This window comes from Micromonospora musae, from assembly GCF_003626635.1.
Taxonomy (GTDB): Bacteria; Actinomycetota; Actinomycetes; order Mycobacteriales; family Micromonosporaceae; genus Micromonospora; species Micromonospora musae.
The window spans coordinates 1-56,044 of record NZ_RAZT01000017.1 but is presented as its reverse complement, the minus strand read 5'-3'; the positions used below and the strand labels follow the sequence as shown (position 1 = coordinate 56,044).

At 72.1% G+C, this 56,044-nt stretch carries 54 protein-coding genes, 1 tRNA gene, 1 other RNA gene and 2 pseudogenes (1 of these 58 cut by a window edge); 42 read left to right on the top strand and 16 right to left on the bottom strand.

Features of this window, described 5'->3' with window-relative positions; genetic code table 11:
• Positions 1-2,915 carry the 3' portion of a preprotein translocase subunit SecA gene (gene secA, locus D7044_RS27550; RefSeq protein WP_120690625.1) on the top strand. 7 nt of this gene lie to the left of the window's left edge, so 2,915 of the gene's 2,922 nt are visible here — the last part of the coding sequence; its start codon lies beyond the left edge, outside the window; the stop codon is at positions 2,913-2,915.
• A gap of 1,122 nt (positions 2,916-4,037) precedes the next feature.
• On the opposite strand, the gene D7044_RS27545 is transcribed toward secA, so the two are convergent.
• Positions 4,038-4,640: an Rv3235 family protein gene (locus tag D7044_RS27545; RefSeq protein WP_120690624.1), complete on the bottom strand. Its 603-nt coding sequence runs from the start codon at positions 4,638-4,640 to the stop codon at positions 4,038-4,040.
• A 102-nt stretch (positions 4,641-4,742) separates the two neighbouring features.
• Positions 4,743-4,970, bottom strand: coding sequence for a helix-turn-helix domain-containing protein (locus D7044_RS27540; RefSeq protein ID WP_120673233.1), 228 nt, complete (start codon positions 4,968-4,970; stop codon positions 4,743-4,745).
• Positions 4,971-5,176: 206 nt separating this feature from the next.
• On the opposite strand from D7044_RS27540, the gene D7044_RS27535 reads away from it, so the two are divergent.
• Positions 5,177-5,686, top strand: a complete 510-nt coding sequence (locus D7044_RS27535; RefSeq protein ID WP_120673232.1) for a DUF6912 family protein — start codon at positions 5,177-5,179, stop codon at positions 5,684-5,686.
• Between the two features lie 80 nt (positions 5,687-5,766).
• On the opposite strand, the gene D7044_RS27530 is transcribed toward D7044_RS27535, so the two are convergent.
• Positions 5,767-6,903 carry a hypothetical protein gene (locus tag D7044_RS27530; RefSeq protein WP_120690662.1) on the bottom strand — a complete coding sequence of 379 codons (1,137 nt, stop codon included), beginning with the start codon at positions 6,901-6,903 and terminating at the stop codon, positions 5,767-5,769.
• Between the two features lie 487 nt (positions 6,904-7,390).
• Between D7044_RS27530 and pruA the strand changes: the two genes are divergently transcribed.
• From pruA to D7044_RS27490, 8 genes are all read left to right on the top strand, one after another.
• On the top strand, positions 7,391-9,019 hold the full coding sequence (gene pruA / locus D7044_RS27525; RefSeq protein WP_120690623.1) for an L-glutamate gamma-semialdehyde dehydrogenase: 1,629 nt from the start codon (positions 7,391-7,393) through the stop codon (positions 9,017-9,019).
• A 149-nt stretch (positions 9,020-9,168) separates the two neighbouring features.
• On the top strand, positions 9,169-9,684 hold the full coding sequence (locus D7044_RS27520) for a PadR family transcriptional regulator (RefSeq protein ID WP_120673901.1): 516 nt from the start codon (positions 9,169-9,171) through the stop codon (positions 9,682-9,684).
• A gap of 116 nt (positions 9,685-9,800) precedes the next feature.
• Positions 9,801-10,922: a peptide chain release factor 2 gene (gene prfB, locus D7044_RS27515; protein ID WP_120673230.1), complete on the top strand. Its 1,122-nt coding sequence runs from the start codon at positions 9,801-9,803 to the stop codon at positions 10,920-10,922.
• Between the two features lie 119 nt (positions 10,923-11,041).
• The gene (gene ftsE, locus D7044_RS27510) at positions 11,042-11,722 is read left to right on the top strand and encodes a cell division ATP-binding protein FtsE (RefSeq protein ID WP_073832794.1); all 681 of its coding nucleotides are present in this window, start codon (positions 11,042-11,044) and stop codon (positions 11,720-11,722) included.
• A gap of 70 nt (positions 11,723-11,792) precedes the next feature.
• Positions 11,793-12,668 (top strand): permease-like cell division protein FtsX, encoded by an 876-nt coding sequence (gene ftsX, locus D7044_RS27505; protein WP_120673229.1) that lies wholly within the window; start codon positions 11,793-11,795, stop codon positions 12,666-12,668.
• A 150-nt stretch (positions 12,669-12,818) separates the two neighbouring features.
• Complete coding sequence (smpB, locus tag D7044_RS27500) at positions 12,819-13,298, top strand: SsrA-binding protein SmpB (RefSeq protein WP_120673900.1); 480 nt, start codon at positions 12,819-12,821, stop codon at positions 13,296-13,298.
• Positions 13,299-13,403: 105 nt separating this feature from the next.
• Positions 13,404-13,779: a transfer-messenger RNA gene (ssrA, locus tag D7044_RS27495) on the top strand.
• Between the two features lie 145 nt (positions 13,780-13,924).
• Positions 13,925-14,896: a hypothetical protein gene (locus tag D7044_RS27490; protein WP_120690622.1), complete on the top strand. Its 972-nt coding sequence runs from the start codon at positions 13,925-13,927 to the stop codon at positions 14,894-14,896.
• A 101-nt stretch (positions 14,897-14,997) separates the two neighbouring features.
• Here the strand turns inward: D7044_RS27490 and mdlC are convergent, their stop codons facing one another.
• Together mdlC and D7044_RS27480 are read right to left on the bottom strand one after the other, a co-directional pair.
• The gene (mdlC, locus tag D7044_RS27485) at positions 14,998-16,593 is read right to left on the bottom strand and encodes a benzoylformate decarboxylase (protein WP_199716784.1); all 1,596 of its coding nucleotides are present in this window, start codon (positions 16,591-16,593) and stop codon (positions 14,998-15,000) included.
• Between the two features lie 107 nt (positions 16,594-16,700).
• Positions 16,701-17,519 carry an S-methyl-5'-thioadenosine phosphorylase gene (locus D7044_RS27480; RefSeq protein ID WP_120673226.1) on the bottom strand — a complete coding sequence of 273 codons (819 nt, stop codon included), beginning with the start codon at positions 17,517-17,519 and terminating at the stop codon, positions 16,701-16,703.
• A gap of 160 nt (positions 17,520-17,679) precedes the next feature.
• On the opposite strand from D7044_RS27480, the gene D7044_RS27475 reads away from it, so the two are divergent.
• The 3 genes from D7044_RS27475 (at position 17,680) to D7044_RS27465 (ending at position 19,849) form a co-directional block, all read left to right on the top strand.
• Positions 17,680-18,270, top strand: coding sequence for a YqgE/AlgH family protein (locus D7044_RS27475; RefSeq protein WP_120673899.1), 591 nt, complete (start codon positions 17,680-17,682; stop codon positions 18,268-18,270).
• A 142-nt stretch (positions 18,271-18,412) separates the two neighbouring features.
• Positions 18,413-18,485 (top strand) — tRNA-Ala (locus tag D7044_RS27470).
• Positions 18,486-18,631: 146 nt separating this feature from the next.
• Positions 18,632-19,849: a low temperature requirement protein A gene (locus D7044_RS27465; protein ID WP_158610038.1), complete on the top strand. Its 1,218-nt coding sequence runs from the start codon at positions 18,632-18,634 to the stop codon at positions 19,847-19,849.
• Between the two features lie 25 nt (positions 19,850-19,874).
• On the opposite strand, the gene D7044_RS27460 is transcribed toward D7044_RS27465, so the two are convergent.
• Both D7044_RS27460 and D7044_RS27455 read right to left on the bottom strand, forming a co-directional pair.
• Entirely contained in the window at positions 19,875-20,630 is a 756-nt protein-coding gene (locus D7044_RS27460; protein WP_120690620.1) for a DinB family protein, read from the bottom strand.
• A gap of 67 nt (positions 20,631-20,697) precedes the next feature.
• On the bottom strand, positions 20,698-21,165 hold the full coding sequence (locus tag D7044_RS27455; protein WP_147434731.1) for a MarR family winged helix-turn-helix transcriptional regulator: 468 nt from the start codon (positions 21,163-21,165) through the stop codon (positions 20,698-20,700).
• Positions 21,166-21,308: 143 nt separating this feature from the next.
• Here D7044_RS27455 and D7044_RS27450 point away from each other — a divergent pair, with 143 nt between their 5' ends.
• Complete coding sequence (locus D7044_RS27450) at positions 21,309-21,809, top strand: nuclear transport factor 2 family protein (RefSeq protein ID WP_120690618.1); 501 nt, start codon at positions 21,309-21,311, stop codon at positions 21,807-21,809.
• A 105-nt stretch (positions 21,810-21,914) separates the two neighbouring features.
• Positions 21,915-22,829, top strand: coding sequence for an NADP-dependent oxidoreductase (locus tag D7044_RS27445; protein WP_120690617.1), 915 nt, complete (start codon positions 21,915-21,917; stop codon positions 22,827-22,829).
• A gap of 244 nt (positions 22,830-23,073) precedes the next feature.
• Here the strand turns inward: D7044_RS27445 and D7044_RS33135 are convergent.
• Both D7044_RS33135 and D7044_RS27440 read right to left on the bottom strand, forming a co-directional pair.
• Positions 23,074-23,190: pseudogene (locus tag D7044_RS33135) on the bottom strand (PIN domain nuclease); the annotation flags it as partial.
• Between the two features lie 44 nt (positions 23,191-23,234).
• Positions 23,235-23,702: a MarR family winged helix-turn-helix transcriptional regulator gene (locus D7044_RS27440; protein WP_120690616.1), complete on the bottom strand. Its 468-nt coding sequence runs from the start codon at positions 23,700-23,702 to the stop codon at positions 23,235-23,237.
• 120 nt (positions 23,703-23,822) lie between these two features.
• On the opposite strand from D7044_RS27440, the gene D7044_RS27435 reads away from it, so the two are divergent.
• The 4 genes from D7044_RS27435 to D7044_RS27420 are packed head-to-tail and all read left to right on the top strand — an operon-like array spanning position 23,823 to position 27,548.
• Positions 23,823-24,842, top strand: a complete 1,020-nt coding sequence (locus D7044_RS27435) for an ABC transporter substrate-binding protein (protein ID WP_120690615.1) — start codon at positions 23,823-23,825, stop codon at positions 24,840-24,842.
• Positions 24,839-25,627, top strand: a complete 789-nt coding sequence (locus D7044_RS27430) for a class I SAM-dependent methyltransferase (RefSeq protein ID WP_120690614.1) — start codon at positions 24,839-24,841, stop codon at positions 25,625-25,627. Before D7044_RS27435 ends, D7044_RS27430 begins: the two co-directional genes overlap by 4 nt.
• Positions 25,624-26,721 carry a FecCD family ABC transporter permease gene (locus D7044_RS27425; RefSeq protein ID WP_120690613.1) on the top strand — a complete coding sequence of 366 codons (1,098 nt, stop codon included), beginning with the start codon at positions 25,624-25,626 and terminating at the stop codon, positions 26,719-26,721. Before D7044_RS27430 ends, D7044_RS27425 begins: the two co-directional genes overlap by 4 nt.
• A 44-nt stretch (positions 26,722-26,765) precedes the next feature.
• The gene (locus D7044_RS27420) at positions 26,766-27,548 is read left to right on the top strand and encodes an ABC transporter ATP-binding protein (RefSeq protein WP_120690661.1); all 783 of its coding nucleotides are present in this window, start codon (positions 26,766-26,768) and stop codon (positions 27,546-27,548) included.
• Between the two features lie 84 nt (positions 27,549-27,632).
• Here the strand turns inward: D7044_RS27420 and D7044_RS27415 are convergent, their stop codons facing one another.
• Together D7044_RS27415 and mgrA are read right to left on the bottom strand one after the other, a co-directional pair.
• Positions 27,633-27,755: a 50S ribosomal protein L36 gene (locus D7044_RS27415; RefSeq protein ID WP_120673215.1), complete on the bottom strand. Its 123-nt coding sequence runs from the start codon at positions 27,753-27,755 to the stop codon at positions 27,633-27,635.
• Positions 27,756-27,842: 87 nt separating this feature from the next.
• On the bottom strand, positions 27,843-28,838 hold the full coding sequence (gene mgrA / locus D7044_RS27410; protein WP_120673214.1) for an L-glyceraldehyde 3-phosphate reductase: 996 nt from the start codon (positions 28,836-28,838) through the stop codon (positions 27,843-27,845).
• 130 nt (positions 28,839-28,968) lie between these two features.
• Between mgrA and D7044_RS27405 the strand changes: the two genes are divergently transcribed.
• The 7 genes from D7044_RS27405 (at position 28,969) to D7044_RS27375 (ending at position 36,735) form a co-directional block, all read left to right on the top strand.
• Positions 28,969-29,466: a hemerythrin domain-containing protein gene (locus D7044_RS27405; RefSeq protein WP_120690612.1), complete on the top strand. Its 498-nt coding sequence runs from the start codon at positions 28,969-28,971 to the stop codon at positions 29,464-29,466.
• A 100-nt stretch (positions 29,467-29,566) separates the two neighbouring features.
• Positions 29,567-30,805 carry a sensor histidine kinase gene (locus D7044_RS27400; RefSeq protein WP_120690611.1) on the top strand — a complete coding sequence of 413 codons (1,239 nt, stop codon included), beginning with the start codon at positions 29,567-29,569 and terminating at the stop codon, positions 30,803-30,805.
• A complete protein-coding gene (locus D7044_RS27395) occupies positions 30,802-31,452 on the top strand; it encodes a response regulator (RefSeq protein ID WP_120690610.1) in 651 nt (216 codons plus the stop codon). Before D7044_RS27400 ends, D7044_RS27395 begins: the two co-directional genes overlap by 4 nt.
• Before the next feature lie 126 nt (positions 31,453-31,578).
• A complete protein-coding gene (locus tag D7044_RS27390; protein ID WP_120690609.1) occupies positions 31,579-32,655 on the top strand; it encodes a hypothetical protein in 1,077 nt (358 codons plus the stop codon).
• 57 nt (positions 32,656-32,712) lie between these two features.
• Positions 32,713-34,206, top strand: a complete 1,494-nt coding sequence (locus D7044_RS27385; RefSeq protein WP_120690608.1) for a sigma 54-interacting transcriptional regulator — start codon at positions 32,713-32,715, stop codon at positions 34,204-34,206.
• A gap of 2 nt (positions 34,207-34,208) precedes the next feature.
• Positions 34,209-36,161 (top strand): vWA domain-containing protein, encoded by a 1,953-nt coding sequence (locus D7044_RS27380; RefSeq protein ID WP_120690607.1) that lies wholly within the window; start codon positions 34,209-34,211, stop codon positions 36,159-36,161.
• A gap of 109 nt (positions 36,162-36,270) precedes the next feature.
• Positions 36,271-36,735: a hypothetical protein gene (locus D7044_RS27375; RefSeq protein ID WP_120690660.1), complete on the top strand. Its 465-nt coding sequence runs from the start codon at positions 36,271-36,273 to the stop codon at positions 36,733-36,735.
• A gap of 126 nt (positions 36,736-36,861) precedes the next feature.
• On the opposite strand, the gene D7044_RS27370 is transcribed toward D7044_RS27375, so the two are convergent.
• A complete protein-coding gene (locus tag D7044_RS27370) occupies positions 36,862-37,875 on the bottom strand; it encodes a GlxA family transcriptional regulator (RefSeq protein WP_120673207.1) in 1,014 nt (337 codons plus the stop codon).
• 52 nt (positions 37,876-37,927) lie between these two features.
• On the opposite strand from D7044_RS27370, the gene D7044_RS27365 reads away from it, so the two are divergent.
• On the top strand, positions 37,928-39,235 hold the full coding sequence (locus D7044_RS27365; protein WP_120690659.1) for an MFS transporter: 1,308 nt from the start codon (positions 37,928-37,930) through the stop codon (positions 39,233-39,235).
• Between the two features lie 108 nt (positions 39,236-39,343).
• On the opposite strand, the gene D7044_RS27360 is transcribed toward D7044_RS27365, so the two are convergent.
• Both D7044_RS27360 and D7044_RS27355 read right to left on the bottom strand, forming a co-directional pair.
• Positions 39,344-39,628 (bottom strand): DUF427 domain-containing protein, encoded by a 285-nt coding sequence (locus D7044_RS27360; RefSeq protein WP_120690606.1) that lies wholly within the window; start codon positions 39,626-39,628, stop codon positions 39,344-39,346.
• 67 nt (positions 39,629-39,695) lie between these two features.
• Positions 39,696-40,166 (bottom strand): aminoacyl-tRNA deacylase, encoded by a 471-nt coding sequence (locus D7044_RS27355; RefSeq protein ID WP_120690605.1) that lies wholly within the window; start codon positions 40,164-40,166, stop codon positions 39,696-39,698.
• Positions 40,167-40,262: 96 nt separating this feature from the next.
• On the opposite strand from D7044_RS27355, the gene D7044_RS27350 reads away from it, so the two are divergent.
• From D7044_RS27350 to D7044_RS27325, 6 genes are all read left to right on the top strand, one after another.
• Positions 40,263-41,663, top strand: a complete 1,401-nt coding sequence (locus D7044_RS27350) for an FAD-binding oxidoreductase (RefSeq protein WP_120690604.1) — start codon at positions 40,263-40,265, stop codon at positions 41,661-41,663.
• On the top strand, positions 41,660-43,003 hold the full coding sequence (locus D7044_RS27345; protein WP_120690603.1) for a class I SAM-dependent methyltransferase: 1,344 nt from the start codon (positions 41,660-41,662) through the stop codon (positions 43,001-43,003). The genes D7044_RS27350 and D7044_RS27345 overlap by 4 nt, the downstream gene beginning before the upstream one ends.
• Positions 43,004-43,147: 144 nt before the next feature.
• Positions 43,148-43,669: a SigE family RNA polymerase sigma factor gene (locus tag D7044_RS27340; protein WP_233565144.1), complete on the top strand. Its 522-nt coding sequence runs from the start codon at positions 43,148-43,150 to the stop codon at positions 43,667-43,669.
• On the top strand, positions 43,666-44,616 hold the full coding sequence (locus D7044_RS27335) for a hypothetical protein (RefSeq protein ID WP_120690602.1): 951 nt from the start codon (positions 43,666-43,668) through the stop codon (positions 44,614-44,616). The genes D7044_RS27340 and D7044_RS27335 overlap by 4 nt, the downstream gene beginning before the upstream one ends.
• A 90-nt stretch (positions 44,617-44,706) precedes the next feature.
• A complete protein-coding gene (locus D7044_RS27330) occupies positions 44,707-45,264 on the top strand; it encodes a winged helix-turn-helix domain-containing protein (RefSeq protein WP_120673200.1) in 558 nt (185 codons plus the stop codon).
• Positions 45,257-46,129 carry an SRPBCC family protein gene (locus D7044_RS27325; protein ID WP_120690601.1) on the top strand — a complete coding sequence of 291 codons (873 nt, stop codon included), beginning with the start codon at positions 45,257-45,259 and terminating at the stop codon, positions 46,127-46,129. Before D7044_RS27330 ends, D7044_RS27325 begins: the two co-directional genes overlap by 8 nt.
• A gap of 82 nt (positions 46,130-46,211) precedes the next feature.
• Here the strand turns inward: D7044_RS27325 and D7044_RS27320 are convergent.
• Positions 46,212-46,343: pseudogene (locus D7044_RS27320) on the bottom strand (helix-turn-helix domain-containing protein); the annotation flags it as partial.
• A gap of 109 nt (positions 46,344-46,452) precedes the next feature.
• Between D7044_RS27320 and D7044_RS27315 the strand changes: the two are divergent.
• The 8 genes from D7044_RS27315 (at position 46,453) to D7044_RS27280 (ending at position 54,086) form a co-directional block, all read left to right on the top strand.
• Positions 46,453-46,686 (top strand): zinc-ribbon domain-containing protein, encoded by a 234-nt coding sequence (locus tag D7044_RS27315; protein ID WP_120673198.1) that lies wholly within the window; start codon positions 46,453-46,455, stop codon positions 46,684-46,686.
• A gap of 85 nt (positions 46,687-46,771) precedes the next feature.
• Complete coding sequence (locus D7044_RS27310; protein ID WP_120690600.1) at positions 46,772-47,872, top strand: hypothetical protein; 1,101 nt, start codon at positions 46,772-46,774, stop codon at positions 47,870-47,872.
• Entirely contained in the window at positions 47,869-49,389 is a 1,521-nt protein-coding gene (locus tag D7044_RS27305; RefSeq protein ID WP_120690599.1) for a hypothetical protein, read from the top strand. Before D7044_RS27310 ends, D7044_RS27305 begins: the two co-directional genes overlap by 4 nt.
• A gap of 178 nt (positions 49,390-49,567) precedes the next feature.
• Positions 49,568-51,856: a putative bifunctional diguanylate cyclase/phosphodiesterase gene (locus D7044_RS27300; protein WP_233565143.1), complete on the top strand. Its 2,289-nt coding sequence runs from the start codon at positions 49,568-49,570 to the stop codon at positions 51,854-51,856.
• A gap of 59 nt (positions 51,857-51,915) precedes the next feature.
• On the top strand, positions 51,916-52,353 hold the full coding sequence (locus D7044_RS27295; RefSeq protein ID WP_158610037.1) for a hypothetical protein: 438 nt from the start codon (positions 51,916-51,918) through the stop codon (positions 52,351-52,353).
• A 49-nt stretch (positions 52,354-52,402) separates the two neighbouring features.
• Positions 52,403-53,161 carry a MerR family transcriptional regulator gene (locus D7044_RS27290; RefSeq protein WP_120690597.1) on the top strand — a complete coding sequence of 253 codons (759 nt, stop codon included), beginning with the start codon at positions 52,403-52,405 and terminating at the stop codon, positions 53,159-53,161.
• 107 nt (positions 53,162-53,268) lie between these two features.
• On the top strand, positions 53,269-53,736 hold the full coding sequence (locus D7044_RS27285) for a hypothetical protein (RefSeq protein ID WP_233565142.1): 468 nt from the start codon (positions 53,269-53,271) through the stop codon (positions 53,734-53,736).
• Entirely contained in the window at positions 53,733-54,086 is a 354-nt protein-coding gene (locus D7044_RS27280; protein ID WP_120673193.1) for a hypothetical protein, read from the top strand. Before D7044_RS27285 ends, D7044_RS27280 begins: the two co-directional genes overlap by 4 nt.
• Before the next feature lie 86 nt (positions 54,087-54,172).
• On the opposite strand, the gene D7044_RS27275 is transcribed toward D7044_RS27280, so the two are convergent.
• A complete protein-coding gene (locus D7044_RS27275) occupies positions 54,173-55,462 on the bottom strand; it encodes a serine hydrolase (RefSeq protein WP_147434729.1) in 1,290 nt (429 codons plus the stop codon).
• Between the two features lie 175 nt (positions 55,463-55,637).
• Here D7044_RS27275 and D7044_RS27270 point away from each other — a divergent pair, with 175 nt between their 5' ends.
• Positions 55,638-55,922 (top strand): putative quinol monooxygenase, encoded by a 285-nt coding sequence (locus D7044_RS27270; RefSeq protein ID WP_120690596.1) that lies wholly within the window; start codon positions 55,638-55,640, stop codon positions 55,920-55,922.
• The last annotated feature ends 122 nt before the right edge of the window (positions 55,923-56,044 follow it).

Below are 56,044 nucleotides of genomic sequence, written 5' to 3'. Positions count from 1 at the left end.
TTCTGGAAAAGGTCCTTAACGCGGGCGAAGGCCGCATGGTGCGCCGCCTCAAGGCCATCGCCGCCGCCGTCAACTCGATCGAGGACGACTACGTCAACCTCACCGACGACGAACTGAGCGGCATGACCGAACAGTTCCGTGAGCGGCTCGCCGACGGCGAGACCCTCGACGACCTGCTGCCGGAGGCGTTCGCCGTGGCGCGGGAGGCGGCGGCCCGAGTGCTCGGGCAGCGGCCCTACGACGTGCAGGTGATGGGTGGCGCGGCGCTGCACTTCGGCAACATCGCCGAGATGAAGACCGGTGAGGGCAAGACGCTGACCTCGGTCATGGCGGTCTACCTCAACGCGCTCTCCGGCAAGGGCGTGCACGTGGTCACGGTCAACGACTACCTTGCCCAGCGCGACGCCGCCTGGATGGGCCGGGTCCACGAGTTCCTCGGCCTCACCGTCGGCGTGGTGCTGCCCAACCGGCCGGCCACCGAGCACCGCACCGCCTACGAGTGCGACATCACCTACGGCACCAACAACGAGTTCGGCTTCGACTACCTGCGCGACAACATGGCCTGGTCGAAGGACGAACTGGTCCAGCGCGGGCACAACTTCGCGGTGGTCGACGAGGTCGACTCGATCCTCATCGACGAGGCCCGGACGCCGCTGATCATCTCCGGCCCGGCCGAGCACTCCGCCCGCTGGTACGGCGAGTTCGCCGGGGTCGTCGCCCGCCTCCAGCCCGGCACCGACGGCGAGGGCGACTACGAGGTCGACTACGCCAAGCGGACCGTCGCGGTCACCGAGCGGGGCGTGGCCAAGATCGAGGATCGGCTGGGCATCGACAACCTCTACGAGTCGGTGAACACCCCGCTGGTCGGCTACCTGAACAACGCGATCAAGGCCAAGGAGCTCTACAAGCGCGACAAGGACTACATCGTCAACGAGGGCGAGGTCCTGATCGTCGACGAGTTCACCGGTCGCATCCTGCACGGCCGCCGCTACAACGAGGGCATGCACCAGGCGATCGAGGCCAAGGAGGGGGTGGAGATCAAGCAGGAGAACCAGACCCTGGCCACCATCACCCTCCAGAACTACTTCCGCCTCTACGAGAAGCTGTCCGGCATGACCGGTACCGCCCAGACCGAGGCGAGCGAGTTCAACAAGGTCTACAAGGTCGGCGTGGTGACCATCCCGACCCACCGCCCGATGGTCCGGCAGGACCGGCCGGACGTGATCTACAAGACCGAGAAGGCCAAGTTCAACGCCGTGGTGGAGGACATCGCCGAGCGGCACGAGCTGGGCCAGCCGGTGCTCGTCGGCACCGTCTCGGTGGAGAATTCCGAGATCCTCTCCCAGTTGCTGCGCCGCCGGGGCATTCCGCACGAGGTGTTGAACGCCAAGTTCCACGCCCGGGAGGCGGAGATCGTCGCCCAGGCCGGGCGTAAGGGCGCGGTCACCGTCGCCACCAACATGGCCGGCCGGGGCACCGACATCCTGCTCGGCGGTAACGCCGAGTTCCTCGCCGCCAGCGAGCTGCGCCAGCGCGGCCTGGACCCGGTGGAGCAGGAGGAGGAGTACGCCAAGGCGATGGAGGAGGTCCTGCCCAACTGGAAGCAGGCCTGCGACGTCGAGGCGGAGGAGGTCGCCGCAGCCGGTGGTCTCTACGTCCTGGGCACCGAGCGGCACGAGTCCCGCCGGATCGACAACCAGCTGCGCGGTCGTGCCGGCCGCCAGGGTGACCCGGGCGAGTCCCGCTTCTACCTCTCCCTCCAGGACGAGCTGATGCGGCGCTTCCGGGCCGGCGCGGTCGAGGCGGTGATGGACCGCTTCAACATCCCGGAGGACGTGCCCATCGAGTCGAAGATGGTCACCCGCCAGATCAAGACCGCGCAGGCCCAGATCGAGGGCCAGAACGCGGAGATCCGCAAGAACGTCCTGAAGTACGACGAGGTGCTCAACAAGCAGCGTCAGGTGATCTACGCCGAGCGCCTGCGGGTGCTCAACGGCGAGGACCTCTCCGAGCAGGTCCGCAACATGATCGACGACGTGGTCGGGGCGTACGTGCAGGGCGCCACCTCCGACGGCTATGCCGAGGAGTGGGACCTCGAGCAGCTCTGGACCAGCCTCAAGCAGCTCTACCCGGTGGGTGTGAGCATCGAGGACCTCGAGGAGGAGGCCGGCGGTTCCCGCGCCGGCATGGACGAGGACTTCCTCGTCGCCCGCCTCAAGGACGACGCGAACGCCGCGTACGACCGGCGTGAGGAGCAGCTCGGAGAGGAAGCCGTACGGCAGCTCGAGCGGATGGTCCTGCTCCAGGTGATCGACCGCAAGTGGCGCGAGCACCTCTACGAGATGGACTACCTCCAGGAGGGCATCAGCCTCCGTGCGTACGCCCAGCGCGACCCGGTCGTGGAGTACCAGCGCGAGGGCTTCGACATGTTCGCCAACATGATGGACGGCATCAAGGAGGAGACCGTCGGCTTCCTCTACAACCTGGAGGTCCAGGTCTCCGAGCCGGAGCCGGAGGCCGAAGAGGTCCAGCTGCTGGACAAGCCGGTCGAGCTGCGGGCCAAGGGCCTCAACCGGACCCCGCAGCAGCAGGGCCTGCAGTACTCCTCGCCCACCATCGACGGTGAGGCGGGCGCCGGTGGGATCGCCGTCGAGCAGGCCGAGCAGCAGGCTCCGGCCCTCGGCGTCGGACGCCCGGCGAAGGCCGCCCCGGCCGCCCCGGGAACGACCGCCCCGACCGCGCCGCAGCGCCCCGCCAGCGGGATGAACGGGCCGGCCGTCGCGGGCAGCGCCGCCCGCCGACCCGCACCCGGGCAGGTCGATGCCGGCAACGGTCCGTCCCGCAACGCGCCCTGCCCGTGCGGCTCGGGTCGCAAGTACAAGCGGTGCCACGGTGCCCCCGGCGGCGGGGCCTGACAGGTACGACGCTTCATCCGGAACGCCTCGGGGCAGTAACGCCCCGGGGCGTTCCGCCTTTCCGGCCGGGCCTTTCTCGGTCCGGACCTTTCCGGCCCGGGCCTTGCCGGTCCGGGCCTTGCCGGTCCGGGCCTTTCCCGGTCCGGGCCTTGCCGGTCCGGGCCTTTCCCGGTCCGGGCCTTGCCGGTCCGGGCCTTTCCCGGTCCGGGCCTTTCCCGGTCCGGGCCTTGCCGGTCCGGGCCTTTCCCGGTCCGGGCCTTTCCCGGTCCGGGCCTTGCCGGTCCGGGCCTTTCCCGGTCCGGGCCTTGCCGGTCCGGGCCTTTCCCAGTCCGGGCCTTTCCGGTCCGGGCCTTTCCCAGTCCGGGCCTTGCCGGTCCGGGCCTTTCCCAGTCTGGGCCTTTCCGGTCCGCTCCGTCCGTCCGCTCTGTCCGTCCGTCCGGTCCGCTCCGTCCGTCCGTCCGCTCCGTCCGTCCGTCCGGTCTGCTCCGTCCGTCCGGTCTGCTCCGTCCGTCGGTCCGGTCCGCTCCGGTCCTGTCCGGCTCGGCCCGGTTCAGGCCAGCCGACCCCGGTCGGTCGGCCTGGTCGACGTGGCTCGGCTTGGTCTCGGCTCGGTGCGGCTCGGCCTCTTTCGGTGTGGCTTATCTGGGTGCGGTCCGGCCCGATCTCGGTGCGGTGCGGTGCGGTGCGGTGCGGTGCGGCCGCGCTGAGCTCGGTGTGGCTACTATCCAGTCCGATCAGGTGATTTGCCCGGTCTGAGCCTTTTCGGGCATCCTTCGCTTGTCGGCTTCCGGTGATCAACTCGCCTTCAAGGAAGTCGTGCCTTCCGGGGTCCGGGATACCCCGACTTCAAGGAACCCGAGTGGATCACGGCTGGATCGGGTGGGGTCGCGGTTCGGTCAGGGTGGATGAGCCCTGGGACGGAGTGGATCACGTCGGGGACGTTCGGGACGGGACGGGGGCCCCGTCGCGGGCGGAGTGGATCCCCGTCCGAGATGGGGTCGCCGGCCGTCCGGCGGGGGCGAACCGACCGGGAGGTAGCAGGGATCGCCCGCCGGCCGGCGGGGGTGAACCGACCGGGAGGTAGCGGGGATCGCCCGCCGGCCGGCGGCCGGACAGACGGGGTTACAGGACGTGCAGGGCCGTGCAGAGCCAACGGCCCCGGCGGTGCTCCAGGCGCAGGGCCAGGGCCCAACTGCGCCCGGTGGCGCCGGTGAGTACGGCGGCCACCTCGACCGCCCCGGCCCGGGGCTCGCCGGCCCGGACCCGCCGCACCCGGACGGTGGGTCGGGCGGACCGGGTCGAGCGGCGGCGGGGCGGCCCGATGCGGCTGGTCGCCCGCGACAGCTCGGGCAGCAGGTCGTGCGCCCGGGTGGGGTCGAAGAGTGGCCGTAGCTGCGCCGGTGGGCGGTAGCCGTTGAGCACCTCCACGCAGGTGCCGACGAACCGGTGCGCCGCCCGGGTCGCCTCCGCGGTGGCGGTGACCAGGGCGTCGGGCGGGAGTGCCGCGGCAGGGCCCCGCCCGGGGCCGGTGGGTACCGGCCGGAGGCCCGCCCGGCGGGCCGGGGAGGGGCCGGGGGTGGGCCGAAGCGCCGCGAACAGGTCGAGGGCGAGTTGGCCGTGGGTGGGTGGCGACCAGCCGGTGCCGTCGTCGGCGTACGGCGGGTCGAGGGGTGGTGCGGGGCGGAGGCGGATCGGGGGCCGGGACGGCCCGGGACGGCGGTTCATCGGCTGCTCCCAAACCCTACGTTTGCTTTCGTTTGCCTTCGACTGGTTCACATTGTCGGGCAACGTAGAGTCATCGGTCAATGGCAGCCGGCTCCGGGTCGGTTACTCGGCGTCGCGCTCGGTGAGGGGGTTGCTGCGTACCCAGTCGGCGGTCTCCTCGTACTTCCGCTGGATGTACTCCTCAAGCCGGGTGCGCTCGACGCGCCACTGACCACGGCCGCCGATCTTGATCGCGGGCAGTTCGCCGCTGCGCACCATGTGGTAGACCTGCGAATCCGACACGTTCAGCTCGGCGGCCACGTCGGAGAGGAGCAGGAACCTCGGCTCCACGGAAACTCCCTCGGTTGACTTCGGTTGCCTCAGTTTGCCATCGTTCGGCTCCGCACCCCAGCCTCAGCGCCGCCTCGGATCACCTGACACACCGGTGGCGAAACTTCCACCGGCCGGGCGCGAGGTGTATGACGGTCACGGCGTACGGCATGATCTGCGCCCGGGCCGGCCGACGCCGGCGGAGGACCTGAGCGGGGAGACGACCGGTGACCGACCAGCTTGTCCGGGTGTACGTCCCGGCGACCGTACCGATGCTGGGCCGCCTGCGCGAACACGGGCTGGCCGCGGCCGAGGCCCACGCGGTCACCCCCGCCCTGCGGGAGTGGTACGCCGAGGGCGACGAGGAGGAGTTGGAGTACGTCGCCTTCACGCGTGCCGCCCAGGACGCCCTGCAACTGCTCCGGGCCGACTCCAAGGCGCCGCGCCGCCGGGTGGTGGTCTCCGCCGACCTGCCGGCCGCCGCGGTGGGGCGCGCCGACGGGGACCTCGGCTCCAGCACGATCGCGCTGACCGGTCCGGTGCCGGTGAGCGCCGTCGCGGCCATCCACGTGGACGGCGCGGAGGCGGTGGAAGACGTCGCCGCCGCGGCCGAGGTGGTGGCCGAGGCGCTCGCCGGGGACCCGGACGCACAGTTCACCGTCGACGGCGCCGAGGACCACGAGTTGGAGTGGTACGACGCCAGCGAGCTCGACGTGCTCCTGCGTACGGCTTCCTGACCGCCCGGCGGGCACCCTCCACCCGAGGGACCTGCGGCCCGGAGACCCGGGCGGCCTGGCGGCCCGGTGGTCCGCTTCGGTCAGCGCGTGGCGCCGGCTGCCACGGAGTCGTCGGCCGGGTCGTCCTCGGTCTCGGGCGAGCCGAGGGTGCGTCCGAAGGCGATGAGCGCGATCAGCGCCCCCAGGAAGAGCACCCAGATGCCGTTGTCCACGCGCGAGCTGCCGAGCATGGTCTGGGCGACGGAGTCCGCCTCGCTGAGCGCGCCGGCCAGGTCGAGGAGCGAGCGCCCGCCGACTCGGATGATCACCTCGGCCAGCAGCAGGAACAGCCCGGGACCGGCACCGGCCAGGAGGTACGCGGGCCAGCGGGGCAGTGTCGCGGTCGGGTCCTGCCGGATCGTCCGGCGCTTCGACCAGGTCAGGTACGCGAAGGCGAGCAACCCGGCCACCACCCCGGCGAGCACCGACTCGGTGCGCGACACCCACTTGGCGGCGTTCACCAGCGACTCCTGGGTGTCGCCGGCGCCGTAGAGGTCGAAGAGCGGGTCGCGCACCCGGCTGAACGCCACCACGAAGATCAGTACGCCGAGCGCCGAGGCGGAGATCGCCCCGACGACCGGGGCGCTGCGGGCGCCGGCCACCGCCCCGCCGATGATCGCCGCAGCGGCGGTCGTGCCGGCGATGACGTTGGTGGTGGCGTTGTCGGCGTAGGTCAGGTTGATCGCCAGCGCGGCGAGGAGCCCGACCAGCATGCCGGCGCCGATCGCGCCCGCGAAGCGCAGGGTGACGCCGTCGCCGTACCGGCGGGCCAGCAGGTTGCCGGCGGCGAGGGCGACGGCGGCACCGGTGACCAGCGCCGCCGAGATCACTCCGGGCAGCGCGAAGGCCGAGAGGCTGATCACGGTGACCCCGGCCTCCGCCGAGTGGATGGCCTCCCGGGTGGACCAGAGCATCGCGGCCAGCCAGGCGAGGGAGAGCAGCGCGATCACCGTGGCGGCGGGCGCGGGTACCGGACGGGTGCTCGGCTCGAACTCCTCCGCGGCGTCGGTCGGCTCGTCCTCCACTGCCGCGTCGGCGCTCCGGGCCGGCTGCCCGTCGTCGGTCGCCGACTCGATGACCGGCGCGGATGCGGCCTCGCCGGCCCTGGTCTCCGCCGTGTCGGCGACCGGGGGCTGGTCCGGCTCCGCGGCGTTGGGGCCGCCGGGCTGCTTGGTCATCGTCTTCCCTTCGCGGGTCGGCAGGTCACCGGCCATCCAGGGTAGCCGCCTCCGGTGCCCGCGCCGTGCACGCGTCACCCGCGCGGGTGGCCGGTGCCGCGGGGCCCGGTCCTCCACCCGCTGACCCGGCCACGGGGTGCCCGCCCGGTCCGCGCGGGTGACTGGCCACGCGGTGCCCGTCCGGCGCGCGCGGGTGACTGGCCACACGGTGCCCGTCCCGGTAAAGCGCGGGTGGCCGGTCACGCGGTGTCCGCCCGGCCGTGATCGGCGAGGCCGAGCGCTCCCGCCCGGTGCCCGGGTGGCCGGTCGCGTGGCGCTCGCCGCAGCTGGGCGACGGGGAGGCAGGGCGGTCACCTGCCCGTGACAGAATCGCCGCAGGTCCCGTCGTCGTGGCCGGTCAACCCGGTGCGGCGTGCAGCGTCCGACCGTCCGGTCGGTGCCCGCGGGTCCGGTTCCGCCACCGCTGTCGAGATCGCCAGGAGCCTTCATGGACGCCGTGTTCTCCGTACCCGAGCCGCACAACGAGCCGGTACGCACCTACGAGCCGGGTAGTGCCGACCGGGAGCGGCTCCAGCGGCGGCTGACCGATCTGGCCGCCGAGCGCATCGACCTGCCGATGACCATCGCGGGCGAGCAGCGGATGGCCGGCGGCGAGTCGATCAACGTGGTCCAGCCGCACAAGCACGCGCATGTGCTGGGCGTCACCGCGCACGCCACCCACGACGACGCCCGCGCGGCGGTCAGGGCCGCCAAGGACGCCGCCCCGATGTGGCGGGCGCTGCCGTTCGAGGAGCGGGCTGCGATCTTCCTGCGCGCGGCGGAGCTGCTCGCCGGCCCGTGGCGGGACACGTTGAACGCGGCCACCATGCTCGGGCAGTCGAAGACCGCCGTGCAGGCCGAGATCGACGCGGCCTGCGAGTTCATCGACTTCCTCCGGTTCAACGTCCACTTCGCCCGGCGGCTCCTCGCCGAGCAGCCGCTCTCCTCGGCGGGCGTGTGGAACCGCTTCGACCACCGCCCGCTGGAGGGCTTCGTCTACGCGGTGACCCCGTTCAACTTCACCGCCATCGCCGGCAACCTGCCGTCCGCGCCGGCGCTGCTGGGCAACACGGTGGTGTGGAAGCCGGGCCCGACCCAGCAGTTCGCCGCGCACTTCACCATGCGTCTCTTCGAGGCGGCGGGCCTCCCGGCCGGTGTGATCAACATGGTCACCGGCCGCGGCGAGGAGGTCTCGGACGTGGTGCTCGCCGACCCGGATCTGGCGGGTATCCACTTCACGGGCTCCACGAAGGTCTTCCAGCAGCTGTGGCGGACCGTCGGCGACAACATCTCCCGCTACCGGGGCTACCCGCGGCTGGTCGGCGAGACCGGTGGCAAGGACTTCGTCGTCGCGCACACCAGCGCCGACGTCGACGCGCTGCACACCGCGCTGATCCGTGGCGCCTACGAGTACCAGGGCCAGAAGTGCTCGGCGGCGTCCCGGGCGTACATCCCCCGCTCGATCTGGGAGGGTGGCCTGCGGGACCGGCTGGCCGCGACCGCCGACGGGCTGACGTACGGCGATGTCACGGACTTCGGCAACTTCGGTGGCGCGGTGATCGACGACAAGGCGTTCGCCCGGCACACCGCCGCGTTGGAGCTGATCGCCGGCGACGACAGCTGCCGGGTCCTGGCCGGCGGCACCGCTGACGACTCGGTCGGGTACTTCGTCCGGCCGACCCTCTTCGAGTGCGGTGACGCCGCCCACGAGACCTTCACCACCGAGTACTTCGGTCCGATCCTCGGCGTGCACGTCTTCGACGACGCCCGCTTCGACGACGTGGTGGCCCAGGCCGAGTCGATCGCGCCGTACGCGCTCACCGGGTCGATCTTCGCGACGGACCGCGAGGTGGTCGACCGGGTGGCGGAGAAGATGCGGTACGCGGCCGGCAACTTCTACATCAACGACAAGCCGACCGGTGCGGTGGTCGGGCAGCAGCCGTTCGGTGGCGCGCGGGCGAGCGGCACCAACGACAAGGCGGGCTCCTGGCTGAACCTGGTCCGCTGGGTGTCGCCGCGGACGATCAAGGAGACGTTCGTGCCGCCGACCGACCACACCTACCCGCACATGGGCTGAGTCGAAGCCGGAAGGCCCCCTGCTCGGGCAGGGGGCCTTCCGCGCCTCAACGGACTGTCGTCGGCCGACAGTGCACATTGGAAGTCCTTCTCGGGTGGCAAACCGCCAAATCCTGGACGTCGCGTCGGCAAAGTGGCAGCGTAATGGCCATGGCGGATTCCGGAGTCAACCCCACGGCGGCGGCCCTTCTCGGCCTGCTGCACGAGGGGCCGATGACAGGCGGTCAGCTGATGGCCGCCGCTGAGCGCCGTCTGGCGCCGTACTGGTCGATGACCCGCAGCCAGGTCTACCGGGAGTTGCCCGTGCTGGCCGAGCGGGGTCTGGTGCGGCTGGGCAAGCCCGGGCCGCGGCTGAGCCAGCCGTATGCGATCACGGCGGCCGGCAAGAGGACATTCTCCCGGTGGCTGGCGGAGAATCCCGGCCGGGACACCATCCGTAACCCGATCGCGCTGCGGATGGCCTTCGGTGACCTGCACTCGGCGAGCCAGCTCAAGAACCTCTACGCCCAGGCCAACGATTACCACACGGAGGCCCTGGCGCAGGTCCGGGAGCAGGTGAAGAGCGCCCGCAAGGAGGGCGAGGACTACGACGCCAGCGCCCTGGAGTTCGCGGTCGCCTATCACCGGGCGGCGCTGTCCTGGCTGAAGAGCGCCCCGGTCGGGTGATTCGTGGGCGTTTCTCGCCCCCGGCGCAGGCCGCACCGCCCGGTGGCGGCAGGTTTCTGCCGGTCTCCGCGGGGCTCGCAGGCTGACTCCTGATCCTGGCAGTACGCTTGTCTGTCGTGACCGCTGCCGACTTCGCCGAACAGCTCAAGGACCTCGACGCCACCCTGCGCAACATCGAGGCCGTCCTCGATCTTGACAAGCTGCGCGGGGAAAAGGCTCGACTGGAGCAGGAGGCCTCCGCGCCGGACCTGTGGGACGACCAGGCCAAGGCGCAGGTGGTGACCTCGCAGCTGTCGTACGTCAACGGCGAGATCAACAAGCTGGGCAGCCTCCGTTCGCGGCTCGACGACGCCCACGTCCTGTTGGAGCTGGCGGAGGCGGAGTCCGACCCGAGCGTGCTCGGCGAGGTGGAGAGCGAGATCGTCGGGCTGACCAAGGCCATCCAGGAGATGGAGGTCCGCACCCTGCTCTCCGGCGAGTACGACTCCCGGGAGGCGCTGGTCGCCATCCGGGCGGGCGCCGGCGGGGTGGACGCCGCGGACTTCGCCGAGATGCTGCTGCGGATGTACCTGCGCTGGGCGGAGCGGCACGGCTACCCGACGGAGGTCTACGAGACCTCGTACGCCGAGGAGGCGGGGCTCAAGTCCGCGACCTTCACGGTCAAGGTCCCGTACGCCTTCGGCACGCTCAGTGTCGAGTCGGGCACCCACCGTCTGGTCCGGATCAGTCCCTTCGACAACCAGGGGCGGCGGCAGACCAGCTTCGCCGGGGTCGAGGTGCTGCCGGTGGTGGAGCAGACCGACCACATCGACATCCCCGAGAACGAGATGCGGATCGACGTCTACCGGTCGTCCGGCCCGGGTGGGCAGAGCGTCAACACCACCGACTCGGCGGTGCGCATCACGCACATCCCGACCGGCATCGTGGTGACCTGCCAGAACGAGAAGTCCCAGCTGCAGAACAAGGCGTCCGCGCTGCGGGTGCTCCAGGCTCGGCTGCTGGAGCGCAAGCGGCAGGAGGAGCAGGCCAAGCTTCAGGGCCTGAAGACCGACGCGGCGGGCTCGTGGGGCGACCAGATGCGCTCGTACGTCCTGCACCCTTATCAGATGGTGAAGGATCTCCGAACCGAGCAGGAGACCGGCAATCCGAGCGCGGTCTTCGACGGCGACCTGGACGAGTTCATCGAGGCCGGGATCCGGTGGCGTAAGCAGCGGGAGCTTGCCGGCGACAGTGCGTGACGACCCGTGGGCGCAGTGCGTCGTCGATCTCCGGCACAACAGTCTAAATCGATGACGCGCCCCGCATCGGCGGGGCGTGGGGCTTGGCTCCCCGGTTACACCGCGTAGACTCACCACCCGTGATTCAGCTTGAGCAAGTGACGAAGACGTACCCGAAGGCGTCCCGGCCTTCGCTCGACAACGTGTCCGTCTCCATTGAGAAGGGCGAGTTCGTCTTCTTCATCGGCCCATCCGGCTCCGGCAAGTCAACGATCATCAAGATGCTGCTGCACGAGGTCACGCCCAACAAGGGCCGCGTCGTCGTGAACGGCAAGGACGTCACGTCGATGCGTTCGTGGAAGCGGCCGCACTTCCGGCGTTCGATCGGCTGTGTCTTCCAGGACTTCCGGCTGCTGCCGAACCGCACCGCGTACGAGAACGTGGCGTTCGCCCTCGAGGTCATCGGCAAGACCAAGGCGGTCGCCCGCCGGGTCGTGCCGGAGGTGCTCGAGCTGGTCGGGCTCGGTGGCAAGGAGCACCGCTACCCGCACGAGCTCTCCGGTGGTGAGCAGCAGCGGGTCGCGGTCGCCCGGGCGTTCGTGAACCGGCCGCTGATCCTGCTGGCCGACGAGCCGACCGGAAACCTGGACCCGGACACCTCGATCGAGATCATGCGCCTGCTGGACCGGATCAACCGCACCGGCACGACCGTCGTGATGGTCACTCACGACTCCAACATCGTGAACCAGATGCGGCGGCGGGTCATCGAGATCGAGAGCGGCCGCATCGTGCGTGACCAGGCCCGCGGCGTCTACGGGTGAGCCCCCGCTCCCATCTCGCCGTACGACCTGACGACGAACACCTCATGCCGGAGACCCGGAGGAATTCCCGATGCGGATGAAGTACGTCCTGTCCGAGGTACTTGTCGGACTGTGGCGCAACGTGACCATGACCATCGCGATGATCATCACGTTGGCGGTGTCGCTGTTCATGCTCGGCGGCAGCGGCCTTCTGTACCAGAAGGTCGGCGACATGAAGGACCTCTACTACGAGAACGTCGAGGTCTCGATCTTCCTGACCCAGGAAGTGACCGAGCAGCAGCGTACTGACCTGGACGGCAAGCTGAAGAACGACCCGATGGTCAAGGAGGTGTTGTACGTCGACAAGCAGCAGGCGTACGAGCGCTTCCAGCAGATGTACGCCGACGCTCCGGACCTGGTGAACGCCGTCAAGCCGGATCAGCTGCCCGAGTCGTTCCGCCTCAAGCTCAACAACCCGGAGCAGTACAAGAACATCTACGACCAGTACAAGGAGAGCGAGGGGGTCGACGAGATCGTCGACCAGAGCAAACTCCTCGACAAGGTCTTCGGCGTGCTGAGCGGATTCCAGAACGGCGCGCTCGCCATCGCGATCGTGATGGCGATCGCCGCCCTGTTGCTGGTCGCCAACACGATCCAGGTGGCCGCCTACAGCAAGCGGCGTGAGGTCGCGGTCATGAAGCTGGTCGGCGCCTCGAACTGGTTCATCCAGGCGCCGTTCGTGCTGGAGGCCGTGGTCGCCGGTCTGCTCGGCTCCATCCTCGGCCTGGTGGCCCTGTCCGTCCTGAAGGTCACGGCGGCGAGCAGTTCGATGGCGGCTCTGGAGGGCCTGATCTCGCCCGTGTCCTGGGGTGAGATCTTCCTGGTCTACCCGCTGATGGCCGGTGTCGGCGCCGTCGTCAGCGCCGCCACCGCGTGGGTCACGCTCCGCTTCTACCTGCGGGTCTAGCTACCGTACGGGTCGTCCCGGCATCGTCGCGGGGGCCCTTCCGCACCGGAATAACCGGTGCGGAAGGGCCCTTGTGATTCAGTAGCATGATCTCCGCCGTCCGGCCGGAACTCCCTGGGCGGCGGCACGAACGGAAGGGAGGTGGCGCCGATGCCACGGGAAAAGGGACGTAAGGTGGTCGCCTCCAACCGCAAGGCGCGGCACGACTACGCCATCCTCGACACGTACGAGGCGGGTATGGCGTTGACCGGCACCGAGGTCAAGTCGCTGCGGGCGGGGCGGGCCTCGCTGGTGGACGCGTTCGCGCAGGAGCGTGACGGCGAGCTCTACCTGCACGGGATGCACATCCCCGAGTACACCCAGGGCACCTGGACGAACCACGAGCCCCGGCGTACCCGGAAGCTGTTGCTGAAGCGGCTGGAGATCGATCGGCTGATCGGGAAGACCCGGGAGGCCGGCTTGACGCTGGTGCCGTTGCAGGTCTACTTCTCCGACGGCTGGGCCAAGGTGGAGATCGGCCTGGCCAAGGGTAAGAAGTCGTACGACAAGCGGCAGGACCTCGCCAAGCGGGACGCGGACCGGGAGATCGCCCGGGTCAGCGGCCGGCGCGGTAAGGGGATGGACGAGTGATTTGCCCGATATGTCCGGGTCGACTCGCCCGGGTTGAGGCTCGGGATGAAACCCGTTGCGGCAGGCGTTAGGCTTGTCGGTGCCGCCACATCGGCGGCCCTTCGAGGGGGTGACTGGTTTCGACTTCGTACGCAGCGACAGGGGAAGCGAGCCGAGGAAGCCGACGTCGTCTCGAGAATCGGTCGTCGGAAATTTATAAGCGCCAAGAACAATCGCGCTGACTTCGCTCTCGCCGCCTGAGGCGAGTAGTGAGTCTGTCGGCCTGGGAACGCCTTCGTCCCAGTTAGCCGGCATCAGCTAGGAGGCTGGCCAATCGGACCCGGTCGCGGGGTCCGTGCGGCGAGATCAATCAGCGACTGGGCCCGTCACACCAACTTGCTCGCGTGAGCGGTGGGGTCGAGTAGAGGCATAGCGAGCTGCGCTCGGAGAAGCCCTGACAAACCGGCGAAGGACCCGGGTTCGATTCCCGGCACCTCCACCACCCGACCTGTGCGCCCCGTCCACCCGGACCGGGGCGCACAGTTCTGTCCCGGCCCGGAACCGAAAGCCGCGGCGCAGAGGCTCGGAACCGGAAGACCCGCCGTACAGGCTCGGAACCGGACGCCGCGGCGCACCGTCGAACCGGCATGCGCCGTTCAGTCCTCCTGCTGGGTCTGCCACTGCTGATGCTCGCCGGCTGCGCGCCGGCCGACGCCCCGGGTCCGGCCGCCCCGACCGGCTCCCCGCCCGGAACCAGTCCCGACCATCGCCGCGAGGGTTTCGAACAGCGGGCGGCCGAGGCCGCCGAGGCCTGGCATCCCGACCCCGCCTGGACGAAGGGGTACGTGCCACTGCAGGGGCCGACCCTGTTGACCGGCGACCCGGGGTTCACCAGCGACACCGAGGCAGCCTTCCGCAGCGGCTGGTACCGGGAACAGATCAACCTGCCCGCCGCCCGGCCGGCCGACACCGCCATCCGCTTTCCCGACGGCACCCTGACCGTCCCACTGGTCAGTGCGGCCGAGGCGTACCGGGAGCTGGACCAGGGCGATCCGCCGTCCTGCCCGGGACGGCCCAAGGCACCGCCGCGGACCAAGGGCGGGCCGACCATCGAACCCGGACCGGACGGCTGGGTCACCAGCGCACCGGAGGCCGCCTGCACCCCGTTGACCGTCACTGCCGTGCGGCTCGGCACCGCACCCGTACGGACCAGTCGGGGCGAGGCGCAGGTGCCCGCCTGGCTCTTCGACGTCGAGGAGCTGAACAGCCCGGTGGCCCGGCTGGCGGTCGCCGCGCACGCCGTCACCGCCCTGCCGGAACCGGTGATGCCGCCCCGCGCCGCCCCCGACGGGGTGGTCGGCGCGCAGAACCTGCAGACGGTGGTGGACGCCCGGATCTCCTACCAGTTGGGGGTCGGCGCCTGCGACACGGAGATCACCCCGCTGGTGCTGGAGCGCGACGATGTGGTGGTCGTGGGCGGCGGCGTCACCAACACCGCCACCGCCTGCACCGACCAGCTCGTGCTGCATCCGGTCGAGGTCACGCTGAAATCCCCGCTGGGCACGCGGCCCGTGCTGGACGTGCTCACCGGCGCCCCGCTCCACTTCGGCGTGCGCTGAACTCGTCGAGCCAGCGGGCCGCTCCGCTTCGGCGGCCGCTGGCGTACTGAGCCGGTGCCGGCGGTCGGTGCGGCGGCTCGGCCCACCCAGGGAAGCGGGCGTCAGATGATCCGAGGCAGGTCGGTGGTGATCGGCACCGGGAGCACTGTCGGGCCGTCCCGTCGCAGCGCGACGGCGAGCGCGTCGGCGAGCTGCTCCGGTGTCTCCACCACCGCCGTGGCGCAGCCGTACCCTCCGGCGACCGCCGTGATGTCCAGGCCCGGCAGGTCCAGGCCGGGAACCCCCGGCGTCTCCTTCAGCTCCGCGAACGCCTTCAGGATCGCGTACTGCTGGTTGACCGGCACCACGACGACGAGCGGCAGCCGCAGCCGCGCGGCGGTCCAGAGCGCCTGCACGGAGTAGTGGAAGGAGCCGTCGCCGATCACCGCGATCACCGGTCGCTCGCGTCCGGTGTCCCGCTCCGCAAGCGCCACCCCCACGGCGGCCGGCAGCCCGTACCCCAGCCCACCGCTGGCCATGGTGAAGTACGACGCCGGTCGGGTGATCCGCAAATGGCGACGCAGGGCGGGCAGGTTCGACGGTGTCTCCTGGACCAGCACCCCGTCCTGCGGCCAGTTCCGGGCCAGCGCCGCGAAGAGCGCGTCCGCGCTGAGCGGGCGGGTGACCTCCGGCGGCGTCGGCGTCGGTCGGGGCTGCGGCGGCGGACGGTCGGCCGCCGGCAACAGGTCGACCAGCGCGGCCAGGGCCAGTGCCGAGTCGGCCAGCAGGCTGTCCCCGACCGGTGCCCGGGCGGCCTCGTCCGGGTCGTCCGTGACGTGCAGCAGCCGCGCCCCGTCGGGCAGGTAGGACCCCGGGACGTACGGGTAGTAGCGGAAGACCGGGGCGCCGACCACCAGCACGGTGTCGTGACCCTTGATCGCCTCCGCGAGCGGGCCGATGGCGAACGGCAGCACGCCCCGGTAGTGCGAGTGGTCCTCCGGGAAACCGGCCCGCTCGGGTGCCGGTGCCGACCAGGCCGGGGCGGCGAGCCGTTCGGCCAGCGCGGTCGCCAGGGCCCAGCCGTCGGCCCGGTCCACGGCCGCGCCGAAGACCAGCGCGGGGGAGCGACTCGCGGCGAGCACGGCGGCGAAGTGCCCCAGCTGCTCCGGGTCGGGTGCGTACCGGGTGGCCACCGAGCGCAGCGGTGGGGGCGGGTCGGCGGGCTGCGCCCAGTCGTCGAGCGGCAGCGAGAGGAAGACCGGCCCGGCGGGTGGCTGCACTGCGGTCGCGTACGCCCGCAGCAGCGCGGCCGGGATGTCCTGGGCGCGGACCGGCTCGTAGGCCCACTTCACGTACGGCTGGGTGAGCTCCGCGGCCCGGCGGTTCGTCAGCCGGGGTTCGAGCAGCAGCATCTCCCGGGTCTGCTGGCCGGCGGTGACGATCAGCGGCGTCTTGTTGTGCCAGGCGGTGACCAGGTTTCCCATGCCGTTGCCGGTGCCCGGCGCGGTGTGCAGGTTGATGTGCGCCGGACGGCCGGTGGCCTGGGCGTACCCGTCGGCCATGCCGACCGCGGACGCTTCGTGCAGCGCGAGGACGTAGTGGAAGTCGGCGGGGAACTCCTGCAGGAACGGCTCCTCGGTGGAGCCGGGATTACCGAAGACGGTCGTCATCCCGAGGTCGCGCAACAGGTCGTACGTCGTGTCCCGGACCGTTGCCATCGCCACCTGCCTCCGTGTCGCGGCGCGTGCTGCGGCTCGCCGGAGTGGCCGGCTACCCCCGAACCTCTCGAATCTATCGGGACAGCTCGGTTACTTCGGGCAATTCGTCAGCGCTGTGATCCGTCAGGCAGCGCGAAGGGCAGCTCGATCCCGTCGAGCGCGTGCCCGCAGGCGCAGTCCCGTTCGGTCGGGAGCGCGGCGAGCGCGTCGAGCAGCACCGCCCGCAGCCGGTCGGTGTTCTCGCCGAAGACCCGGAACACCTCGGCCTGGGTCACCGACTCGCCGGAGACGAGCCCGGCGTCCAGGTCGGTGACGAGCGCGATCGAGGTGTAGCAGAGCGCCAGCTCGCGGGCGAGCACCGCCTCCGGGTGGCCGGTCATGTTGACCACCGTCGCGCCCATCGAGGCGTACCACCGCGATTCGGCGCGGGTGGAGAAGCGCGGCCCCTCGACCACCACGACCGTGCCGCCGTCCACCGCCGCCACCCCGCGGGCTCCGGTGGCGGCGAGCAGCGTACGGCGGCCGTTCGGGCAGTACGGGTCGGCGAAGGGCACGTGCACCGCGCCCCTGTCGTAGTATGTCTGGGCCCGCCCGCTGGTGCGGTCGACGAGCTGGTCGGGCACGACGAACGTGCCGGGGCCGAACTCCGGGCGCAGGCTGCCCACGGCGCACGGCGCGAGCACCTGGCGCACCCCGAGCGATCGCAGCGCCCAGAGATTCGCCCGGTACGGGATCAGGTGCGGCGGATGCTGGTGATCGCGGCCGTGTCGGGGCAGGAACGCCACCCGCCGGCCGCCCACCTCGGCGATCGTGATCGTGTCCGACGGTGGCCCGTACGGCGTCTCCAGCTCGTGCTCGGCGGCCGCGTCCAGGAGGGCGTAGAGGCCGGAGCCGCCGATCACCGCGAGTTCGGCTGTAGGGCTCATCTGTCGCATCCTCTCCAGCGTCCGATCACCGCCGCTCAGACCTTAGCGACCACCCCTACCGCAAGCTATGGTGCCAGGCATGGCGTTGACAGCGCGGGTGCCGACCGGCGCTAATGGCGACGATTCCTGTGCTGCGGCGCGCAGGTGACGGGTGTGTGAGATGCACGGAGAGGGCCAGGCGATCGGCGGGCGGGCGATGGAGTCGATGACCGGGCGGCTGCTGGTCGCGACTCCGGCGCTGAAGGACCCGAACTTCGACCGTACGGTGGTGCTTCTGGTTGCGCACGAGCCGGGCGGCGCGCTCGGTGTGGTGCTCAACCGGGCCACCGAGGTGCCGGTCGCCGACGTGCTCGGCGACTGGAGCGACCTGGCCCGCCACCCGGCCGTGCTCTTCGAGGGCGGCCCGGTGCAGCCCGACAGCGCGATCTGCCTGGCCCGGATGCGCCACCCCATCAAGCGGGTCAAGGGCTTCCACCAGATCTCCGGCGCGGTCGGCACGATCGACCTCTCGGTCGACCCGGAGCGGCTGCGGGAGAACATCGGCGGGATCCGGGTCTTCGCCGGCTACTCGGGCTGGGGCGCGGGGCAGTTGGAGCAGGAGATCGAGGAGGGGTCCTGGTTCGTGCTCGACGCGCTGCCCGGCGACGCCTTCGTCGACCGTCCCGACGACCTGTGGCCGATGGTGCTGCGCCGCCAGGGCGGAATGATGGCCGCGGTGGCCCACTTTCCGCCGGACGTGGCGCTCAACTGACCTGCGGGGCCGATCGTCAGGTGGTCGGGCCCGGCCTTCGGGCCGCCCCGCCGGTCGGCGCGGACGGGGACCCCGCGAGATGACCCCGGCGGCCGCCATGTGTATAGTTTCGCCAGTGCCCGGGCGACCGGGACAACAGCAAGGGGCCGTGGCGCAGCTGGTAGCGCACCACACTGGCAGTGTGGGGGTCAGGGGTTCGAGTCCCCTCGGCTCCACCCTTCGCGATCAGGGCGTTCGTCTGACAAGACGGACGCCCTTCGTCGTTGCAGACCTCGGAGGTAGCCAAGCAGGAGCGCCGCTCATGTCCATGGAGCGGGCGGAATCTGCGCGTAAAGGACATTCATCACGCGACCATGGTCGGATGGGGCGACCATGGAAGCCGGCGGCGGCCGGGGGCATCCTGCGCGGCGCGGAGGACGCGCAGCAGGCCAGCTTCCTGGAGCTGTTCTTCGACCTGGTGCTGGTCTTCGCCCTGGTCGGGGTCGTCAGCCGGATGGGGCCGGACCTTCTCTCCGACAACGTGAGCGTGCGCTGGTTGTCGCTGCTGTACACGTTCGTTCTGGCCCTGCCGTTGCTGTGGCTGTGGACGACCACGGCGTACGTCACCAGCCGGTTCGACTACCGCAACCGCTGGATTCAGCTGCTGGTCCTGGTCAGCGCGTTCGGCCTGCTGATCATGGCGACGTCCCTGTACGAGTTCGAGCAACGCGGTGCCACCTTCGCGATCGTGTACGTTGTGCTGCACGTCGGACGCCCCCTGGTGCTCCGCCCGTTGTTACGGGAGCACGAGAACGTGCGCGCTCTCTACACCCGCCTGGCCATCTGGGCCGGCATCTCCGGCGTCATCTGGCTCGCCGGGGCGGCGATGCACGGAAACCACCGGATCGCCCTGTGGGCGATCGCCATTACCGTGGACCTGGTCGTGGCACGGTTCAGATGGCCCCTGCCCGGTATGGGCCGACCGCCTACCAGCGCGTGGGCGATGGCCAGCAGTCGACACCTCCCCGAGCGCTACCAGCAACTGTTGTTGATCGCGCTCGGCGAGACGGTGCTGTCCATAGGCCTCACCTACGCCAATCACCCCGCCACGTTCGCCGCAAAGTCGGCCCTGGTGGTCACGTTCCTGTCCTCCGTGCTGATGTGGCGGATCTACTTCTATCGCGCGGGCCAGGTGCTGGCCGAGGCCGTCGAGATGTCGTCGAACCGGGCAGCTGCCGGCGGGATCGTCGGCGTGGCCCATCTGCTCATGGTGCTCGGCATCACCTTGACCGCGGCCGGCTCGGAAATCGTGTTGGCGCATCCCGGGGGGCCCTCCCTGCCGGCCTGGCTCGTGGTCATCCTCGGCGGGCCGGCGCTCTTCCTGTTCGGTCGCAGTCGGTTGGAACGGGTCGTCTTCGACCGGCTCGCCGTGCGTCGGCTCGTCGGCATCGGCGTTCTGGTCCTGCTGGCGCCGCCGCTGTTCTTCGGCCCGCCGCTGCTGGCCGCCCTCGCCGCAGCGGCCGTGCTGCTCGGGGTCGCCGTTGCGGACGCGCGACGCGCCGCCGGCCGCCCACCGGAGGCCCCCTCCCCGTCCGCCTAGCAGATGCGGTCCGCATCCATCCGGTTCAGGCACCGGTCTCGAGCACGGCGAGGTCGCGTACCGCGTAACGGTGATGCTCGGCCTCTTCCTTGAGCACCACCTTGAGGCAGCGGCGCACGACGTACTCCCGGTCCGGATACGGGTCCGCCGGCTTGCGACCACACACCCGATCGAGCTCGGCCTCGGTGAGCCCGTCGACGGCACGCCGCATCGTGGCCATGCGAGCGAACCGCGGTGCGAGTACCTCGTCGAGCGTCGGGCTGGCTTCGAGGGTGAGCCCGAGCTTCGCCGCCGCGTCGGAGGGCATCCCGCCGTGTGGAAGGCCCAACGGGTGGTACGGCGCATCCTCCTCGAGCACGGCATTACCGAGCCAGGCATCGGCGGCCATCAGCAGGTGTCGTTGGGTCTCGACGAACGACCACTCGCCGTTGACCTGCTCGTGCAGCTTGGCCTCGGGCAGGAGCCTGGCGCGGTCGAGCGTCGCCTCCCATTGCGTCTCGATGGCATCCCAAGCGGCCCGGTAGTCGACGGCGGACGCGGCGTCACGCGCCAACACCCGGGTGGGATGCTGCCGGTCGAGCTCGGCCTCGACGTAGGCGGTCACATCGACGTCGTTGACGACGATCCGCTCGAAGGCGCCGGCGAGGTAGACGTCGCTGCCGTAGCAGTCCACGATCTTCAGGCCGCTGACCTCGCAATCGCGAATCTCAAGGCCGGCAAGATCGCTCAGGTGGATGCGGGCACCACGGAACTGGTCACTCTGGGCGTACGCAGCAGGCATCGAGACAGCTTCCCGAATTCGTCCCGCCCGCGTCAACGGGTAGCGCAGCGTGAGGGTTCTGTCAGCCCTAGTGGTCGCGCTCGCGAAGCAGCAGCCCCAGGGCGGTCCTAACCGTGCCGATCTCGTCATCGTCGAGGCCGGTGAGGACCGAGGCCAGCCATTCGCGGCTGCGGCAGAGGTCGGCGGAGGCCTGCACGCCGGCCGGAGTCGCCGCGACCACCTTGACCCGCCCGTCCTTGTCGTCGGCGCGACGCTCGACGTAACCCAGCTCGACCAGCCGATCGACCTTGGCGGTCAGGTTGGAGGGGTCGCAGCCGAACTGCTCGGCGATCTCCCGCATGGAGGACGGCTTCACCGCGGCGAACCCCAGCACCCGTACCTGAGCCAGGCTCATCCCGGCCGCCTGGGCGGCTCGCTCGAAGTCGAGCAGATATTCGCCGACGAACTGCAGCATGGCAAACCGGACCTCGGGGAAGATTCCTCGCGCCAGGTCTCCTTCGAGGCGTTCACCGGTGTAGGGGTGGGTCGGTCGCACCGATTCATCGTAGGTCACCTCCTTCCCAACATACTTGAGAGTCTCAGAGATTCCGGCCACACTCCAGGAAATTGCATGAGAGTCTCAAGTACTGTTCGGGCGGAGCTTCCCCCTCCACCAGGGCATGACGAAAGGACTCCACGATGAGCGACGAGCGCAAGGTCGCCGAGGTATTCGCCCGATACGTCCGGGCGACCGACCGGCGGGACGGCGCGGCCCAGGCCGCACTCTTCGCCGAGGACTCGACGACGGAGATCTACAACAAGGTCTACCCGGACAGCCGGGAGTTCAACTGGGAGCCCAACGGGGAACCACTCAAGGGCCCGGCCGCTGTCAAGTATGCGGTGGAGAACTTCATGGCCCCGCACCCTCCGCGCGGAACCAGCCACCACGTCACCGCCGATCACATCATCGACGTCAACGGTGACACCGCCCACTTCAGCGCCCAGTTCGTGGTCTTCGAGACCCGGGCAGACGAGCGGCCGGCCGGCGGCTGGCCCGAGGGCGCGCGTGGCGTTCAGGGCACCGTGCAGGTGACCGAGAGCGGCTACTACGAGACCGACCTTCGCAAGATCGACGGCGAATGGAAGATCACGCACCACCGGGTCCGCAACGACCTGCCGTTCGCCATCCCGGGCGCCTGACCTCGCCCACAGCCGGCCCGCACCCGAGGGTTGGGTGCGGGCCGGCCACAACGTCATCCGCACGGCCGCTCAGTGCGCCGTGCCGCGTACTCACGAGGGATCACTGTGAAAGCTATCGTCTACCGCCGCTTCGGCGGCCCTGACGTCCTCGAACTCGCGGAACTACCGCCCCCGAAGATGCAGCAGGACAGTGTCCTGATCCGCGTCAGAGCCGCCGGCCTCAACCCGGCGGACAACCTGATCCGAGCCGGGGCCCTGGCCGAGGCGATGGACACCCTCTTTCCGGTCGTACCCGGCTGGGATGTTGCCGGCGTCGTAGAGCAGGTCGGGCCCGGTGTCACCGAGTTCGCCGAGGGCGATGAGGTCATCGGCTACCTCCGCGAGTCGGTCCTGCACCACGGCAGCTACGCGGAACTCGTCTCCGCACCGGTGCACACCCTCGTACGCAAGCCAAGCAACGCCAGTTGGGCGCAGGCGGCCGGGCTGCCGCTGGCCGGGCTCACCGCGTACCAGGGCATGGTTCACCATCTCCGCGTCGCGCCCGGCGAAACCGTCCTGGTCCACGCCGCCGGCGGTGGGGTCGGCTCCATCGCGGCCCAGATCGCCGTCGCGACCGGCGCCACGGTCATCGGCACCGCCTCGGTGGGCAACCACGACTACCTGCGCTCACTCGGCGTCAGCCCGGTCGCCTACGGTCCCGGCCTGGCCGAACGGGTACGCGGCCACGCGCCGGAGGGCGTCGACGCGGTCTTCGACGCCGCAGGCCGGGGTGCCCTCGCGGCCACCTCCGACGTGGGGAAGCCGAACGTGCGGGCGGTCACCATCGCCGACGTACACCCTGGCGCCACCACGGTCTACGCCCGACTCGACCTCGACGACCTGCGCGCCCTGACCCACATGGTCGAAGCCGGCGACCTCACCATCCGAATCGGCGCCACCTTTCCCCTGGAACGCGCCACCGACGCCCAACGCACGCTCGAGTCCGGACACGCCGCCGGAAAAATCATCCTGACGCCGTAGGAGCAGATGCCATGGGGCGCGTCGAGGAGCCCATGAATCCCGCGCCAGAGGGTCTCGGTGAACCAGGCACCAAGAAGCCTGGCACCTGCCCACGCGGACGATCGCGGGACACGGGCACCTGGTCGTGCCCCGGCTCGCCGTTCCGATGACCCGGCCGTGCTGCCCGGTCAGCGGACCGGCGCTTGCCGCGGGGTGGAATACCTCGGGGTGGACCTGGCCCACAGCCTTCTTCGCCGTCGTGCGATCACACCTTGAGAACGTCCACGTCGTACAGCGCTATCGAGGCGTCGCGGGAGGCGAGGGTCAGACTCTCGGTGATCGCTTGCGCCACCAGCATGCGGTCGAAGGGATCACGGTGATGCGGCGCCGGCGGAGGCTCGCGGCAGCGGCTTGGCAGGACCACCGTCAGTTCGCGGTCTGCGAGGTGTTCTCGATCATCTGTCGCAGTACCTTCAGCGCGGTGACGTAGTCGGCGTCGTCGATGCCGTGATGGATGCGGGCCCGGATCGCCGGGGCGTGGGACTTCAGCCGCAGGCGCGCCTGCTCGCCGGCCTCCGTGATCCGGAGTCGGCTCTCGCTGTCCCGGCTGATCCAGCCCCGTTCCAGCAGCGTCTCGGCCTCGGCGTGCAGGTCGTCCTCGGGTCGGATGTAGCTGGCCATCGCCTCCCGCAGCTGCGGAATCGTCCGGCCCTGGCCGTCGGGGGAGATGTCGTTGGGCGACAGGTTCCGCAGCAGCCAGAACTGGGGCTGGGTGAAGCCGTGTTCGGCCTGCCGGGCGCGGGTGAACGCGATGAGGGACTGGTAGGCGACTCCGGTCCAGTAGGCGGCGGGTTGGGCTGCCAGTTCGGCGTCGGTCATCTGGTCGGTCGGCATGGCGCGGCTCCTGGTGGCTGGTCGGCTTCGGGTTGACCGTAGGAGTTCAAGCGAGGTTGAGGTCAATGCCCTCGCCCCACCTGCCGGGCCTCGGGTGACCTGCTGCTACCGTCATCCGTCATGAAAACCGTTTTCATTACGGCTGGCCTCTGCGCGGTGCTGGCCGCCGCGGGCTGCTCAGCCGGGGCTGCCGAACCGGCTGCTTCGAAGAACCCGGCCGGCCCGGTCCACCTGACCAACTGCGGACTCCCCGTCGACGTCGGCGCGCCGCCGCAGCGCGCCGTCACGCTGGAACAGAACGCCACCGAGATCATGCTCAGCCTCGGCCTCGCCGACCGGATGGCCGGCACCAGCTACCAGACCGACCCGGTGCTGCCCGCGCTGCGCCCGGCGTACGAGAAGGTGCCGGTGTTGGCCAAGCTCTACCCGTCGCGGGAGGCGGTCCGCGCGGCCAACCCGGACTTCGTCTACTCGACCTACACGTCCGCGTACGCCCCCGACGCCGCCGGTTCCCGCGCCGACCTGGCCAAGCTCGGCGTGCCGGCGTACCTCTCCGGGTTCGCCTGCGAGAACCCGGCCGACGCGATCCAGACCGTCACCTTCGACGGGATCTTCGACCAGGTTCGCGACATCGCCACCGTCTTCGGCGTACCGGAGCGCGCCGACCAGCTGATCCGCGAGCAGCAGGGCCGGTTGGACGCGGCCCGCGGCGGCGGTGCGACGGCCACGCCGAGCGCCACCGCGGGGCCGAACGCCGGCCCCTCGCTGCTCTGGTACTACTCCGGCACCAGCACCCCGTACGTGGCCGGGCGCGGCGGCGTGCCGGACGCGATCGGCTCGCTGCTCGGCACCCGCAACGCGTTCGGCGATGCCGATCAGAAGTGGCCCGCCGGCAACTGGGAGGAGATCGCCAAGCGCAACCCGGACGTGATCGTGCTGGCCGACCTGACCCGGGGCGGCGACGGCGACAGCGCCCAGTCGAAGATCGACTTCCTGCGTCGTAACCCGGTGACGTCCAAGCTGGACGCGGTGGTCGCCGGACGCTTCGTCATCGTGCCCGGCTCGTCGCTGGACCCGTCGATCCGCAGCGTCGAGGCGGCCGAACTGGTCGGCGCGAAGCTGCGGGAGACCGCCCGATGACCGCGCCCGGCCGCACCGAGACCGCAGCGCTGGACCAGTCGTCCGCCCGCCACCTGCTGAAGCTCTGGAACGAGCAGCAGTCCGCCTACGTGGCCCACCGCGACCACCGGTTCGAGGCCATGTTCGACGTGTTGCGGCTGCACAGCCCGGACGACCTGACGATCCTGGACCTGGCCTGCGGCCCCGGCGCGATCACCGACCGGGTGCTGACCGGCTTCCCGCAGGCCACGGCGATCGCTGTCGACTACGACCCGATCCTGCTGCGGGTCGCCCGCGGCGCGCTCGACGGGTACGGGCCGCGGGCCGAGGTACACGACGTGGACCTGGTGACCGACGGCTGGGAGAACGTGCTGGCCGGACGGACCGTCGACGCCGTACTCAGCTCGACCGCGCTGCACTGGCTGTCACCGGCGCAGCTGCTGCGCGTCTACACCGCCGCCGCGCGGCTGCTGCCGGCCGGTGGGGTGCTGCTCAACGCCGACCACCTCCGGTACGACGGATCGACGCCCACCCTGCGTGAGATCGCCCGCCGGCACGACGCGCGGGTGCAGCGGGAGACGTTCGACTCCGGGGCGCTCGACTACTCCGCCTGGTACGCCGAGGCGCTTCGTCATCCGGAACTGGCCGGACTCGCCGAGGAGCGGGAGGAGCGCTTCGCGGACCGGCCGCCGCAGGCCCTGGCTCCGCTGGAATTCCATCTCGCCGCCCTGCGCGCGGCCGGCTTCGCCGAGGTCGGCACGGTCTGGCAGTACCTCGACGACTACGTGGTGTTCGCCCGCCGATGACCTCGTCAGTCACCTCGTCGCTCGCCCCGACAGGTTCGACGGTCGGGGCCGGGCGGGGCCCGTCCGCCAAGGCGGGCGCCTGGCGATCGGGGCGGTACGTGCTGCCGCTCGCGGTGATCCTGCTGCTGCTCAGCATCGCGGCGGTGACCGTGGGCTCGGCCGATCTGCCCGTGGACAGCGTGCTGCGTGCCGTGGGTACCCATCTGGGCCTGCCGGTCCGTCCGCTGCCCCCGCTGCCGGACAGCATCGTGTGGGACCTGCGGCTGCCCCGCGTGCTGCTGGCCGCGCTGGTCGGCGCGGGCCTGGCGGTGTGCGGCGCGGTCCTGCAGGCGCTCACCCGTAACCCGCTGGCCGACCCGTTCCTGCTCGGGGTCTCCTCCGGTGCCTCAATGGGCGCGGTGGCGGTGCTGGTGCTCGGCATCCAGCTCGGTAGCGGCCCGATCGACCTGACCACCGGCGCGTTCGCCGGCAGCGTGGCCGCGTTCGGCGCGGTGCTGCTGCTGGCCGGTCGGCGAGCCGGCGAGCCCACCCGGATAGTGCTCGCCGGGGTGGCCGTCTCGCAGCTGTTCAGCGCAGTGACCAGCCTGATCGTGATCTCCGACGCGCAGACGCAGGACACCCGCAGCGTGACGTTCTGGCTGCTCGGTTCGCTGACCGCGGCCTCCTGGCCGGCGGTGGCGCTGAGCGCTGCGGTCGCCGGCGTCGGTCTGCTGGTCTGCTGGGCCAACGCGACGGCGCTGGACGCGTTCGCGTTCGACGCGGACACCGCACGGTCGCTCGGCTTCTCGCCCGGGCGTACCCGGCTGCTGCTCTTCGGGGTCACCGCCCTGGTGGCGGCGACGCTGGTGGCGGCGAGCGGGGCGATCGGCTTCGTCGGGCTGACCGTGCCGCACGCGGTGCGGTTCGTGATCGGCTCGCGGCATCGTGCGCTGCTGCCCACCTGCGCGGTGGTCGGTGCGATCTTCCTGATCTGGGCGGACACCGCGGCGCGGACCGTGTTCTCGCCGCAGGAACTGCCGGTCGGTGTGCTCACCGCGCTGCTCGGGGTGCCGATGTTCGCGCTGGTCATGCGGCGTCGGGCGGGCACGTCGTGATCGGCGGGGAGAACGCCGGCCGCGGACGGGATGACCGCAGCGGTGTGGACGGCCACGCCCGGGGCGCGCGGCTGCACGCGGAGCGGATCGGCTGGGGCGTCGCCGGGGTGCGGATCCTGGTCGAGGTGGCGCTCACCGCCGAGCCGGGAGCGACGGTCGGGTTGCTCGGACCGAACGGGTCCGGCAAGTCGAGCCTGCTGCGGCTCCTGGCCGGGCTGGCCCGACCCGATTCGGGGCGGGTGCTGCTCGACGACGTGGCGTTGGGCGCGCTACCCCGGCGGGCTCGGGCGCGGCGGATCGCGGTGGTCACCCAACAGGCGGCCACCGATGTGGAGATGTCGGCGCTGGAGGTGGTCCTGCTCGGCCGGACACCGTACCGGCCGCCGCTGGCCGGGGTTGCGGCCGCCGATCTGGACCTGGCCCGGCGCGCGCTCGCCGACGCCGGCCTGGCCGGCTTCGCGCAGCGCCGCTGGTCCAGCCTCTCCGGCGGGGAGCGGCAGCGGGTCGATCTGGCCCGCGCCCTGGTGCAGGAGCCGGACCTGCTGCTGCTCGACGAGCCCACGAACCATCTGGACATCCGGCATCAGCTGGAGCTGCTGGGGTTCCTCGCCGAGTCGGCCACCACCGTCGTGGTGACCCTGCACGACCTCAACCTGGCCGCGCAGTACTGCGACCGGCTGGTGCTGTTGCACGCCGGCCGGGTGGTCGCGGCGGGTACGCCGGGGGAGGTGCTGACCACGAGCCGGATCGAGCAGGTGTACCGGGTGCGTACCGACGTCGACACGGCCGCGGACGGTCGACCCCGGATCCGGTACCGGCGTGCCTGAGCGATTGACGGCCGGTTGGGCGAATTCGTCGCCCGGATACGGCATCGGCGCCGTCGCTCCTCGCGACGGCGCCGATGCGTCGAATCAGCCCTGGCGGCCCTTCCACTGCGGGTTCGTGCGGTTCACCACGACCACCCGGCCGTGGCGGCGGACCACTGTCGAACCCGGCTTCTGCTTCAGCGAGCGCAGGGAGCTACGTACCTTCATCTCGACCCTCCTCGGGGTGGGGTCTCGTCGGTTCCGTGTATCGAAACGCCGGAGCCCGACCTGGGATTCCCACCCCAGCGGGGCCGCTCAGCCGAGGTGGCTGTCGATCTCGGCCAGCTCCTCGGCGGTGAAGTCGAGGTTCTCCAGCGCCGCGATGTTCGCCTCCAGCTGGGGCACGCTGCTCGCCCCGATGATCAGGCTGGTCATCCGCGGGTCACGCAGCGCCCAGGCGAGAGCGAGCTGGGCCAGCGACTGGCCGCGCCGCTCCGCGATCGCACCGAGGGCCCGGATGGTCGCCATCCGCTTCTCGTCGAGGTCGCTCTCGTTCAGGAAGACGCTGGTGCGAACCCGGGAGTCGGCGGGGATGCCGCCCAGGTAGCGGTCGGTGAGCAGGCCCTGCGCCAGCGGGCTGTACGCGATGGCGCCCGCGCCGGCCTCCTCGAGCGTGTCCAGCAGGCCGTCGTCCTCGGTCCACCGGTTGAGCATCGAGTACGACGGCTGGTTGATCAGCAGCGGCGTACCCAGCTCCCGCAGGATCGCGGCCGCCCGGGCGGTCTGCTCCGAGTTGTAGTTGGAGATGCCGACGTAGAGCGCCTTGCCGGAGCGGACGACGGCGTCCAGCGCGCCCATCGTCTCCTCCAGCGGGGTGTCCGGGTCGAACCGGTGCGAGTAGAAGACGTCGACGTACTCCAGCCCCATCCGGCGCAGCGACTGGTCGAGCGAGGAGATCAGGTTTTTACGGGAACCCCACTCGCCGTACGGGCCGGGCCACATGTAGTAGCCGGCCTTGCTGGAGATGATCAGCTCGTCCCGGTACGGCTTCAGGTCGGTGGCGAGCATCCGGCCGAAGTTCTCCTCGGCCGACCCCGCCGGGGGCCCGTAGTTGTTGGCCAGGTCGAAGTGGGTGACACCGAGGTCGAACGCGCGGCGCACGATGTCGCGCTGCCGCTCGTAGGGGCGATCGGGGCCGAAGTTGTGCCACAGACCGAGGGAGATGGCGGGCAGCCGCACCCCGCTGCGGCCGCTTCTCCGGTAGGTCATGGTGTCGTAGCGGTCGTCCGCGGCGAGATAGTTCACGATCATGAGCCTACGTCGGGTTGCCGGGGGGGGCCGGTGAGCCGCCGAGCGGCGGCGACCCGGCCCGGCCACCCGGCGTCACCCGCCCGCCCGGCGAGGAGTTGACCACCACGCCGGCATCAGAACGGGGGACCAGATGGACGACATCACCGCCATGATCATGGACGACCACGCCGCGTTCCGGCGGGGCTTCGCCCGGCTGGACGACGCCAAGGACGAGCAGGAGCTGCTCGCGATCTGGGAGGCGCTCGCCCTGCACCTCGACATCCACGCCGAGGCCGAGGAGGCCATCCTCTATCCGCACCTGGTGCGCCACGGTGACGACGGCGAGGCCGAGACGGTCGACGCCGTCGGCGACCACAACAAGATCCGGGACGCGATCGCGGAGTCCAAGCTGCACCCGGTCGGCTCCGACCAGTGGTGGGCGGCGGTGTGGCAGGCCCGCCGGGAGAACAGCGAACACCTCGCCGAGGAGGAGGACGAGGCGTTGCCCGACTTCCGCCGGCACGCCGGCGCCGAGCTGCGCGCCGAGCTGGGTCACCGCTGGCTGACCTTCTACGGCGAACACAAGAACGGCCGCAACCTGACCTTCCACGACAAGGACCCGCAGGGGTACGTGCGCGAGCACCGGTAGTGCGGTGTCCAGAACCCTTCACCAACGATCGTGGGCACCGCACTAGATATCCCCGGCGCGGGGGAGTCGCCCGCGGGTACGCCGGCGCGAGAATGAGCCGATGAGGCCCCTGGCACCGCTCGTCGCGGCCAGCACCTGGCGGCGCGGCGTGTTCCTGCTGCTGGGCGGCGTGCTCGTGCTGCCGTACGTGCTGCTCGTGGTGGCGTTCTGGCAGGTCCTCACCGGGCCGCCGATCCCCCGGCCGCTGGCGCTCGGCCTGCTCGTGATCGCCGTCCTGATCGCCGGGGCGCCCCTGCTGCTCAACGGCAGCCGGGCGTTGGAGATCGCGGCGGCCCGGGCGCTGCTCGGCGTGGACCTTCCCGATCCGGCGCCGGGGCACCGTACCGACCGGGAGACTCGGCTGCGCGCCGCGCTCTGGATCGCCACCCACCTGATCGTCGGCGGTCTGCTGGCCTTCGCGCTGCTCAGCACGGTGCCGATGTCGCTGGCCTTCATCGCCCAGCAGTTCGGCGTCGGCGCGGAACTGGTCCGGGATGAGCGGTTCGGTCCGCTCGACGGGCGGGACACGGGCTGGCTCACCCTCACCGGTGTGCTGCTGCTGGTCGGCCTCGGCTACGCCGTCGCCGGGCTCGGCGCGCTGGCCGCGACGATGGCGCCGGTGCTGCTCGGGCCGGCGCAGGCCGAGCGGATCGCCGCGCTGGAGGCCCGCGCGGCCCGGCTCGCCGAGCGCAACCGGCTGGCCCGCGAGCTGCACGACTCCGTCGGCCACGCGCTCACCGTGGCCACCCTCCAGGCCGGGGCGGCCCGCGCGGTGCTGGAGACCGACCCGGAGTTCGTCCGCCGGGCGCTCGCCGCCATCGAGGAGGCCGGTCGCAGCGCCATGGACGACCTCGACCACGTGCTCGGGGTGCTGCGGGAGCCCGAACGCGGTCGTCCCGCACCGGCGCCGCAGCGTACGCTCGCCGACCTGGACCGGCTGGTGGCGGAGAGCCGCGGGGCGGGCCTGACCGTGGACGCCCACCGCACCGGCGACCCGGCCACCCTGCCGGCGGTGGTCTCCCGGGAGGGGTACCGGATCGTGCAGGAGGGGCTGACCAACGCGGCGCGCCACGGCCGCGGGCCGGTCGAGCTGCGACTCGACGTCGGGCCGGACGCGTTGGAGCTGGAGCTGGTCAACGAGGTGCTGCCCGCGCCGCGCCGCCCCGGACACGGCGGAGGCGGCCGTGGCCTCGACGGCATGCGGGAACGGGTGCTGCTGCTCGGTGGACGGCTCACCGCCGGGCCGGAGGGTGGCCGCTGGCGGATCGGCGTGCGACTGCCGTACCGGGAGGCGCGGTGAGCATCGGCGTGCTGCTCGTCGACGACGACGAGCTGATCCGGGTCGGGTTGCGGGCCATCATCGACGCCGAACCGGACCTGCGGGTGCTCGCCGAGGCCGCGGACGGCGCCGAGGTGCTGCCGCTGGTTGCCCGGCACCGACCCGCCGTGGTCCTGATGGACGTCCGGATGCCGGGCATCGACGGCATCCAGGCCACCCGGCACCTGCTGGCCGCCTCCGCCGACCCGCCCCGGGTGCTCGTGGTCACCACCTTCGCCAACGACGAGTACGTCTACGACGCGCTGCGCGCCGGAGCCAGCGGTTTCCTGCTGAAGCGGGCCCGCCCGGTCGAGGTGGTGGAGGCGGTGCGGGTGGTGGCGGCCGGCGAGTCGCTGCTCTTCCCGGCGGCGATCCGGCGGCTCGTCGGCGCGTACGGCCGGGCGGGCGGCGACCGGCTGCGCGCGGCCCGGCTGACCGAGCGGGAGGCCGAGGTGCTGCGGCTGATGGCGGCCGGACTCTCCAACCCGGAGATCGCCGCGCATCTGGTGGTCGGGGTGGAGACGGTGAAGACCCACGTCGGGAACGTGCTGGCCAAGCTGGCGGTGCGGGACCGCACCCAGGCGGTCATCGCCGCGTACGAGTCCGGTTTCGTCACCCCGGCCGGCTGACGGTCGCCTTCGCGGCGCGGACACCGATGTGCGTCCGCCCGGCGGAGCGCCGGCTCCCTCGGGTGGGGGAGCGGGTTCACCGGCGCACGGGAGGGTTTCCACGGCGTACCGGCCGAGGCTGAGCGTATGACGATCACCGATGCGCCACCTCGCCCGACCACCCGCCCGCCCGACCGGCTCGCCCCGCTCGCCGCCGGCTGGCTCGGCCTCTGGGGCGTCCTCGCCCTGCTCGCCACGATCACCGGTGCCGGCTACCCGTTCGGCGCGAACGACCCGCACGGCGACGTGAACCTGCTCCGGCTGGTCCCGGTCGACGTCGGACCGCCGCTCTTCGCCCTCCTGCTGCTCACCGCCGCGGTCGCCGCGCTGGCCATGAGCCGCCCCACGACCAGCACGCCCCGACCGCTGCGACTGCTGCTCGCCGGGTACGGCTGGGCGGTCGCGGCGTTCCTGGCCCTGGTCGTCCCGGATGCCCGGGTGCTGGTCATGCTCGGTTACGCCCCGATGCTGATCATCGGCGCTCCGTTCGGCTGGCCGCCCGTCGACTACTCCGAGGTCTTCACCTGGCCGCTCTTCGCCCGCTTCGCCGCGGTGATCGCGGGCCTGCTGCTGGCCGGCGCGGTGCTGGTCTGGCAGCGGCGCACCGCGGAGGCGTGCCTCGCCTGCGGGCGCGGCGACGCCGCACGCGGCTGGACCAGCCCGGCCGCCGCCGCCCGCTGGGGCCGGTGGGCCGCCGGCATCGCCGCCGCCATCCCACTGGCGTACGCGGTGACCCGCTTCGCCTGGGCGGCCGGCGTTCCGCTCGGCATCTCCCGTGACTTCCTCACCGAGATGCAGGAGAACGGTGCCGTCTGGGCCGGGTTCGGGCTGGGCGCGTTCGCCACCGTCGGCGCCGTCCTCACCCTCGGCCTGGTACAGCGGTGGGGTGAGCGCTTCCCCCGCTGGATGCTCGGCCTGGCCGGCCGCCGGGTGCCCGTCCGGCTCGCGGTGATCCCGGCCACCCTGGTGGTGATCGCGGTCACCGCGGCCACGCTGGGGCTGGTCGCGAACCCTCGGTTCTGGGAGCTGGCCGGAGGTGACGGTCTCAACCTGGCCACCGGGCCGATGCTGCTCTGGCCCGCCTGGGGTCCGGCGCTGGGCCTGGCCACGTACGCCTACCACCTGCGTCGCCGGGGCGCCTGCCGCCGCTGCGGTCGTGGCTGAGGGTGGGAGTGGGGGTGCCCGGCAACGGGCGGGCACCCCCACCCGCCGCGCGCTAGCGTGGGTCGGGTGACTGCGCCCAACCCGGTAATCCCGGTTCCACCGGCCGACCTGCCCCGTACGCTCGGCGAGCTGCGCGCGGCCGGCCACCGATACCGCACCGTCAAGCAGGAACTCCGAGACAATCTCATCGCCCGGATGCGCACCGGCGCGGACCGTTTCCCCGGCATCGTCGGCTACGAGGACACCGTCCTGCCCGAGGTCGAGCGGGCCCTGCTCGCCGGGCACGACCTGGTGCTCCTCGGTGAGCGGGGCCAGGGCAAGACCCGGCTGATCCGCTCGCTCGCGGCGCTGCTGGACGAGTGGACCCCGGTCATCGCCGGTTCGGTGCTCAACGAGCACCCCCTGCACCCGCTCACTCCGGCGTCCCGCGCCCGGGTCGCCGAGGCCGGCGACGATCTTCCGGTCGGCTGGCTGCACCGCTCGATGCGGTACGGCGAGAAGCTCGCCACCCCGGACACCAGCGTCGGCGACCTGATCGGCGATGTCGACCCGATCCGGATCGCCGAGGGGCGGACCCTCGGCGACCCCGAGACGATCCACTTCGGTCTGGTGCCGCGGACGAACCGCGGCATCTTCGCCGTCAACGAGCTGCCCGACCTGGCCGAGCGGATCCAGGTGGCGCTGCTCAACGTGCTGGAGGAGCGGGACATTCAGGTCCGCGGCTACCAGCTGCGGCTGCCCCTGGACCTGCTGCTGGTGGCGAGCGCCAACCCGGAGGACTACACCAACCGGGGCCGGATCATCACTCCGCTCAAGGACCGGTTCGGTGCGGAGATCCGCACCCACTACCCGGTCGAGCTGGAGCTGGAGCTGGCCCTGATCCGGCAGGAGGCCGACCTGGTCGCCGAGGTGCCGGAGCACGTGCTGGAGGTGCTGGCCCGGTTCGCCCGTACGGTGCGCGAGTCGCCGTCGGTGGATCCGCGTTCCGGCGTCTCCGCCCGGTTCGCGATCGCCGCCGCCGAGACCGTGGCCGCCGCCGCGCTGCGCCGGGCCGCCCTGCTCGCCGCCGACTCGGCCTCTCGCTCCGGTTCCGGCTCCGGCCCCGGCGACGAGGCGGTACGCGCCGAGGCCGCCGTCGCCCGGGTCGGGGACGCCGTCTCGGTGACGTCGACGCTGCGCGGGAAGGTCGAGTTCGAGAGCGGCGAGGAGGGGCGGGAGGTCGAGATCCTGGCCCACCTGCTGCGTACCGCGACGGCCGAGACGTTCCGGGCCCGGCTGGCGGGGTTGGACCTCTCCGGCTTCACCGACCTGGTCGCCGAGGGCACCGTGATCGAGACCGGCGAGTTGGTCGGCTCCGCCGACCTGCTGCGGCAGGTGGGTACGGTGCCGGGGCTCGCGAAGGTGCTGGACCGGCTCGGGATGGGCGACGCGCCCACTCCGGCGGAGGCCGCCGCCGGGGTCGAGTTCGTGCTGGAGGGGCTGCACCTGACCCGCCGGCTCGGTAAGGACGTGACCGACTCCGGCCGCACCGTCTACGGCGGTCGGGGCTGAGCATGGCCGGCAACCGGTTCCGGTACGGGCAGTGGCGCGGCGGGCCGGACCCGCTCGCGCCCCCGTACGACGTACGCGAGGCCGTCGACGCGGTCGGCGCCGAGGTGCTGACCGGCGGCAGCCTGCGGGAGGCGCTGCGCGACCTGCTGCGCCGGGGTCCCGACGGGCGCCGCGGGCTGGACGAGCTGGCCGCCCGGGCGCGACGGTTGCGCCGGGAGGCGCTGCGTCGGGGCGACCTGGACGGGGCGGTGACCCGGTCCCGGGCCCTGCTCGACCAGGCGCTCGCGGCCGAGCGCGACGAGCTGCGCGGTCGAGAGGACGACGCGGCACGCTTCGCCGAGGCGGTGCTGGACAATCTGCCCCGCTCCACCGCCCGCGCCGTGCAGGAGCTATCCGGCTACCAGTGGGCCAGCGACGAGGCCCGCCGCAGCTACCAGCAGATCCTCGACGGGCTCCGCGACGACGTGCTCGGGCAACGGTTCGCGGGTCTGCGGGACGCGGTCCGGGCGAGCGCCGATCCGGCGACCCAGCAGCGGCTCGCCGAGATGATGGGCGACCTGAACGACCTGCTGGCCCGGCACGCCCGCTCGGAGGAGACCGCCGACGCTTTCGCCGAGTTCATGCGCCGGCACGGCGAGTTCTTCCCGGAGCAGCCGAAGGACGTCGACGAGCTGGTCGACGTGCTGGCCCGCCGGGCGGCGGCCGGGGAGCGGCTGATGCGTTCGCTCTCCGACCGGCAGCGCGAGGAGTTGGCCGGGCTCATGCGCCAGTCGCTCGGCGAGCGGCTGGCCGGGGAGATGTCGCAGCTCGACGCCCAGCTTCGGGCGCTCCGGCCCGATCTGGGTTGGGGGCGGGGCGAGCGGGTGCGCGGTGACCGGCCCCTCGACTACGGCGAGGCGGCCGGCGCGCTCGAGGAGCTGGCCGACCTGGACGACCTGCTCGACCAGCTCGACCAGGAGCACCCGGGGGCGACGCTGGACGACGTCGACGTGGAGGCGGTCGCCCGTACGCTCGGGCGGGACGCGGCCGACGACGTGCGCCGGCTGCGGGAGCTGGAGCGGGAGCTGCGCCGGCAGGGCTGGGTGACCCGGGACGCCGAGGGGCTGACGCTGAGCCCGAAGGCGCTGCGCCGGCTCGGCGGCACCGCCCTGCGGCGGGTCTTCGCCGACCTGACGGCCGGGCCGCGCGGTCAGCACGACCTGCGTTCGGCGGGGGCCGCCGGCGAGGTGAGCGGCGCCTCCCGGCCCTGGGAGTACGGCGACGAACAGCCGCTGGACGTCGTGCGCACGCTCACCCGGGCGGTACGCCGGGCCGGTCCGTCGGTGCCCGTGCGGCTCGCGGTCGACGACTTCGAGGTGATGGAGACCGAGCGGCGTTCCTCGGCGGCGGTGGCGCTCTGCGTCGACCTGTCGTACTCGATGATCTCGCAGGGGCGTTGGGGGCCGATGAAGCAGACGGCGCTGGCCCTGTCGCACCTGATGGCGACCCGGTTCCCGCAGGACGCGCTCCAGATCATCGGGTTCGGCCGGGAGGCGATGCCGCTGACCCAGCAGGAGTTGGCGGCCGTCGAGCCGGTGATGGAGCAGGGCACGAACCTTCAGCACGCGCTGCGGCTGGCGGGGCGGCACCTGCGCCGGCACCCGGACGCCGAGCCGGTGGTCCTGGTGGTCACCGACGGGGAGCCGACCGCGCACCTCGACCCGGACGACGGGGAGGCGTACTTCCACTGGCCGCCGCTGCCGGAGACGATCGAGGCGACGATCCGTGAGGTGGATCGGCTGGCCCGGTATCGGGCGACGTTGAACCTGTTCATGCTCGGCGACGACCCGGGGCTGCGCCGCTTCGTCGACGCGGTGGCCCGCCGGTCGAAGGGGCGGATGTTCACCCCGGACCCGGACGACCTCGGCGAGTACGTCGTCGCCGACTATCTCCGCTCACGTCAGGGTCGCCGCTGACACCGCCGCCCGAGCCGATCACGTGGTGGTGGCGCCGGGGCCGCCCGTCCGGGTGAACCGGGTGCCGCAACCGCGTGATCGGCGGGCCGGCGCGGGGTTGACTGGGGTGGTGGAGAGCGGGAAGCTGCGGCGCGCGTACGAGGAGGTGCTCGCCGAGGTCGACGCGGGCGGCTTCGGTCCGCCACCGGCCGGGCAGCTGAGCGCGGAGCAGATCGTGGCGCATCTGGCCGCCAACGACGAGCTGATGGTGGCGGCGACCGAGGCGGTGCTGGCCGGCGCCCCGTTCGCCTACTACGACCTGGAGACCATCCACCGCCCGCAGGTGGACGCCCTGGTCGCGGAGCACGGCGGCCTGGACGGGTTGGCCGCGCTGCTGCGCGCCACCAGCGGGAAGCTCTGCACGCTCACCGACCGGCTCGGGCTGGCCGCGGAGACCCCGGTCGAGACCCACTTGCGCGAGGGCTTCGACCTGCGGGTCGAAGACACCCTCCCCTGGGGCAGGACCCTCGACCTGCACACCACCGTGCACCTGCCGAAGCATCTCGCGCAGCTGCGCATGCTCCGCCGCGGCTGACCGGCGGCTGGCAGGCCGGCCGTCACCTGGGGCACGCCGGGCGGCGCCGGCCGCGGCCTGGTGAGCGCGCCGGGGCGGCGGCCGTGGTGGTGGCGTCGCGGTCGCCGAACCGCCGACTTCGCCTGCTTAGGCGGGGGTCGGTTCGGTCGGCGTCGGCTGGCGGAAGGTGCGCCGGTACGTCGACGGGGGCACGCCGAGGCGCTGGTGCAGTTGCTGGCGCAGGGCGGCGGCGGTGCCGAAGCCGGCGCGGCGGGCCACCTGGTCGATGCTCAGGTCGGTGGTCTCCAGCAGCAGCCGGGCGTGGTCGGTGCGCTGCTGGAGCAGCCACTGCGCCGGGCTCAGCCCGGTCTCGGCGCGGAACCGGCGGGTGAAGGTTCGTACGCTCATCCGGGATCGTTCGGCCAGGTCGCGCAGGCTGACCGGCTCGTGCAGCCGCTGCCGGGCCCACTCCCGGGCGGGGGCGGTGCTGCTCTCGGCCATCCTCGGCACCGGATGTTCGATGTACTGGGCCTGGCCGCCCTCCCGCCACGGCGGGACCACGCAGCTGCGGGCCGCCCGGTTGGCCACCTCGCTGCCGTGGTCGGTGCGGATGACGTGCAGGCAGAGGTCGATCCCGGCGGCGACCCCGGCCGAGGTGAGCACCCGGTCGTCGTCGACGAAGAGCACGTCCGGGTCGAGGTCGACGTGGGGGTGCAGCCGGTGGAACTCCTCGGCGTGCGCCCAGTGGGTGGTGGCCCGGCGGCCGTCGAGCAGCCCGGCGGCGGCGAGCACGAAGGCGCCGGTGCAGATCGACATGATGCGGGCGCCCCGCTCGTACGCCGCGCGCAGCGCCGCGGAGACCTCGGGTTCGATCGTGCCGTCGGTCATGGCCGACCCGGCGTGGACCCCGGGCACGATCACCGTGTCGGCGGTCTCCAGCAGCTCCAGGCCGTGTTCGGGGAGCACCTGGAAGCCGGGTGTGGCCCGCACCGGCCGGCGGCCCGGGGTGCAGACCTCGACGGAGTAGGCGCGTCGGCGGTCGGCGTCGCGGGCGGTGCCGAAGACCTGCGCGGGGGTGCCGAGGTCGAGGCCGACGACATGATCGAGGGCGAGCACGGCGATCCGGTGCCGGGAATCGGTCATGGCCCGATTATTGCGCATGATGGCTTTCCGGCCACTCGTCGTGGCGTCGGCCGGTGCCGAGACTCATACCGTGACCACACGCCGCCTGCATCCCGCCTGGCTCGTCGCCGCCGTCGCCTTCGTCGCCCTGGTCGGCGCGGCCGGCTTCCGGGCCACCCCGTCGGTGCTGCTGCACCCGCTGCATGCCGAGTTCGGCTGGCCGCTCGCCACGATCTCCGCCGCCGTCTCGGTCAACCTGCTGCTCTACGGGCTCACCGCCCCGTTCGCCGCCGCGCTGATGGAGCGCTTCGGCATCCGGCGGGTGGTCGCCGTGGCGCTGCTGCTGGTGGCTGCCGGCAGCGGCCTGACCGTGTTCATGACCGCGAGCTGGCAGCTCGTCCTCTGCTGGGGCGTTCTGGTCGGGCTCGGCACCGGCTCGATGGCGCTGGCCTTCGCGGCCACCGTGACCGGGCGCTGGTTCGTCAAGCACCGCGGCCTCGTCACCGGGGTGCTCACCGCGGGCGGGGCGGCCGGGCAGCTGGTCTTCCTGCCGCTGCTCGCCATGCTCGTGCGCGACCACGGCTGGCGCATGGCGGCGCTCGTCGTGGCCGGGGCCGCGCTGGTGGTCGTACCGCTGGTGGTCTGGCTGCTGCGCGAGCACCCGGCGGATCTCGGCCTGCCCGCCTACGGTGCGACCGAGGTCACCCCGCCCCCGACCGCGACCGGCGGGGCCGCCGCCCGCGCGGTCGGCGCGCTCGCCCAGGCCGTCCGGACGCGGCCGTTCTGGCTGCTCGCGGGGGGCTTCGCGATCTGCGGCGCGACCACCAACGGGCTGGTCGGTACGCACTTCGTGCCGGCCGCGCACGACCACGGCATGTCGGAGACCACGGCGGCCAGCCTGCTGGCGCTGGTCGGGCTCTTCGACATCGTCGGCACGATCGCCTCCGGTTGGCTCACCGACCGGGTCGACAGCCGGGTGCTGCTCGGGGTCTACTACGCGCTGCGCGGCGTGTCGCTGCTCCTGCTGCCGAGCCTCTTCGGCGGCTCGACCGAGCCGAGCATGCTCGTCTTCATCGTCTTCTACGGGCTGGACTGGGTGGCCACCGTGCCGCCGACAGTGGCGCTCTGCCGCGAGTACTTCGGTGCGGCCGCGCCTGTCGTCTTCGGCTGGGTCTTCGCCTCCCACCAGCTCGGCGCGGCGCTCGCCGCCAGTGCCGCGGGGCTGGTGCGCGACCGGCTCGGGGAGTACACGTCGGCCTGGTACGTCGCCGGGGCGCTGGCCATCGGCGCGGCCGGGCTGTCCCTGTCGCTGCGCCGCCGCCCGCGCGGCGTCGTGCCCACCCCGGCGCTGGTCACCGCCGGTCCGGCCGCACCGAGGGCGTGGCGCTACCGGGGCTGAGCAGGCGTCGGTGGGGACGGTGCGCCGCAGCGCCGCGGGCCGGTGGCGGTGTGTGCCGGGGGCGGCGCGGGGTCGCCGACGAACGGTGACCCCGCGCCGCGCTGGCGGTCACTCGACGACCTGGACGTCCTTCCAGAAGGCGACCCGGTCGCGGACCATCTCCGCGTCCGGCTTCGGGTCCGGGTAGTACCAGACCGCGTCGGCGCTGGTACGCCCGTCGTGTTCCAGCGAGTAGTACGAGGCGGTGCCCTTCCACGGGCAGACGGTGTGGGTGTCGGAGTCGCGGATCACGTCGTCGCGCAGCGCGGAACGGGGAAAGTAGTGGTTCCCCTCCACCACGACGGTGTCGTCGCTCTCGGCGACGACCAGGTCATTCCAGACGGCCTTTGGCATAGGTTTCACGTTATGTCGCCCGGGCGGCGACGACCACCGCCATCGGCTCTTACCGATGAGGCGCTGGTCAGCGGGTGGGCTCGGGGTCGGTGACGTCGGCGACGGTCGCGCCCAGCACGTCCAGCGCCGCGTCGGCGTCGACCGCCACGGCCAACCCGTGCTCGCCCGCGCCGAGCGTGATGGTCCGGCCGCGTACCCGCTCGTCGGCGATCACCGGCCAGGCCGTGGTCGCGCCGAACGGGGTGATGGTGCCGCGCTCGTAGCCGGTGGCCTCCTTCGCGGCCGCCGCGTCCGGCATGGAGATGCGGTTGACGCCGAGCAGGGTGCGCAGCTTCGGCCAGGAGATGACGCGGCCACCGGGGGTGAGCACGAAGAGGTGGTCGTCCGGGCCGCGCCGCACCACGATCGTCTTCACCACGTCGGGCACGTCGACCCCGCGTACGGCGGCGGCCTCCGCGAGGCTCGCCACCGCCTCGTGCCGGATCAGCCGGTAGGGCAGGCCGGCGGCGTCGAGGGCGGCGAGCGCGGGTGACGGCATGTGGTGCACCGTAACCCCTCTTGAGCTGCCTGGAAGTGTGAAAAGGCCAACGTGGACATCCGGTGCCGTGGCCGCCGACGGGCGTAGAGTGATCACATGGGCGCGGTCCGTGTGGATCTTCAATCGGTCGACCACGACAGTGCGGTCACGACGCTGCGGCACTCGTACGCAGCGGTGCCGCCCGGCGAGCCGATCCGGCTCGCCAAACGCACCTCGAACCTGTTCCGCCCCCGCGCCGACGTGCGGACGCCGGGGCTCGACGTCAGCGGGTTGACCGGGGTCATCTCGGTCGACCCGGCCGCCCACACGGCCGACGTGCAGGGCATGTGCACCTACGAGGACCTGGTCGACGCGACCCTCGCGTACGGGCTGATGCCGCTGGTGGTGCCGCAGCTGCGCACCATCACGCTGGGCGGCGCCGTCACCGGACTGGGCATCGAGTCGACCTCGTTCCGCAACGGCCTGCCGCACGAGTCGGTCACCGAGCTGGACGTGCTCACCGGATCGGGTGAGATCGTCACCGCCCGGCCCGAGGGTGAGCACGCCGACCTCTTCGCGGCCTTCCCGAACTCGATGGGCAGCCTCGGCTACGCCACCCGGCTGCGCATCGAGCTCCAACCGGTACGCCGCTACGTGGCGGTGCGCAACGTGCGGTTCACGAGTCTGGAGGTGCTCACCGACGCGATCGCCGAGGTGACCGCCACCCGCTCCTGGGCCGGCACGCCGGTGGACACGATGGACGGGGTGATGTTCAGCCCCGGCGAGGCGTACCTCGTCCTCGGCAGCTTCACCGACGAGGGCGGGCGGCCCAGCGACTACACCGGGCAGGACATCTACTACCGGTCGCTACGCCGGCGGGTCCGCGACACGCTCACCACGTACGACTATCTCTGGCGCTGGGACACCGACTGGTTCTGGTGCTCCTCGGCGTTCGGCGTGCAGCACCCGGTGGTACGCCGGCTCTGGCCGGCGCGCTACCGGCGCAGCGACGTCTACCACCGGTTGGTCCGGCTGGAGCACCGCCACGGTGTCGCCGCCCGGATCGACCGGCTGCGCGGCCAGCCCGCTCGGGAACGGGTGGTGCAGGACGTGGAGATCCCACTGGAGCGGACGGCCGACTTCCTGCGCTGGTTCGCGGGCGCGGTCGGGATGACCCCGGTCTGGCTCTGCCCACTGCGACTGCGTGAGCCGGCGGGTCCCGGCTCGGCCCGGTCCTGGCCGCTGTATCCGCTGCGGGCCGGGCAGGACTACGTCAACATCGGTTTCTGGGGGAGCGTGCCGATCGCCGAGGGCGCCGCCGACGGCGACGCCAACCGGTTGATCGAACGGGTGGTCTCGGAGATGGGCGGGCACAAGTCGCTCTACTCCGACGCCTACTACGACCGGGACTCCTTCGAGCGGCTCTACGGCGGGGCGACGTGGCGCACCGTGCGGGACCGCTACGACCCGGAGCAGCGGCTGACCGGACTGTACGAGAAGGCGGTAGCGAGAGCATGAGCCTGACCGACCGAGACCAGGGGGCCACGAGCGTCCCCGGCACACCGCCGGCGGGGGGTCGGCACCCGCAGATCACCGTGGCGGATGTGATCCGCGCGGTGACCACCGGTGACCTGCCGCTAAGGATCACCGGCTACGACGGCAGCGCCATCGGCCCGGCCGACGCCGGGATCACCCTTGCCATCCGCACCGAGCGCGGGCTGTCCTACCTGCTCACCGCCCCCGGTGACCTGGGGATGGCCCGCGCCTACGTGAGCGGTGACCTGGGGCTGGAGGGGGTGCACCCGGGCGACCCGTACGAGGCGTTCCGGGTGCTCTCCGACGAGCTGCGGCTGCGCCTGCCGTCGCTGGGTGACGCGCTGACCCTGGCGCGGGGGTTGGGTTGGGAGCGGCTGCGACCGCCGCCGGCCCCGCCGCAGGAGGCCGAGCCCCGCTGGAAGCGCGTGATGAGCGGGCTGCGCCACTCCCGGGCCCGGGACAGCTCCGCGATCTCGCACCACTACGACGTGTCGAACGCCTTCTACGAGCGGGTGCTCGGCCCGTCGATGACGTACACCTGCGCGGTCTTCCGGTCCCCGCAGGACACCCTGGAGCAGGCCCAGGCGTCGAAGTACGACCTGGTCGCCGCGAAGCTGGCGCTCAAGCCGGGGATGCGGCTGCTCGACGTGGGCTGCGGCTGGGGCGGGATGGTCCGGCACGCGGCCCGCGAGTACGGCGTCAAGGCGCTCGGGGTCACGCTGTCGAAGGCGCAGGCCGAGTGGGCGCAGGCGGCGATCGAGCGGGAGGGCCTGGGCGAGCTGGCCGAGGTGCGGTACATGGACTACCGGGACGCGCCCCGGGAGCAGTTCGACGCGATCTCCTCCATCGGGCTGACCGAGCACATCGGCGTGCGCAACTATCCGGCCTACTTCGGGGCGCTGCGGGAGCGGCTGCGTCCGGGCGGCCGGCTGCTCAACCACTGCATCACCCGGGCGGACAACCGGGCGCCGCACCGGTCCGGCGCGTTCATCGACCGGTACGTCTTCCCGGACGGGGAGCTGGCCGGGCCCGGTCGGGTGATCAGCGAGCTGCACGACGCCGGGCTGGAGGTGCACCACGAGGAGAACCTGCGGCAGCACTACGCGCTGACGCTGGCGGGTTGGTGCCGCAACCTCGTCGAGAACTGGGACTTCTGCGTCTCCGAGGTCGGCGCGGGCACCGCGCGGGTGTGGGGGCTCTACATGGCCGGGTCGCGGCTGGCGTTCGAGCGCAACGGCATCCAGCTGCACCAGGTGCTCGCCACCCGCAACAACCCGGACGGCAGCAACGGCTACCCGCTGCGTCCGGACTGGCTGCCCTGACCGGCACCTGATTCCACGAACGGCCGCGCGATCCGCGCGGCCGTTCGTCGTTCGGCTCCCGGGTGTCGTCGGCGAACCGGTCCGGTGAGCCTGTCAACCTTCGGCCTGCGGCCGTCGTCCTTGGTGGGGACGGAAGGAGAGCCGGTGCGGCGGAAGAAACGCTTCGAAGGGCTGGACGTCCTGGTCGCCGAACGCGGACAGGCGCTGCTCGCGACGGCGGTGCTGCTGACGGGCAGCCGGGTCGCCGGTGAGGACCTGGTGCAGGCGGCGCTCGAGCGGCTGATGCGCAACTGGAACCGCGTGCACGGCGATCGGGAGGGGTACCTGCGTCGCACGCTGTACCACCTCGCCGTCGACCGGTGGCGGCTGCGTAGGCGACGCCCGGAGGTGCTGACCGTGGTCGAGCCGCCGAGCCAGGCGGACGGCACCGATGCCCTGCACCTTCGGCAGGCGCTCGTCCAGGCGCTGGCCGGGTTGCCGCCACGGCAGCGGGCCGTGCTGGTGCTCCGGTACTGGGAGCAGCTCAGTGAGGCGGAGGCCGCCGACCTGCTCGGTTGCTCGGTCGGCACGGTCAAGTCCTCGGCCTCGCGGGGGCTGGCGCGGCTGCGCGAGCTGACCGCCGGTTGGGCGCTCGAAGAGACGGGTGTGAGAGGAGCAGGTAGATGACCAGTGATCTCGAAGATCAGTTGATCAGCGGCATGCACGACGAGGTCAGCGGTGTGGCGTTCAGCCGCGACGTCCTGGCGGAGGCTGGCCTGCGGCACCGGCGACGGGTCGCCCGGCACCGCACGGCGTACGCCGCGGGGGTCGTCGCCGTGGTGGGGGCGCTGGTCGCGGTCGCGACCGTCGGCACCGGTGTCCCGGGGGGCACGCAGGACTCGCCCGGCCCGGTCGCGGGACGCCCGCCGGCGGCAGGCGCCGACTCGCCGCAGCTGCGACTGGCCGCCGCCGCGGCGGCCAGTCAGGGCATCAGTTACCGGGTGAAGGTCACGACCACATCGAAGGACGCGGCGCCGCCGGCGGGCGAGCTGCCCGAACCGGTGGGCCGGAGTTGGGTCACCACGGGCGCCTTCGATCCGACGACGGTCACCGGCTATCTGGAATCGCCGTACGGCGGGAAGCTGCGTCCGGTCATCGCCGCGGGTTACGAGCACGAGCGGCTGCTCGGCGGTGTCCACTACACCGGCGCACGGGACGGCGCGGACCCCGAGAACGGCAGGATTCTCTGGAGGAAGCAGCCGGGGAAGCAGGAGAGCCTCGACTACGACATGGCGATGGGCGGCGGCCTGGGCGCGTCGGCGGATCCGCAGGAGCTGTTCCGGCTGCTGCGCCAGGCCGGCGCCACGGTGACGGAGCGGGCTGCCGGCGTGTACCACTTCGAGGTCACCGTGGCTGACGCCGCCGCAGGGATCCTCGCCGATCACCTCGCCGGTGAGGTGACGATCGGCGCGGACGGCCGGATCGCGAAGGTCGCCTACGCCCGCACGGCGAAGACGCGCATCCACGGCAGTGACCACACGTACCACCTCGGCGTGGTCCTCGAACTGTCGGGCTACGGCGCGCCGGTGAGGGTCGAGGCGCCGTCCGGGGCCGACCTGTTGCCGTCCAAGTAGGGCGAAGTCCGACGAAAGGCCGCGCGACACGCGCGGCCTTTCGTCGAACCGATTGACAAACAAGTTTTGTACGTACAAACTGATTTTGCCATGAGAGATGTCCTGTACCTGGAGCAGATCGAGCAGGCCGAAGTCCTGCTCAAGCCGCAACGTGTGGAGGTGTTGCGGCAGCTGGCCGAGCCGCGCACCTGCACCGAGGTGGCCGCCCGGCTGGAGCAGACGCCGCAGCGCGTCTACTACCACGTCAAACAGTTGGTCGCGGCCGGCCTCGTCGACCTGGTCGCCGAGCGCAAGGTCCGTGGCATCACCGAGGGCATCTATCAGGCCGCCGCCCGGTCCTACTGGCTCTCACCCCGGCTGGTGGGTCGCATCGGGCTGCGCCGCGCTCGCGACGAACTCAGCCTCGGCTACCTCCTCGACCTCATGGAGGAGGTCCAGGCCGACATCGCCGCGCTCGACCGGGCCGCGCCCGAGCTGCCCTCGGTCGGAGTCTCGGGCGAGATCCGGGTGCCGGCGGAGCAACGCCAGCAGTTCCTGCACGACCTGCAGACCACTCTGCAGGACCTTTTCACCCGCTACGGCGGCGCCGAGGGAGACGCGTTCAAGCTCGCCGTGGCCTGCTACCCGAAGGGGAAAGACCGTGAGTGAACCGATGAAGCTGCACGCCCGTCTCGCCGCACCGGTCGAGGCCGTCCGCCGGGCCCTGACCGACGCCGCCGAGCTGCGCGTCTGGCTGGCCGAGCACGCCGAGGTCGAGCTGCCCCAGCGGTACGAGTTCTGGGGCCGCTACACGCCCGAGGGTGACGCGCCGCACCAGCGCCCGCTGCACGTCGACGACGAGACGCTGCGCTTCGCGTGGACGCTCGACGGGGTGGAGACCACCACCGAAATCCGGCTGCGGGCCGAGAGCGCCGACTCGACGATCCTCAGCCTGAGCCAGAGCCACTTCGACTTCGCCGACGTGATCAGCGGGGCGCCGCGCGGGGTGCTCCAGACGTACTGGTACCTCTCGACCGCCAACCTCGCCCTGCACCTGGAGGGCCAGCCGCTGCTGCCGAAGGTCGACTTCACCTCCGCCGAGATGCGCAGCGAGATCCTCATCGACGCGCCGATGGCCAAGGTGTTCACCTCGCTGACCGACTCCGAGCAGGCCAGCGCCTGGTTCGGCCACCCGATCGGCATCGAGCCGTGGGTCGGCGGCCGCTACGCGATGGGCGGCTTCGAGTCGGGCCACGCCGCCAAGGTCGTCGACCTGGACCCGGGGCGGATGGTCTCCGTCGACTGGGGCCCGCCCGGCGTCACCACCTGGGAGCTGGCCGAGTCCGAGGGGAAGACCAAGCTCACCTTCGTGCAGAGCGGCTTCGACGAGGCGCACCCGCCGTACGCGGGCTGGGCCGGATCGCTCAGCGGCCTGTACGAGCTGCGTCGCTACAACGAGCTGGCGGACTGGCAGCCGATGTGGCTCACCGAGGAGCCGAGCGCCGAGCCGCAGACGGCGACCGCCGCCGGCTGACCCGTCCGGGCGGGCTGCCAGAGGCAGATCAATGATGTGGCGGTGCCCCCTGGCCGGGGCACCGCCACATCGTCGACCCGGCTCGTATCTCCGCGAGGCGGTGACCGACCACCTGCGCGAGGAGTTCCTCCTTGCCGGCCTGCACCGACTCCTCGCCGCCGGCGCGCCGTACGTACTCTCCCCGGATGTCCTGCCAACGCACATGACCGTTCATGCCGGTCCCCCTCCCGCTGCGCGCGATCCGTCAGGTGCAGCAATGAGTAAACCTGACGGGCGTTGTCGTGGGCGTGGTGAAGAGCCGAGGTATCGGGTACCACTGAACGATGTTCGTCATCTTCGGGTTCCGTACCAAGGTCGACCGGCTCGGTGTCGTCAGCCGGGTCTGTCGCAACTGCGGCAACCACGCCGCGCAGGTGATCAGCCGCCGGTCCACGAAGTTCAGCCTCTTCTTCGTCCCGCTGATCCCGGTGCGGACCCGGTACGGCCAGCAGTGCACGTACTGCGGGGCCGAGTACGACCTGCCCAAGTCCGAGGCCCGGGGGCTCGCGGTCGGCTGACCGCGGCCCGGCGACCGGTGGTCGTCGATTCGCCTCGGCGCGGGGCGTGCTCAACCGGTGCGATCGCGGCCTATCCTGGCGGATCATGACGAGCAGCGAGCAGCGACTGGCCGAGATCCGGGGCGGCGTCCCGCCGCGGCGGCACAACGCCCGGACGATCGCCGCGCTGACCGGCAACCCGGGCTGCACCCGCCGGGCGGTGCTGGACGGCGCGGGAGTCGACAAGACCGGGCTGGCCGAGCGGATCGGCTTCCCCGCCCGGTTCGGCCAGTCCCGGTTCGCGATCACCCGGGGCAACGCGTTCGAGGCGCAGGTCAAGGCCGACGGCGGGGTCGAGCTGCTCCGCCTGGTCGCCGAGCGGCTCGGCGTCGAGCCCGGCGACCGGGCCGACTGGACCGATCTCGGCGCGGCCGACGACCTGCCCGAGCGGCACGCCAGGTCACGCGAACTGTTGACCACGGCCGTGCCGACCGGCCCGCACCAGCCGGCCGCGCTCTTCGACCATCCGCTGCTCAGCCTGGAGGTCGCCGGCCGGCGGGTGCACCTCGAACCGGACCTGGTCGCCGCCCGGTTGGCCGGCCGGTTCCACGTCGTGGAGATCAAGTCCTTTCCGGTGATCGACGGCCAGGCCGACCCGGCGAAGGTCTCGGCCGCCGCGACCCAGTCCGCCGTGTACGTGCTGGCGCTGCGCGAACTGCTCGCCGCCGCCGGGCACGACCCGGAGCTGGTGTCGCACGACGTGGTGCTGATCTGCCCGCGTGACTTCGCCAACCAGCCGGTGGCGAGCCTGCTCGACGTGCGCAAGCAGCTGCTGGTGCTGCGCCGGCAGCTGGCCCGGATGGACCGCCTCGACGACCTGCTCTCCGCGGTGCCGGCGGACTTCACCGCCGACCTGACCACCGACCCGGCGACGCTGACCGCCGCGCTCGCCCGCGTCGAGGCCCGCTACGCGCCGGAGTGCCTGGCCAGCTGCGAGCTGGCGTACTTCTGCCGGCACGAGGCGCGCGACCACACGGGTGCGATGGGCCGGCCGGTCCGGGAGGCGCTCGGCGGGCTCGGCACGGTCGCGGAGGTGGTGGCGCTCGCCTCCGGTGAACGCGCCCCGGAGCCGGAGCAGGCGGAGGCCGCCGCGCTGCTGCGCGCCGCGGCCCGGTTGCGCGCCGACGCCCTCGGCGCCCCGGCATGAGTACGCTGCGCGCGCTCGCGAAGGCGCAGGCCGTCGCGGCCGGGGTGGCCCAGCCGGTGGCCACCGTACGCCACCTCCACCTGCACGAACGTCCACTGGTGCTGGTGCCGCTCGCGTTGGCCGGTGAGGCGAACGCCCCGCTCGCCGCCCTGGTCGGGTCGACGCCGGACGACGCGAGGCTGCTGGTCGTGCCGCAGCCCCGCAACCGGAGCCAACGCTTCGCGTTCGTCGCCGAGCTGGCCTCGGTGCTGCTGCCGTACCTGGACGAGCACCGGGAGGTGAGCGAGGCGGTGGCGGTCGACCGGGGGCGCGACGTCCGCCACCGGTACGTCGACGCGCCGCAGCTGCTGGTGCCGAACCCGGCCGGGATCACCTTCCTGCGGCTGCTCGGCCGGTCGGCGCGGTTCCGCCGTCCGGACGGGGAGTATCCGGTGCACCCGTCCGTGCCGCTGCTCGGGCGCTGGCTGACGTTCTTCGCCGAGCGGGCCGAACACCCGGGCTCGTCGGCGCTGCTCGCGATGACCGACGCGCTGACCCTGCACTGGGCCACCGGGCAGAGCGTGGTCGAGGACCTGCACCTGCCGGCCCTGCTCGGCTGGATCGACCCGCCGGCCGGGCTCACCGGCGCCGAGGCCGCCGCCCACGCCGAGGATCCGTCGAGGCATCCGCCGGCCGGTCCGGCCACCGATCCGGACTTCGACAACCACCGGCTCACCCCGGCCGTCGAGGCGTACGCGGCGACGGAGGACGACCCGTCGGCGCGCGCCGAGGCGTACGCGCAGCTCGAAGGGCTGCTGCGCGACCAGCTCGCGCCCACCTGGGAGCTGATGTGGCGCGGCGTGGGTCTGCTGCGCGGGTTGCCGCCCGGTGCCCGGGTCGAGGGTCGCTGGGCCGGCGACCGGGACGCGTTCACCGCGCACGCCGAGCACATCGACTCCGGCGGCGGCCCGCAGCCTCGGCGGGACGGCGCGGTGGCCGCGGCGGTCCGCCTGCACCGGCTGGAGCGGGCCCTCACCTCGTACGCCGTGCAGCGCGCCTACGACGATCCGCTGGTGATGGCCGAGCACCGGCTGACCGGTGAGGCGTTCGTCGGTGACGTGACGCTGGCCGACCGGAAGCGGGTCGACGACAGCGGGAAACGACCGGTGCTCCGGCCCCGGATCCAGCTGGTCACCACCGAGCCGGTGCTGCTGCCGGTCGGGGCCACGCTGTACTCCCCGGCCCGTCCTGGGCAGAAGGCCCGGGTGGTCTTCGTGACTCCGGGCGCGGACGGTAAGACCGAGGTGGTGCTGGAGCTCTCCGGTGGGATGGGGCGCGGGCTGACCGCCCCGCCGGGCAGCGTGCCGGAGGTGGGGGAGCGGCTCTGCTACACCACGTTGTCCGACGCGTACCTGCCGTCGGGTGCGTTCCCCGCCCCGGAGGAGACGCCGTGGACGCACGGCGGCCCGCCGGGTGCGGCGCCCGGCCCCGCTGAGCTGCCGGCCGTCGACGGCGACCCCGGCGAGGAGTGGGCCTGACCCGGGTGGCCCCCGGGTAGGCGCGCGCGGCGACGTGGCGTAAAGGTGACGCTGCGTGTGTCGGGAACCCACCACTCGGCCGCTGGCGGGGGCAGCCGAACGCTGACTAGGCTTTTCGCGTTTGCCGGGGCGGTCCGCGCCGAAGTAGGTGCCCGCACGGGAGGGAGCCGGAGCGAGCGTGCCGCCGCAGGACCTGAAGCCGGCCACGGCTGCCCACCCCAGTCCGCGCCGCCGACGTCACGGCGGGCTGCTGGTCGCGGTCGGCGGCGTGCTCCTGCTGACGATCTGGTTGGCGGCCGCGCTGCCGGGCGCGGCCCAGGTCGGTGGCCTCGGCTCGCTGCTGGTCTCCGGCTGGGCCGCGGTGGCCTGCGCGGGCGCGGCCCGCCGACACCCGGCCAGGCTGCGTCGATTCTGGACGTTGCTCGCCGCCACCATGGGGCTCGCCGTGCTCGGCCAGGCGTGCTGGGCGTTGCGGCGGCTCACCGGCGACGAACTGCCGTACCTCCCGCTCGTCGCGGCGGCCTTCACCGCCGGGATCGTCACTGGCACGGCCGCGCTGCTCAGCGCGCTCACCGCGCCCCGCAGCCGGGTCGGCCGGGCCCGCATCGTGCTGGACGGGGTGATCGTCGGGCTCGCGCTGGTGCCCGTCGGCTGGGTGCTGCTCTTCCGCGATCTCGCCCCGGCGGACCTGGCCGACCCGGTCCGCACCCTCGGACTGCTCTACCCGGTGCTGGACCTGGTGCAGCTGACCGTCCTGGTGGCGGTGATCGGCATGACGCGCCCGGTCTGGCGACCGATGACCCTCATCGCCGCCAGCCTGGCGGCCCGGGTGGTGGCCGACACCGCGTACGTCGCGCTCGTCGCCCGGGGTGACTACGTCGCCGGTCACCTCGTCGACGCCTGCTGGCCGGTGAGCTATCTGCTGATCGTCGTCGCCACCCGGTATCCGCCCCCGCCGGCCCGCCCCGACCCGGACGACACAACCGACGCTCCGCTGCCCCCGTGGTGGCAGGTGGCCCTGCCGTACCTGCCGGTGGGCGGGGCGATCGTCGCCGTGGTGCTGGTCCGGCAGCCGACCGGCCAGACCCCGCACCTGCTCTTCGTGTGCATGATGGCGCTGCTCGCCGCACTCGCGGTACGCCAGGGGCTGGCCGCCACCCAGAACCTGCGGCTGGTGGCCCGGCTGCGCCGGCTCGCGTACACCGATCAGCTCACCGGGCTGCCGAACCGGCTGATGTTCACCCGACGGCTGCGGCAGGCGCTGCGCGCCGAGGGGCCGGTGGCGGTGCTGATGCTCGACCTGGACGGGTTCAAGCAGGTCAACGACCGGTTCGGGCACGCCGCCGGGGACAGCCTGCTGACCAGCCTGGCGGCGCGGATGCGCGACGCCGTGGCCGGTGACGGCGTCATCGCCCGGCTCGGCGGCGACGAGTTCGCCGTGCTGGTCGACGGTTCGCCCCCGGTGGCACCGGAGCGGTTGGCCGAGCGGCTGCTCGACGCGCTGCGACCCTCCGACGGGGAGGAGCACGCGGGGGTGCATCCGTCGGCGAGCATCGGCATCGCCCAGTACGGCCCGCAGCACGCCTCGCACACCGACCTGCTCCGCGACGCCGACATCGCCATGTACGCGGCCAAGGAGGCGGGGAAGTCGGCGTATCGGGTCTGCACCCCGCAGCTGCGGGAGGCGGCGGTGTCCCGGGCCGAGCTGATCGCCGACCTGCGCCGCGCGGTCGACGAGGGCCAGCTGCACCTGGAGTTCCAGCCGATCGTCGACCTGGCCACCGGGGCGGTGCGCAGCGCGGAGGCGCTGGTCCGCTGGCGGCATCCCCGGCTCGGGCTGCTCAGCCCGGCGCGGTTCCTGCCGTTGGCCGAGGAGACCGGGCTGATCGTGCAGATCGACCGGTGGGTGATCCACGAGGCGTGCCGGGCGGCGGCGGCCTGGCGGGACCGGCCGGCCGAGGCCACCGTCGCGGTGAACATCGCCGCCGCTCACCTGCGCCGGCCGGATCTGATCGCCACGGTCACCGCGGCCACCGCGGCGGCCGGGCTGGCACCTCGCATGCTCACGCTGGAGTTGACCGAGTCGGCGCTGATCGACGGCAGCGAGGCGGTGCTGGAGCGGCTGCGGCAGCTACGTGAGCTGGGCATCCGGATCTCCATCGACGACTTCGGCACCGGCTACTCGTCGCTGAGCTACCTGCACCGCATTCCGGCCACCGAGCTGAAGATCGACCGTTCGTTCGTGGCCCGGCTCGACCTCGACGACGACCGCGCGTACGCCACGGTGGAGATGGTGACCCGCCTCGCCGGTGCGTTCGACCTGTCGGTGGTGGCGGAGGGGGTCGAGACCGAGCGGCAGCACGCTGCGGTCGCCGCGATCGGCTGCGTACACGGGCAGGGTTACCGGTACGGCCGCCCGGGTGGACTGATGCAGCTGAATCCGGCCAGGATTCGGAAAATCGCCTGACCGTCGATGACCCAGCCGTCGGCGGTAGCAGCTATCCCGGGTATGAGGTGTCGCTAATGGTGTCCAGCAGCGTGACGGTGCACGTCCACTTCAATGCCGACCGTTCCATGCGGCTGGTCGTCGCCGGGCCGCACGGTCCGGTCGACGCCGGTGTCACCCGACGCTCGGCCGACCTCGGACGCCTGGCTCGGGAAGCGGCGGCCGCCGAGTACGGGCCCGGCCCGATGGAGGTGGACGTCCTCGTCGATCGGCCGCCCTGGCTCGAGGAAGGCATGATCGTCCGCCCAGATGCCTCGGTCGTCGACCCGACCGAGCAGCCGACGCACCCGTTCGCCCAGATCGTCGGCTTCCTGCCGGTGGGCGGCGTTCTCGTCGTGCACCCCGAATCCGGCGCCGCCGTGTACCCACCCGAGGAACTCGTGGTCTGCGATCCGAGGTCGGTCGGCTCCGGCATCGTCGAGGCGATCGTCCGCCGTACCGGCTTCGCTGCTCCTTGACCCTCACGTAACGGCAGGTGGAAGCCTGGTCTCCGGAAGGGAGGGGACCATGGCGTACACGGTGGGTCAGGTGGCGAAGCTCGCCGGCGTGACGGTGCGGACGCTGCACCACTACGACGAGATCGGGTTGCTCTCGCCGGGCGGGCGCAGCTCGACCGGCTACCGCCGCTACGACGACGCCGACCTGGAGCGGCTGCAACTCATCCGCTACTACCGGGAGCTGGGGTTCCCGTTGGATCAGATCGCCGGGCTCCTCGACGACCCGACGGCCGACCCGGCCGCGCACCTGCGCCGGCAGCACGAGCTGCTCTCGGTGCGGATCAAGCGGTTGCAGGAGATGGTCACGGCGATCGAGTTCGCGTTGGAGGCGAGGAAGGTGAACATCCGGCTGACCCCGGAGGAGCGGTTCGAGGTCTTCGGGGACTTCGACCCGGAGGCGCACGCCGAGGAGGCGGAGCAGCGGTGGGGCGGCGGTGCGGCGTACGCGGAGTCGAACCGGCGGGTGTCCCGGTACGGCAAGGACGACTGGCTGCGGTTCAAGCGGGAGAACGAGGAGTGGGCGCGGCGGATCGTGGCGGCGATGTCCTCCGGCACCCCGGCCGACGGCGCCGAGGCGATGGAGCTGGCCGAGGAGCACCGGCAGATCATCGGTCGCTGGTTCTACGAGTGCTCGTACGAGATCCACACCGGTCTGGCCGACCTGTACCTGGCCGACGAGCGGTTCACCGCGCACTACGAGAAGATCGCGCCCGGGTTGACCGCGTACCTGAGCGAGGCGATCCACGCCAACGCGGTCAGCCGCGCCTGACGCCGGGGGCGGCCCGGCCCGGCGCACCCGAGGGGTGTCCGCCGGGCCGGGTGGAGGCCCTTGCCGTTCCTAGCCATCCCGCCTACTTCTGAAGTAGTGTTGATGTCATGTCGATGCCGGTGGAGTCCGTGCCGTTCTCGGAGCTGCTGCGCCAGCCGGCCGAGACGGCAGAGCGGCTGTCCCGCACCCGCGCGGTGCGGCTGCGTCGCCGTGACGCCGCTGACCTGGTGCTGATGTCCGCCGACCGGGCCGACGCCGAGGGCGAGGTGGTGGACCTGACTGCCCGGCTGCTGGCCAGCGTGGTGCGCCGAGACCCGGGGCTGGTGCGTGAGGCACTGCCCACCGTGCTGCCCTGGGTGCGGTTCCTGCCGCCCGGGGACGTCGAACAGATGGCGGATGAGTTCATCGCCACGGCAGAGGCGGCCGCGGCGTTGGGCAACACCGCGGCGGTGTCGCAGCTGCTCACCGAGTGGCGGCACACCGCCGAGATCCACGCGGATCCCGACCTGCACCGGGTGCTGGCCGCGCCGAGCTCCGGCGACTTCGGGCTGGTGGCGCGCCCGACCGGCGAGTGAGCGCCAAGCGCGGCGACCGGGCCGCGCCGCCACCGCGCCCCGGCGGCTACACCCTCCGCTTCGCCACCAACGACGCGGCCAAGGGCTGGGACGAGCTGTGCCGGCAGGCCGCGGCCAACACCCGCACCGCGTTCGACGCCATCGAGTCCAGCCCCTGCCCGTCCCCGCCGACCGGCCGCCAGCACCCGCTCAGAGGCTCCCTCGCGGCCGCCTCGCACAACGGGAAGACGTTGCCGCAGTGGCAGTACGAGGTCACCGCGGGCGGCCGCATCTGGTACCTGGTCGACCACGACACCCGCACCTGCTGGATCAAGCACGCGGGCACGGGCCACCCCAAGGCCACCGACTAGCACCCTCCACGACCGCACGCCGCGCCTCGACGTGCTCGCGGCCCGGCCCGGCGTACCCGAGGGGGTGGCCGCCGGGCCGGGACGGTTCACTCCTCGGTGGTGCCGGGTCGCGGTTCGACGAGGTAGTCGTAGACGGTGCGGGCCAGTCGCCGTACGGTCTCGTCGCCGCCGGCCATCGGGCCGGAGGTGAGGAACGCGACCGCGACCTGCGAGCCGGGGATGAGGTAGTAGCCGACGTCGTGTGAGGCGTCGGGCAGGTCGCCGGTCTTGTGCGCGACGGGGACCCCGGGTGGCAGCGCGGCCGGGATCTTGGTGTTCAGGGTCTGCTCGGCCATGAAGCCGATCATCAGGTCGCGGGTCGCGGGGGTGAGGATCTGCGCGTCCCAGACCGCGCCGAGGAGCGCGACGACGTCGTCCGGGCTGGTGTAGTTCTCCTCGCCGCGCATGGCGGCCTCGGTGTCGAGCATCTTGCGGGCCAGGATCGTCTCCCGCTGGTTCATCGAGTCGATCAGATCGTTGACCGGCGCGAAGCCGCCGAAGTAGTCGATCAGCACGTTCGCGGCCGTGTTGTCGCTGTATTTGATCATGTATTCGGCGAGCCGGTGCAGGGTGACCACCTGCGGGAAGGTCTCGTGCTGCAGCTCGCCGGTGCCGTTGACGACCTGGGATGGGGTGACCAGCACCCCGTCTTCCAGGGAGACCTGGCCGCAGTCGACCCGACGCAGCAGCTCGACCAGGATCCAGAGTTTGATCACGCTGGCGGCCTTCGGCCGGAACGCGCCGTTGACCGCGATCTGCTGGTCGCCGTACCGGCCGGAGAGGTCCCGCACGGCCACCCCGGCCGGGTTGGCGGTGGAGGCGTCCACGACCTGCTGGAGCTGCCCGGTGAGGGGGAGCAGCCGGCGGCCGGTGGCCGGATCGGTGGGCGGCTGCGGCTCGGTGACCACCTCGCCGACCAGCCCGTCCGGCTCGGCCCCCGGTCGGGTCACCTCGACGATGCCCCGGGTGCGGCCGACCAGCGGCACGTCGTAGGCGTAGGTGGTCCCGTCGACGGTGACCTCGCCGCTGGCCACCCGGCCGTGCACCCGCATCTCCGGGTCGGGCACCCGGCCGGTGTCGGCGTCGCAGGCCCGGTAGCGGACGGTGCGGGTCTCGCTGTCGACGGAGAAGACCCCGCCGGGGAAGGCCAGCCAGGCGAGGGCGCTGGCCGGTGGGCGCTGCTCGGGGGAAGGCCCCGCGCCGGGTCCGCCGCCGTCGGCCGAGGCCACCCCGGACGGCAGTAGCGCGAGGGCGACGCCGGTGGCGGCAAGCTTCGTGAGGCGTACCCGCCACGGCGGCCGGCGGGAAGATGAAGCCTTCTTGTCGGTTTTATTCACGTTCGTACGATAAGAAGTGCGGGCGATCGTGGACGACGACAACCGCTCTGTCACCCGTCCGAGGACGCCGCCGCCCGGGTGGCGGATTCGACCGGCGCGTGGCGGCGGGCGCGGTGGAATCATCGGATCGGGCAGAATCGGCGGGTCGTCGGGACCCGTGACCGGGAGGTCCAGAGTGCTCATCGTTGCCGGCAGCCTCTACGTCGATCCGGCAGGGCGGGAGGCCTACCTGACGTCCTGTCTGGAGACCGTGCGGCAGGCCCGCTCCGCGCAGGGCTGCATCGACTTCGCGATCAGCCCGGACATGGTCGAACCGGGGCGGATCAACGTCTATGAGCGCTGGGAATCCGCAGAGGAACTGCTCGCCTTTCGCGGCTCCGGCCCGGCTGAGGAGCAGACCGTGGCGATCCGCGGCGCCGAGGTGCATCGGTACCTCATCAGTGCCATCGAAGCCCCCTAGGTCGTGTCTCGAAGTCAGATGGCGCGTGTCGGTGATCGATAGATAGCGAGGTCTCCGGTAGAGGGTTCATCGACGAAGAAGAACCTGAATACCGGAGACCTCGTGGCCACCATAGCGGTGAC

Coding starts and splice junctions, on each gene's coding strand:
- D7044_RS27545 (WP_120690624.1), bottom strand. CDS start 4,640: ATGAACCGCCGTCCCGGGCCGTCCCGGCCCCCGATCCGCCTCCGCCCC.
- D7044_RS27530 (WP_120690662.1), bottom strand. CDS start 6,903: ATGACCAAGCAGCCCGGCGGCCCCAACGCCGCGGAGCCGGACCAGCCC.
- pruA (WP_120690623.1), top strand. CDS start 7,391: ATGGACGCCGTGTTCTCCGTACCCGAGCCGCACAACGAGCCGGTACGC.
- D7044_RS27520 (WP_120673901.1), top strand. CDS start 9,169: ATGGCGGATTCCGGAGTCAACCCCACGGCGGCGGCCCTTCTCGGCCTG.
- ftsX (WP_120673229.1), top strand. CDS start 11,793: ATGCGGATGAAGTACGTCCTGTCCGAGGTACTTGTCGGACTGTGGCGC.
- smpB (WP_120673900.1), top strand. CDS start 12,819: ATGCCACGGGAAAAGGGACGTAAGGTGGTCGCCTCCAACCGCAAGGCG.
- D7044_RS27490 (WP_120690622.1), top strand. CDS start 13,925: ATGCGCCGTTCAGTCCTCCTGCTGGGTCTGCCACTGCTGATGCTCGCC.
- mdlC (WP_199716784.1), bottom strand. CDS start 16,593: ATGGCAACGGTCCGGGACACGACGTACGACCTGTTGCGCGACCTCGGG.
- D7044_RS27480 (WP_120673226.1), bottom strand. CDS start 17,519: ATGAGCCCTACAGCCGAACTCGCGGTGATCGGCGGCTCCGGCCTCTAC.
- D7044_RS27475 (WP_120673899.1), top strand. CDS start 17,680: ATGCACGGAGAGGGCCAGGCGATCGGCGGGCGGGCGATGGAGTCGATG.
- D7044_RS27465 (WP_158610038.1), top strand. CDS start 18,632: ATGGGGCGACCATGGAAGCCGGCGGCGGCCGGGGGCATCCTGCGCGGC.
- D7044_RS27460 (WP_120690620.1), bottom strand. CDS start 20,630: ATGCCTGCTGCGTACGCCCAGAGTGACCAGTTCCGTGGTGCCCGCATC.
- D7044_RS27450 (WP_120690618.1), top strand. CDS start 21,309: ATGAGCGACGAGCGCAAGGTCGCCGAGGTATTCGCCCGATACGTCCGG.
- D7044_RS27440 (WP_120690616.1), bottom strand. CDS start 23,702: ATGCCGACCGACCAGATGACCGACGCCGAACTGGCAGCCCAACCCGCC.
- D7044_RS27435 (WP_120690615.1), top strand. CDS start 23,823: ATGAAAACCGTTTTCATTACGGCTGGCCTCTGCGCGGTGCTGGCCGCC.
- D7044_RS27430 (WP_120690614.1), top strand. CDS start 24,839: ATGACCGCGCCCGGCCGCACCGAGACCGCAGCGCTGGACCAGTCGTCC.
- D7044_RS27425 (WP_120690613.1), top strand. CDS start 25,624: ATGACCTCGTCAGTCACCTCGTCGCTCGCCCCGACAGGTTCGACGGTC.
- D7044_RS27415 (WP_120673215.1), bottom strand. CDS start 27,755: ATGAAGGTACGTAGCTCCCTGCGCTCGCTGAAGCAGAAGCCGGGTTCG.
- mgrA (WP_120673214.1), bottom strand. CDS start 28,838: ATGATCGTGAACTATCTCGCCGCGGACGACCGCTACGACACCATGACC.
- D7044_RS27405 (WP_120690612.1), top strand. CDS start 28,969: ATGGACGACATCACCGCCATGATCATGGACGACCACGCCGCGTTCCGG.
- D7044_RS27400 (WP_120690611.1), top strand. CDS start 29,567: ATGAGGCCCCTGGCACCGCTCGTCGCGGCCAGCACCTGGCGGCGCGGC.
- D7044_RS27390 (WP_120690609.1), top strand. CDS start 31,579: ATGACGATCACCGATGCGCCACCTCGCCCGACCACCCGCCCGCCCGAC.
- D7044_RS27380 (WP_120690607.1), top strand. CDS start 34,209: ATGGCCGGCAACCGGTTCCGGTACGGGCAGTGGCGCGGCGGGCCGGAC.
- D7044_RS27370 (WP_120673207.1), bottom strand. CDS start 37,875: ATGCGCAATAATCGGGCCATGACCGATTCCCGGCACCGGATCGCCGTG.
- D7044_RS27360 (WP_120690606.1), bottom strand. CDS start 39,628: ATGCCAAAGGCCGTCTGGAATGACCTGGTCGTCGCCGAGAGCGACGAC.
- D7044_RS27355 (WP_120690605.1), bottom strand. CDS start 40,166: ATGCCGTCACCCGCGCTCGCCGCCCTCGACGCCGCCGGCCTGCCCTAC.
- D7044_RS27350 (WP_120690604.1), top strand. CDS start 40,263: ATGGGCGCGGTCCGTGTGGATCTTCAATCGGTCGACCACGACAGTGCG.
- D7044_RS27345 (WP_120690603.1), top strand. CDS start 41,660: ATGAGCCTGACCGACCGAGACCAGGGGGCCACGAGCGTCCCCGGCACA.
- D7044_RS27335 (WP_120690602.1), top strand. CDS start 43,666: ATGACCAGTGATCTCGAAGATCAGTTGATCAGCGGCATGCACGACGAG.
- D7044_RS27330 (WP_120673200.1), top strand. CDS start 44,707: ATGAGAGATGTCCTGTACCTGGAGCAGATCGAGCAGGCCGAAGTCCTG.
- D7044_RS27315 (WP_120673198.1), top strand. CDS start 46,453: ATGTTCGTCATCTTCGGGTTCCGTACCAAGGTCGACCGGCTCGGTGTC.
- D7044_RS27310 (WP_120690600.1), top strand. CDS start 46,772: ATGACGAGCAGCGAGCAGCGACTGGCCGAGATCCGGGGCGGCGTCCCG.
- D7044_RS27305 (WP_120690599.1), top strand. CDS start 47,869: ATGAGTACGCTGCGCGCGCTCGCGAAGGCGCAGGCCGTCGCGGCCGGG.
- D7044_RS27290 (WP_120690597.1), top strand. CDS start 52,403: ATGGCGTACACGGTGGGTCAGGTGGCGAAGCTCGCCGGCGTGACGGTG.
- D7044_RS27285 (WP_233565142.1), top strand. CDS start 53,269: ATGTCGATGCCGGTGGAGTCCGTGCCGTTCTCGGAGCTGCTGCGCCAG.